Source organism: Pedobacter gandavensis (assembly GCF_032678745.1).
Classification (GTDB): Bacteria; Bacteroidota; Bacteroidia; order Sphingobacteriales; family Sphingobacteriaceae; genus Pedobacter; species Pedobacter gandavensis_C.
Genome location: NZ_JAVTST010000002.1, coordinates 1 through 57,671, shown reverse-complemented (window position 1 = coordinate 57,671; position 57,671 = coordinate 1). Strand labels below are relative to the sequence as shown.

Sequence of the window (57,671 nt, the reverse complement as noted above, 5' to 3'; positions counted from 1 at the left end):
AGATTTGAATATACCAATAATGATGCAGGGTCCTCACTAGAGAACTTTGGGAATTTGCTTCCAAACCGATATTACCGTGAAGTACCCTTAGTTGCAGATCCAACAGTTAAAGCAGGGATTTGGAATACTGCTGTGTATGGGCAGATGCAAACTAAATTAGCCCGCGGACTAGATTTTATTGGTGGTTTGCGCTTAGACTATAGTTCTTATCCTACCTCAGCACTTAACCAAACATTGTTGGAAGAAGTAGGCGTAAGAACCGATCATAAGCTGAAACAATTCTTAATCCAGCCAAGAATCCAATTCAATTGGGATATCAACGAAAATAGAACCGACTTTCTTCGTTTCGGTGCAGGTATATTCGGCTCTGATGTAAACAATTATGTAACCATTAACAACTTAACCTTTGATGGTACACATTTAGCAACGGTAGATGTGATCAATACAAATGTTCCAAAACCAGACTTTATTGGATACAGAAACGGTACTGCTACTGCGCCAACCTTAGCGTCATTACAATTGCCAACAATCAATACTTATGGTGCAGATGCAAAAATACCTGTAGTCTATAAAGCCAATTTATCCTACAGTAAATTGATCAGCGATAGGTTAAAAGTTGGAATCACCGGCTATGCAAGTTTAGGTCGACACAACTATATGTACGTAGACAGAAACATGGTTGCTAAACCATTCTTTACCTTACCTAATGAAGACAATCGTGGTGTGTTTGTACCTGAGATGCCAAGCAATGGTTCTCCGGACTGGAAACAAGGTCGTATCAGTAATAAATTTGGCCGCGTTTTAGAACTAAACAGCGAGGGTAAAGTAAACCAGTTTGCAGTGGTTCTTGATGCTACATGGAGATACTTCAAAGACGGTGAAATCTCTGCAAGTTATACCTGGAACGATGCAAAAGACAATACTTCTTACAATGGCAACGTAGCAAACTCTGCAACTTTATCATTGCCTGTAAAAGATGATCCGAGAGATTTAAGTCACATTACTTATTCGGATGGTCAATTCAGAAGTAAATTAGTGATTTACGGTACACTTCCAACGTTCTATGGAGTAACTGTTGGTGTTCGTTATTCGGGAATTGGTGGTACACGTTACAGCCTTTTGTCTGGTGTGAACAACAATGGCGACTTTGTACCTAGCAACGATTTGGCTTATGTTTTCGATAGAAATAACCAAGCTGTTCCTCAAAATGTTCGCGATGGTTTACAAGCGATACTGGACAATCCTCTTGCCAGCCAAAGCTTAAAAGATTATATTCAGGAATATTCAGGTAAAATTGCGCAGCGTAATGGCGGTATCAATGAATTCTTTGGTGTGGTAGATGTTAGGGTAAGCAAGAAGTTTAAAATTTATAAAACACATGCCATCGATGTTTCCTGCGATATCTTCAACTTCGCCAACTTACTGAAGAAAACATGGGGTGTAAATGAGTCCATGGGTAATCAGTCATTGTATGCTTTAAACGGACGTGCAGAGGTAAAGGCAACGCCTACGACACCTGCTATCCCCGCAGTTCCAAACTACGATTCAGCAACAAAGTCATTCAATTACAAAGTGAATAATTCTGGTATTGTGAATCCTTCAGGTAATCCATACCAATTTCAAATTGGTTTGAGATACGGATTTTAACAAAGTTCAAAAGCTGGACAAAATTAGAAATGAATATTTTATTGAAGCACCCGATACATTCGGGCGCTTCAATAAATGTTCTGCCCACAATGCCATAGAAAATCAACTCATCTGGCTAGGTTTTTAGCCAGCGATATAATGTGCCAGTCTGAAAAACCCATTCTGGTGTAGCCAGCTCCGTACGGAATTTATTACTATACCAAGGACTAATGGATCGTGGATTTTTGAGGATATGAATGTTTTGAGCAGGCATATAGCTTTGAGATAAGAGAAAACGCCGCTCCCCGCCAGTATTTATCGATAAATCCATTACCATGACCGCATGACCAGGCGATCCTCCTTGCAGAAATACATCCCCTGGAAGAATATCATCTACTGAGCTAACCTGCTTCAGTTGCCTGCTTAAGGATAAGGTGCCGGCATAGGTAAACACGGTTTGTAGGTAGTCATCAAAATCAGTTCGTTGATCAGAAATACCCCTGGATTTTACCTTCTTCAATTTTTCACCATGCAGTACAAATCGATACCCTTGTCGCCAGGAAGCATAATCCATAGGCGTACCATCAGTAGCCAGGAACATGATTTTTGAGTATTGTTTTTTTGAATATTGCCATTCTGCGTAAAGGCGGATTACCGCATCGGCACATTGCTGTAAGTCCTTTTTCCCAATACTGATGTCTAATACCGCATACTGGGCTTGTTGATTCTTTTTTTTCTTGCCATTATAAAGATATACCGTATTGTCTTTCTTCAGCTTTAAGTGTTGCAGCCAGTAGGGAAATGATCCAGATTCAGATTTCAATCGCTTGAAATTTGCCGGACCTGGGATGTCTCGAACTTCCTGGGCAAAGACCGGCATCAGCAGAAAAGTTAAGATGGAATAGAGCGCTAGTGTTTTCATTTTTCTAAGTACAAAGCTAGTAGGATTGGTGGTCGAATTCCAATTTAGATGAAGGAAGTTAAGCTTTTAATTCTAACCCTGATGCTTTTAACTTTTACAATTAAGGCATCAGTCCTTTTTATACGCTGAAATAATTACCTTGCTAGAGCGAAACTACATCGCTTATCCCGCTTTCTTTATGACCACTATAATTACTGTACGAAAACTAGTGTTAACTTGCTTTCTCATTTTGTTGGCCTTTGTGCTTTGGCCAGTTTGCTTTCTCTTCTATGTTTATGCCAGGGATACTAAAACCTTGACAACACAGAAATCCAGTACGATTCAGGATGCCAGCCATTTAAATGAAGTAAGGATAGATACTATGGTAAAAGTGTCAAAAAATAGGGATGAGGCGACTTCGCAGATCAAAGCACTGATTACAGCGGCCAAAGCACAACACAAATCTATTTCCATTGCTGGTGCCCAACATACTATGGGCGGACATACCATTTTCAAAGATGGGATAGTTTTGGACATGAGAAATTTCAATTACATGAAACTCGATACCAGTACACATATATTACTTGTTGGCGCCGGAGCACTGTGGTCTGAGGTGATTCCCTACTTAAACCAATACCAGAAATCAGTCAAAGTGATGCAGTCCAACAACTCTTTTTCTGTAGGTGGATCAGTTAGTGTAAACTGTCATGGATGGCAAGCAAACACTTCCCCAATAGCCTCAACCGTAGTTTCTTTTAGATTGATAACTGCAGATGGGCAAATATTGCAATGCAGCAGAAATGAAAATACGGAGTTATTTTCACTGGTTTTAGGAGGATACGGGCTCTTTGGGGTGATATTGGATCTGAAATTGAAAGTAACGGATAACCACATTTACGAAGCCAGACAGTACATCATTAAGAGCAAGGATTACTTCGATGTATTTAAAAAGCAGCTTAAAGAGGGGGAAGATGTTGAAATGGCTTACGGAAGAATCAATGTAAACCCAGACAATTTTATGGAAGAAGCGATTCTTTCTACCTACAGCATTAAAAAAACAATAACCGAGCGAAATAGTAATAAATATAGCTTTACCGCTTTTAGACGAACTCTGTTTAGAGGCTCTGTGAATAGTAGCTATGGGAAAAACCTGCGTTGGAAGGTAGAAAAAATAGCGGCTAAAGCAATCAATGGGACCACTTTTTCGAGAAACAAACTATTGAGCGAAGGCGTAGAAGTATTTCAAAATACGGATTCAAATTACACAGATATTCTACATGAATATTTTGTCCCTGGCGATTCATTAGCCGGTTTTATTGGAGCGCTTCAAAAGACCATCCCTAACTTTAATGTTGATCTGTTAAATATTACTGTTAGAAATGTAAACAGCGATCAGGATAGCTATTTAGCTTATGCTAACGACGATATGTTTGGCCTGGTCATGTTATTCAATCAAAAGAAAGACAAGGAAGCAGAAGCCCAGATGAAGGCCTTGACACAGCAGCTCATTGTGATGGCGATCCGGTTTAGAGGGACTTACTATTTGCCTTATCGCTTACATGCCACAAAGGAGCTGATGTACAGCGCCTATCCTAAAGCTCCTTCTTTTTTTGATTTGAAGATGAAGTATGATCCTTTACTGGTGTTTCAAAACCAGTTCTATGATAAGTATAAACCTCAGCCGCACTTAACCAACATCAGATAATTCTATTAGCATAAAGCTTTCCAGCACTACAGTAGACAATAACGCAAACAGTAAAATATACCAGAGGATATCGATTTTCATCCTCAATTTGATCCAGAAAATGATGACCACAAAAAGCGGAAGCGTATACATATAAATGAGAATGAAGTTAATGATAAAGCCGAGTGGTATGGAATAATGATCAGTAATGAAAACTGATATTACCATCTGTGCCAGCCAAACTGAGATTGGGAGAGTAAAGCATAACACCCATTTCCAAACTAGTCTCATTTGTAGTGTTTCCGGGCAGGTTTTACGGTAATTCTTTACGATGAGTACCACCATTAAAGTGATCAACAGCACCAATATGACCAGCTGAACATACTTCCTGGTAATCACATCTGCCCGGGTATCAGGCTTACTGGAATCGATCAGCTCAGTACCTTTGAATTGCTGGATTAGCGTAGTTTCCCCTTTTATGAAAGTCTTTTTAGTGATGACATTATTCAAGGAATCCCGGGAAGTCCAGGTAGAATCCTCAATACCATTTTTATAAAAGCCTTCAATCAATACCTGATTGCCATCTTTCCTGACAAATTTACCATCTAAACGTCCACCTTTAAACCTTAGCAAATCTTCATAATGTGGTGTTTTAATACTTATGGAGCTGATTTTTCCAGGTGTCATCAGGCTTCTAATGCCTTGTATCTGATTGAGGATGCTCTCATCCAGCTGCTGAACGATGGTGTTTTTATGGTAATCATCGTTTATAACGGGCCTCCTGCTGCTTATCAATTGTTTCACCTCCACTACCAGTAAGGAATCGAAATGGTAAACCGAGAAATCCCCATCATAATAGGTAGAATCTGGCAATACATTAGACTTAAAAAGTACATATTGTGGTTGATCAAAGCCTTGAAAATACCTGGGAGCGCTACTCGCACAAAATGCGAAAAATGCCAGAATGGCGATAAAAGAAGGATTGAGGTTAAGATTTAAAGTACGAATATTTAAACTGTACCAAGCCAGTGGCAGAACCAACAAAGCCAAAAGATCCGTAGGATCTACAACACGTTGAATAGGAAAAAAAGCACTGCTGAAAAAGGTAATGAACGAAGCCGAATACTCGCTTTTCCAAAGCACAAATAACAATCCGGTAAGTAGAAATACAGCGAGCTTCCGTTTGGGGAAAAAGACCGACCAGAAAATTGGGAAGATAAATAACCCACAAAAATCAGATAGCTTACCTGTCAGCATATTATGAAAAGCTCCTTTAAGATAAAAATCATTGAGTAGGAGTAGGAACAAGCAAATGAGAAAAGGTAAAGTGCTTAAAGGTTTAAATCGATCGGAGCTCAGCATAATGATTGTCGTTTCAATTTATACGCAATTAAAGATTAGGTAACCCTGTTTACCATCAAATTGATGATTCTTTGTTTTTTATCGAAATACAGAAATCGATGGTCATTTATGATTATGGAACCCATATTTTATTTTTTATTATATCGCATTAGTTTGTAGATATTTTTGATAATATTTGAATTAAACAAAAACAAGCAATTATAACTAGGATATAAAAATAATTAACGCGACTCTTCAAAATAAAAACCTTCTGGTTTTGATATAAAGCTGGAAAGGAAGGAAACTTTCGAAGTAATTAGTGTTGCAATTTCTGATTTTAAGATTCTAGCGTTTTTTTTAGACACATTAAAAAATAACTTATTATCACACATGGCAATTAATCTACAAAAAGGACAACGTGAAAATTTAAAAGCTCCAAAATTTACTGTTGGGCTAGGATGGGATACCAATAGTTCTGCTAGTGGTCAAGACTTCGATCTGGACGCTTCAGTATTCATGATCGGAGAATGGAAATTTGAAGCTGTTGGAGTTGGAATGAAAGGTGGACTTCAAGATTACGTAAAAACAAATATCAGCAGTTAAATATTCCGAAATGAGACGACTTCCCGTTTACTTCTTATTGGATACTTCCGGATCTATGTATGGTGAACCAATACAGGCATTAAATAATGCCTTAAGTGGTATGATTAGCACTTTACGTACCGATCCCCAAGCTTTAGATTCCCTTTGGATCAGTTTGATTACATTCAATGTTAATGCCATTGAGCTTGTACCGCTAACCGAATTGGTTAGTTTCCAATTGCCTGAGATTTTATGCCCTCAAAGCGGACCCACCCATACCGGAAGAGCACTGGAGCTGCTTTATGAGAAGGTAAGTACAGATGTTATACAAGGTTCTGCAACTGTTAAGGGAGATTGGAAACCGCTGCTTTTTATTTTTACTGACGGAAAACCATCAGACTTAAAATTATACAGAGACATGATTTCCAAAATTAAGACCTTGAATTTTGGTGCCATCGTCGGTTGTGCAGCTGGGCATGCAGCAAATGATAGCCTGCTTAAGGAATTGACCGATTCAGTTGTTCACCTCGATTCCACAGATAGCTCAACACTCAAGACTTTCTTTAAATGGGTCTCCGAAACCATAGAACAGGGAAATAAAAGCCAGGGAACAGGTGAAAAAGTACAATTGCCTCCACCTCCAGATGAAATTATTCTAATCGTTTAAATAAACTAACCAATGAGACGCTTACCTATATATTTTTTAATTGATATTTCAGAATCAATGGTTGGAGAACAGATCCAGTTTGTAGAAGAGGGGATTGGAACAATTATCAAAGGACTGAAGTCAGATCCTTATGCATTAGAAACAGCCTGGATCTCTATCATTGTATTTGCCGGTCAGGCTAAAACCATTATGCCATTACAGGAACTAGTGAGTTTTTATCCTCCTAAATTCCCAATTGGTAGTGGCACATCTTTAGGGAAAGGTCTGGGGCATCTTATGTACGAACTTAGAACTAATATAAAAAAGACAACAACAGAAGTTAAAGGAGATTGGAAGCCTCTCATTTTCTTATTCACTGATGGAGTTGCAACAGATCATCCAAATCAGGCTATCGATGAATGGAAAAGGAATTGGGCCAAATCTGCCAACCTTGTAGCCATCTCTTTTGGGGATGAAGATAGTATTGGCAACCTCAGCAAATTAACGAATGATGTCTTATTATTTAAAAATACGACTAGTGAATCTTACAAAGCGTTTTTTAAATGGGTTACCGATTCTATTAGAACTAGCAGTGAGAGTGTTGATAGAAATGGGACGGGCTTTGAAATGGCAGAAGTGGATGGAGAAACCATTTCAAAAATTGATCTTTCAAAAGCACCCCGGGAAAAGCATTTTGTCGATAGTAAATATGTCATCCTGCTTTCCAAGTGCGAAAATACCAAACGCCCTTATCTTATTAAATATAAAAAAGACCTTTCCGATTCAGAAATTCAAGGATTTAAAACGATTTCGTATCGCCTAAATGGTGCCTTCCCAATAGATAAAACTTATTTCGAGTTCGCAGAGGATAACGCCATGCAACAGAAAATCAATAGCAATGAGTTGCAAGGTACACCATCATGTCCTTGTTGTGGCAATCAAATAGGTTTCGCAATGTGTAGCTGTGGTTCAATTCATTGTCTATCCGGACCCGGAGAAAGTACTTGCCCCTGGTGTAGCTTGGTTAACGACTATCAATTTGGCGATGGCAGCTTTGATGTAGGCAGAAGTCAAGGATAAATGACCAACATTAATCAATATATCAATCAGCTGTTTTCGGTTAACGAGATCAAGTTGGACGAAAATAAAAGGAAACTGTTTGAAAGTTATATCATTCAGTCAGATGTAGCCGATCTAATCAATCAAATTTCAAAGAATCAACAGCTATTAATGGATAAATGGGCCTTATTAAATCGAAGCACTAGTATTTCAGAACAAATTGTTCGTGTACCCAACGGAATTGTAGGTAAACCTTATTTCGCCGTACTGGATTTTGATGCGCTAGGCTGGATCGATTTGCAGCTACTTGAACTTAAAATTCAAGCAGAAACTGGACTATTTTATGCACCGGAGCAAAAGGCTATCATGGGAACACCAACATCAAGTGGCGATTATAAGATAGAACTTAGGTATCAACTGAATGAATCAGCTGATCAAACTTATTTGAAAGAAATCGCTATAGTGATTAACCCTGATCCTAAAAGTCTGTGGAAAAATTTGGAATGCGATGAACATGATATTTACTACAAGCCAGACATAGCCTTAAATTCAGGAACCTTCAGTGATAAGCATTTTGTTGTCGCGTCAAAACGTGGACGATCACACGCTAACATAGGTGGTTTTAGAGAAGATCACTATGTGTTAGAAAGTTTTGAGGAAACAGGATGGAATTTGATTGCCTTAGCAGACGGAGCGGGATCTGCTAAATATTCTAGAAAAGGATCAGCGCTGGCATGTGAATCTATTGGCAATTACTTTAGGGAGGTTTTGACAACAGAAATCACTAAAGAAATAGTCGAACTCAGAAATAGCGCTGTACTTACACCATCGGAATTAATTCTCGATATCATGAAATCTGGAGTAGCTAAGGTTCATAGTGACTTAGCGAAATTTGCTTTGGAAAACCATTCTGAGCTCAAGGATTTTCATACCACTTTGATTTTTGTACTGCTAAAAAAAATAGGTACAGGCTATTTGATACTTTCATTTGGTGTCGGTGATTGCCCAATGGCTGTTGTTAACAAAGCGCAAACACAGGTTACGTTATTGAATAATCTTGATGTAGGTGCATACGGTGGAGGAACACGATTTATAACGATGCCTGAAATTTTTAGTAGCGGAGATTTTGAAGCCCGCTTTACATTTCGGTTTCAAGATGACTTTTCATTCATGTTTTTAATGACTGATGGAATATTTGATCCGAAATTTGAGACTGAAGCTGCTTTGACCCGAATAGAAAATTGGCAGAAATTTATTAATGATTTAAACGGTCAGAATGAAAGTAAAAGTCGTGTTGATTTCTCAATTCCCAATCCTGAATTGAGCGATCAGTTAAGTCAGTGGATGGACTTTTGGAGCCAGGGAAACCACGACGACCGTACTCTTGCTATCTTCTATTAATCTTGATCATATGTCCTCGAAAGTAGTTTCAGTTTATGCAGTAGCATCTGGCAAATCTTACAGTTTTGTAGATAATGGCGAACCCATGAAAGGGGCAGTAAAGGATGTCTATTTCAGTCCGGATAGAAAATATGTTGTGGCAATTTTTCGGGAAGTGCTGGATGACAATCAAAAAGAACGTTTAACTAGAATTACTCAACAATATTTAAAACAAATTGAAAGTAGGGAAGCGGCTAACTTTTACTTGAATGATATTTTTAGGTGGCCAATTGATGTGATAAAATATGGTGATCTTACAGGAGTGATCGTTCCTACCTACGACAAAAAGTTTTTCTTTAACAAAGGGTATGAGAATAGTGACTTAATCAATGGGAAGGAAAAAAATGGAAAGTGGTTTGCCGGTCCTAAATTTAGACATCAATATTTTCCATTGAAAGTAGCCAAAGCTGAATTAGGCGATTGGTTGAGCTATTTCCAGATTTGCTTAAATCTGGTGCGTGGCGTTAAAAAAATGCATGCAATGGGCTTGGCTCATTCAGACTTATCATACAATAATGTTCTTATTGATCCAATTTCCAAATCAGCATGTATTATTGACCTCGACGGTTTGGTGGTGCCCGGCTTATTTCCCGCAGAAGTAATAGGAACAGCTGAATTTATAGCTCCTGAGGTACTCGCGACGAAACACCTGGATAAAAAAGATCCGGACCGAAAATTACCTAATCGGCTAACAGATCTTCATGCATTGTCAGTGCTTATTTATATGTTTTTGCTACACCGACATCCTTTAAAAGGCGGTAAAGTTCATGATTTTGATGTAGAAAAAGATGATTTGTTGTCCATGGGGGAGCGTGCGTTATTCATTGAACATCCTCAGAACATGGAAAATAGACCAAAAGTCGAACACTTATCCAAATGGGAATTACCCTGGGCAGATGTCACGAAATTACCATATACGCTCACAGGACCATATTTAACTGAATTATTTAACCAGTCGTTCATTACAGGGTTACATCATCCAAACAGTCGGCCTACAGCCAGCATATGGGAACAGGCTATTGCGAAAACAGTGGATCTGATGCAGCCTTGTCAGAATAAAGATTGTGATCAGCGATGGTACGTATTTGACAACACTGCAAAGCCTCAATGCCCTTTCTGTGGAAGTAATCATATAGGGCCATTGCCAATGATCGATTTGTATTATCAATCGGAACCCGGGAAATGGAAGATGGAAAACCATCGCATTATGATTTACCATAACCAATCTTTATTCCAGTGGCACGTAAATAAGAACGTAATCAGAAATGAAAACTTAACTGATGAACAGAAAAAGCCGGTGGGCTACTTTTCATTTTTTAATGACAAATGGCTTTTTGTGAATACGTCTTTAAATACTTTAAAAGATTTGACTGAAGGTAAGACTATAAGTCCGGGTGAAATGATTGTGCTTACAGAAGATAAAAAAATTCTCTTATCTGCGGAAAACGGTGGGCGTTTGGCATTGATTAAACTTATAAGCTAACAATGTTACTGGACAAGGTGAACGCATTTCATATAAAACCCAGCTCCTAAAAAACGTTTATTTTGATTTTGAAGGAGCTGCGAAGTTTTATCTCTTTTTTACGTTCTAAAGTATCTTTTCTTTTTTACTTGACCATCACAATATACTTAGGATAAGATTCGGGATCTGGTAAATCAAATTTTTCTTCGTAAGCTGGGGTACCTGAAGCATTGTGATATAATGCCACACGTTTTACACCAGTTGCAGTGCTACCACCAATACCATTGATCACGTTTAGGATATTCCCCGTTCCAGCAAAACGAGTGATACACATCTTTTCGAGTTTTAGACCTGGGCCATTGGGTATTTCAAAGCCATTTCTCTTATTCACATTGCCATCGGTTCCAGTTAAAACTGCGTAAGAACCTAGTCCAATACTATGGTGTTCCTTTACAGTATTGGCTACCTTAAAAGCTGCATACCCCTCAACCTTGCCCCCCTGACTGCTCCAGCTTGCCTGATTTGGAGCATCGTATGGTGGTTCGTTTTGGAAAAAATAAGTTCTGCCACGTTCTCCCAGCCATAGCACTTCATATTCCTGATAGTGTTCAGCAAATAGCGCATAAAGCGTAACATCATCCCCAGTAACGATAAGGCCGTTTTTACACCGATCTCTTAGCCAACGTGCATTTCCACCAGCTTGCGAACCATGATCGGCGCGCCATAGCCAGAAGTGGTCGCCTACTACATTGTTGCTGTTTATTTCCATAGAAGCATGGATCTGAATATTTTTTGACTGAACACCACCAACTCTGCAAGTGAGATCCGTGAGTAATATTGGATTTGCAGAATGGTCTGCATCTGCTCCCTGTTTACCAACTCTAACTTGATAAGTTGTACTATTGAATGAGTCCATCAGTAACCCGGCAATGATGATTCCATCCATGTCGTCAGCATAGATACATCCCCAGGTGTTTTTCTCCGTAGGCTCTAATGTTACTGAAGCGATGCCAGCACCTAAAAGGATGGCATCTTTTCTATTCACCTGAATAGGCGCATTCAATGCGTAATGTCCGGGTGTGAAAAATATATTCTTGCCAGCTTTTAGCGCAGCATTGATTTCTATATCGGTATCGCCTTCTTTGGCAACATACCAGTTGCTAAGCAAATCCTGAACCTGGCCTTTACCCATGTCTGTTGAAGACCAGGAAGTTCCAATTCTATCCTTTTGCCATGCTGGAACAAATACTTTGTATTCGCCATCGCTATCTATAAAAAGGAAAGGTTTCTCTCTGAGAATAGGGCTGGTAGGAATTGAAGCATTGGTTTCATCTGCTTCTGGAGGATTGATGCAACCTTGCCAAACCATATTATAGGAACCACCCATAGCTCCCGAACCCGAAGGGAAAACAGTATTTCTGGTATACCATTGTTGTTGACCCGCCCAGTTTGGTCTGGAGGAGGTATAATGACTGTCGGCAATAAAACCACCGCTACCCCAAAAGTTGTTGCTTCCAACATCCGAAATATATTTCGAACTGCTTTCAATCAGCATTCTTCTTGCACTCGTAGATTGAGAAACGGTCCAGGCAAAATCGCGCATCACTGCCACATTTTCTATAGAACGCCAAAAGGTACAGGTCGCATTTGCTCCGCCCGAAAGGTGAGGTCTGGTGAATATGGAACCCAATTTAACATCAGCGGGTAACTTGCCTAATCCTCCAATGTGCGCATAGAATCCTAACTCTATGGAGTTCGCGGCTGCCGATGATGCGGAACCTGAACCACCCGAATCGTAAGTCTGACCATTAACGTTTGACTTGAAATAATAGGCTTGGCGTTTTGTAGTCCATTCGCCGTTTGATCCCGCCAGACCGATAGAGCTAAACTGTGAATTAATTTCCTTACGGGCAGTTTCAGCTTCTTCATATTTTCTATCATAGAAATACATGTGGGTACCAAAAATCTGCCGCTCCAATGAAACGATTATGCTAATGCCATTACGGGTGATTTTATAATGGTTTTCATACTTATCTGAATTTGGTTTATGATCTGTGAAGGTCAATTTGGAAGTTGAACCCAGAGACACGAAATCTGATGCCAGACGACTGCCCCCTCTGGTAATTACATAATTTCCTGAAGCCCCAAATGCTGGCCATGATAACATGATGCTATGTTTCTTCTTGTTGTAAGCAATCTTGCCTTCTATTTTATTCTCCTGCTTTTTTTCATCAGATGAATAGGAGGTTACAAAACTACATAGCATCAATACAAATGTAAATGCTGTGAATACAGTGGTTATTTTTTTACTCATAAGCACATTCTTTTTAATGATTTCTATTGTTGGTGCAAAATATCAATCCGCAATCTAATAAAAATGCCAATATCCTCCTTCTTTGATACTGGTTTCCTCTGCTATTCCAGGAAAATCGTAGAAAATTATCCCAACAGGGCGATATAAATCGGATGTATTTAGCTTTAGAAGCTTTTTGTTTTATTTCAGCCCAATTCATTCCTATATTTGAACTGTTATTTGTTTTGATTTTATTTCTTGATGCGACCTTTTTCATGAGCAATTTAGTTACTGCCGAACTTAAAATTTTAATAACCGACGATCACCGCATCATTCAACAAGGATTGACCATTGTTATTAAGGAATATTCCAATAAAGCGATTGTCTCTTATGCAAATTCTGTAAATACCACCCTACTTTCGCTAAAACAAGGAAAAGTAGATTTATTAATCCTGGATATTAATATCCCAGGAGGTAATAATTTTAGAATGATTGAGCAGATCAAAGAAATACAGCCTGATCTTAAAATATTGCTTTTCTCAGCTCATGAAGAAAGTACCTATGCCTTAAGATACCTTAAAGCAGGAGTGAACGGGTATCTTGAAAAAAGTGCTTCGGAAGAAGAAATAAAAAAGGCCATCAACAGGGTTTTAATAAAAGGAAAATACTACAGTACCAATATTCAGGATCAATTGTTTGATACCTATTATGAGGGGGCTAATTCCAAAAGAAAACTACATCATTTAACCAACCGGGAGATCGAGGTTGCACGATTTATTATCGATGGGGAAGGTACAAGCAGTATCGGCGAAAAATTAGACTTACAAGCCTCTACAATAAGCACCCATAAAAAGAATATATTCGAAAAATTGCAGATCTCTAATATATCAGAGTTGATTGATATATTCAGAATGGATCATCAAATGTAATTATGGTGCTTTAAGGTAAGCTTAATATTTGTCCCTTCATCTATTCTACTATCCACCTCAATCTGCATATCCATTTTAGCACTAAACTCTTTTACCATTTTTAAACCCAGTCCCTCGGTAATGTCCCGGTCTTTTTCAGTATTTAACCAGGCTGCAATATGTTCAGGCATCCCACAGCCCGTATCTCTAATCCAAAAGCTTATCTTTTCTTTGGTACTTTCAGCACCGAATGTGATCTGGCCATTTGGACAGAATTTAATCGCATTGTCTAAAAGATTGTGTACAATTAGTGCAAGCATCACTCGTTTAGTATGCAAAATCACATCTTCGGGAATGTTGTTGCGGATAGTCGTGCCGTTATATTTTGCAATCTCAGCGAAAATATTTATCTTCTCTGAGACAAGCTGATGTAGATTGATGTAATCGTTTTTTAAGGTGTTTTCAGTAAGAAAAAGTTTACTGTAATTCAGCAGATTCTCCGTTAAATGGTACATGGAGTTAGCAGAGATATAAATGGTCCTCAGGCTATCTTTAACAGCTTCACTGGCAGCTTCATGTTGATACAACTGCTTACCCATGATCGTCATATATTTTAATGGACTTTTCAGGTCATGCGTAATTGCCCCAAGCAGTTTTTTTTGAAATGCAGCTTGTTGCTTTAGTAAATACTGTGACTCCTCTAAATTAACGATGTTTTTCTCCAGATCTTCTGTTCTTTTCTTCAACAGAGTTTCTAACCTTTCATTTCTAACTATAATTCGTTGGGTTCTTTTTTTTAATAGAACAGCAATTAAAATGAGCCCTGCTAATACCATCAGAGTAATAAACCACCAGGTTTGATAAACGTAGGGCTTAACGATAATGGTCAGTTTTTTGTAAGTAAAGTGGTTTCCAAATCCTGCAGCTTTCCTGATTAATAATTCATGCTTTCCGGGAGAAAGGGTACTAAAGCTAATCACTGAAGTGCCAATCAGACTCGCCCAGCTATCATCAACAGCAAGTTTATATTCCAGCGTCATGTTATCATGATTCCCAAAATATGGGCTGGAGACCCAGATATTTAGACGTCCAAAGCCTTGTGCAATATGGATCAGGTCTTCGGTTTTTATACTTTCATGATCACGAAATATTTTATCAATGTAAATGGCTTTGTTGGGTAAGTCGGCAGTTAAAAGCTTTGGGTTAAACATAACCGCGCCAATTAAAGAGGGAAATGTAAAAATACCATTTTTCAATATGACACCGCAGGGTTGACATCCACCATTAAATTCGTTGGTGTTAAAACCGTAATTTATATTGTAGTATTGATAATATACTTGTGTACACTGTTTATTGCCATAAGCCAAGAGATCATTAATGGCCACCTGAAAAAGCCCCTTGTTGGTACTGATCCAGAAAAAACCTTTAGCATCTTCAAGGATACAATGTACGGTATTTAGGTATCCAAACTTGTCCAGGGGCATTTTGCTTAAATGAGCATTGTTATATAGGTAAAATCCATCCCCATGAGTAGAAATCCAAACTTCTTTTCCACGGATAACAATGTCCTTAATATGCATGTTGGCCATTTCAGGTATGCTCCCGAAGTTCTTCTTTTCCAAATCGTATCTATAAAGGCCCTTTGATGTACCAATCCATAAATACTGACCTTGTTCTTTTAAGACACTGACATCCTTAAGTTTTAGCAAAAGGTTCGGCGCAGCATTAGGTTTAGACAGATCTTTAGCATAAACTGCAGCAAATGTTCCAATCCAGAGCACCTTTTTTCCAGTCAAATCGAGACATGTTGTTTTTTCAGGGAAATTGAAACTTTGTAGTATCCGATCTCCTTCAGGAGAGAATTTATAGATCGAAAAATCTTTTGTCGTCCATATGTTTTTCTCCTGATCAATTGCCATCGCAAAACTATTACTATAATCCTTAATCAATGGGAATTTAGTCCTGCTGCCATCAGTTTGTAAGAGATCACCATTGGCAAATAATACAGAATGATCCGTAAAGGGATACATAGCATATTTTACACTGCTACTCAAATCTTTTTTTGGCTTTTCTGCCTGAAAAAGGTGTTGTTGTACTACAAAAAAACCAGATGTAGGACTACCCAGGAAAAGCTTTCTGGCAATTTCATCATAGTAGATTGTCCAGATGTGCTGTGCTTCCAAATCAAAATCCCGGATGAGTAATGTTGTGGTTAAAGTTTCACCTAAATAGCTTACCTGATAAATAGCCTTATTTAAATAAAAAAAGGTCTGATCTGTTGTAGTATTCCAATATATTTTCAAATGATTAGACCCAGCCATTTCTGTTTCGGCCAAATCACCTTTCAAATCAACTGGCTTTAACTTTCCGGCTTCAATTAAAGTAAATTTTCCATTGTTATCATAGTGCATTAGCTGTTTATTGGAAACGAAGAAATCGGGCCCTCCATTGTGTTTAAAAGGAGTAGCGACAACTTGATGAGCATTATGAAAAAATAGTGTGTCCTTGGTAATGTGGTAATAATCAGTAGCATTTGTTTGGATGAGGAGTGTTGACAGGTCCGTCCTCATTGGCGGTCCTTCCTGAACCTGTATCATTACGTTTATATTTGGAAATACCTCTTTGAACCTGAATGGTTTAGCTCCTATGAGTCCTTTTGTGATCTGAATGAGTTCATGATGTTCCGTTTCTGCATATAGATTCCCCGTGCGTAAATCCCGCTTCATCATATACATACGGTTAGACTGCGCGTGGGTGGACCGTTTGTCAAAATGCATAAAATTGTCCCCATCAAATCTGCTTAAGCCATCTTCAGTTGCTAACCATATATAGCCGGCATCGTCTTTTGCTATAGATTTTATGCTGTTTTGTGGTAGGCCATTTACATCTGAGTATTGCTTTACACTGTAAGTTTGAAGATTTTGACTATATCCATGAAAGGAAAATGCGACTAAAAATAGAAAAAGGATACGGCTCATAAGGGCATTAATGCAGCTTGCTACTGAAGCCGCTAATTTATTGTTTTTTTTCCTCTAAAATGTTATTGTCCTATTTATCAAGCTCGTTACAATTATCGCTACTGTTTGCTATCGAATTAATTCTAGTTCCTGTCAAAAGGACTTCTACTCTTCATTTGAAATGGAGATTCTAATTTTGGGAAACCCTAATTGTTAACCTTGAAGGATGATAAATTACCTCTTAAAAGCATGCACTATAGCCCTATAGTCATCAGCGAAAATTCAAATTAATCTTGATTGTTGAAATCCCCTATTATATAAAATTCTTATGAAGAAAAAACTACTTACTTTTTTACTGATACTCGCTACTTTTCAGCTGTATGCTGCAGATTATTATTGGGTTGGTGGAGGAGGAAACTGGAGTGATATTAACCATTGGCGCTTAGGTAGCAGCAATGGCAGTATTGCGAGTATCGTTCCTTCTGCTAATGACAATGTGATTTTTGGGCCAAATGCAGGCTTCGGAACTACATCAGCAGAGAAAACGGTGACTGTAAATGCGAATGCATTTTGCAATAACATCACCTGGACTGCTGACGTCCCAAATAGCCCTGTTATTATTGGAAACACTTCCACTAGAATCAGTGTATCCGGGAGTTTTACACTTGCTCCAACGGTGACTTACAGCAATCTTCAGGTTAATTTCCAGAGCAACAGTAATGCGGTATTAAAGACAAACGGCAGTGTTAAAGGTGTGATGTCCTTAACTGTAGATAAAGTAGGAGGAAGTCTGACACTTGCAGATGACCTCATCTATGATGCAGTAACAAATTCCTTGAATTCCCTGAATATAGTAGCAGGTAATTTGAATGCTCAGGGTAAGCAGCTTACCTTATACGGAGTTACGTCCAATAATGCAAATAACCGTTCGATAAATATCAGTAATGCGGTATTGACCAATGTGATTCTTGTGGATATCAGAGGCGCCAATAAAACCCTGAATGCAGCTGGGAGTACCATTTCTACAGCCAGATTCTTTGCAGATGCAGGTGTCTTTAATGTCCTGAATGTGAGTGCCGCTTCATCGGATTATGTGACGATTAGTGATGCTACTTTTAAAAGAATAACTTTTACCAGTACAAGTCCAGGCTCAACAGTCCGGATAAACAATAACAATACGGTTGATTCACTGTTTTTTATGGGCAGCGGTGCCATACGAAATGGCAACAACAAGATTAAACATGTCACTTTTGGAGGTGATGCAATCATAGGTGGAAGCTCAAATGTGGTTCAATATGCCCAGATCTCAGGTAAACTGGATCTGATTGATCAGGGGAACCATCAGTTTGATACCCTGATTACAGCTCCAAATAAGAATATAAATATAGCAGGATCCAATACCATCAATAAATATTTTAAGGCAGGAGGACTTCCTTGTGATGGATTTACGGAGATCAGCGGACTAAACGGAGGAAAGTTGATTTTTGCTTCAGGTGCTGTGGTCAATATGGATAATGTATTGCTGTCTAATCTGACTGCTCAAGGTCCAAATACACCGATTGCTGTGAATGGTATTGATAATGACGGAAATTCCGGCTTTACGATTACTGAACCAATTGCAACCGGAAGCACCCTTTATTGGGTAAATGGTGCGGGTGATTGGAATGATAAGATGCACTGGAGTACCAGTTCTGGGGGCGCTGGAGGTGCTTGTATCCCTTTCGTTTATGACAATGTAGTTTTCGATGGAAATAGTGGATTGTCTAATGGAAATACGATAGTCACTACTGGAAATACCTATTGTAAAGACATGACCTGGGCAACTGGGCTTCCTAAAGTGACCTTCAATGAAAGCGGTGTTTACTCACTTTTTGTCTATGGTTCCGTTGTCCTCCATCCAAATGTGACGATGAATGCCTTTATGGAACTTAGGGGTGATGCTGCGGTTACCTTGCGTACGAATGGCAGTAACCTTGGTGTCAATCAATATAACATTCGAAAAACTGGTCCGAGTACTGTTGGGCTTACCTTATTAGATGACTGGAGCAATGCCAATTCGGCTTTTGCATTATTGAGTGGTATGCTGGATATCAGCAACCGTACAGTGAATTTATATGCCATCTCTGGCAGTGGAACTGCGAGCAAGTTCCTCAACATGAACAAGGCAAATGTAACGGTAACCAATTGGTCCTACGCAAGTGCAAACAGTGTTTTGGATGCCGCGCCTTCTTATCTGCTGGTTAAAAATTCGATTGTTACCCGTTCCCACACCTATAATATAATAGACTGTTCAGCCAATAATGGCAATAACATGGATTTAGCTGGCACTAAGATCAGGCAGCTGACTTTTACAGACACTGGATTAAAGAGTGGCGCTAGAATCCATGCTGGCAATACCATCCAGAAGTTGGAATTCAAGGGACAGGGAATGATCCGTTATGGAGGCAATGATATAGACTCTCTGATTACTGCCGAGAACCGAAATTTCTATTTTTATGAAACAGCTGCCGGCCATACAAAGATCAATAAATACTTCAAAGCTACACATCCATCCTGCAGCGGATTAGGAGAGATCCGAAGTGGTACTTCGGCAATTAGTACCTTAATATTTGCTCCAAATGCAAAAGTGGAGATCTCTAATGTATACCTGGAAAGAATCGCTGCCACTGGTGGCGGCGGAACACTAACATTGCCTATTCCGTTTAGCGGTGCAGATGCCGGAGGTAACAGTGGTTGGATAATTTCATCAAGCACTGGTAATGCCCGTTACTGGGTAGGAGGTGCAGGTGATTGGAATGATGCCAGTCACTGGAGTCTTAATAGTGGAGGAGTAGGTGGTGCTTGCATTCCAACTGTAGGAGACGATGTTTACTTTGATGCCAAAAGCGGTTTTACCAACGCCTCAAAATCTGTTACTGTAAATAACGGAAACGCTTACTTTCACAACATGAGCTGGGCCGGGGTACTAAACGACCCTGTTCTTTCAAAATCCAGTGCCTGGGTAATGGAATCCTGGGGAAATAGCATCGTCTTAAACCCATTATCCACATTAAATATCGTTCCACTTTTATTAAAAGGATCAGAAGCTACGGTAATGTCCGGCCAAAGTAAAGGTGATTTTGATTTGCAGATCAATAAACCAGGTGGAAGTCTGACACTCGCAAATGATTATGATAATATATTGACCGACTTTCAGCTTGTGGAAGGTGGTTTTGTGGCTTCCGGACGAGTGCTTAATATTAGGGGCATTGACAATGCGGGGGCAGATAATAACATGTCGCTCGACATTAGTGGGAGTACCGTTAATGTAACTACTGCAGGAATACGCTACAGTGGCGGAACCACAAAACGAAGTCTGAATGCCGCTAATTCTATTATCAATGGTAATTTAATAGCAGATGGCTTTAGTTATCACATTGTGAATGCGCCAGGCACGGCCAGCGCAAATGTGACCATCTCTAATACCAATATCAAAGCGCTTACTTTTACAAATCCAAGCACTACATCAGCTATTGGGATCAATGGTGCCAATAATACAATTGGCAGCGTAGAGTATAAAGGTAGCGGTGGAATATATGGTACCGGAAATAAGATCGATACATTGATATTTTTCCCTGGAAATATTTATACCCTTACAAGCGGCACGAATACCACCATCACCGGTGGCTGGTTCGGTAGCGGTAGCCCTTGTAAGCCTACAGAAATAAAAAGTAATGGAGCTACTCCAGCTACCATCACCAAAACTTCGGGAACTGTAGATTTCGATTATGTGCGTTTGCAGCGAATAACAGCAACGGGTGCTGGGGTATTTAAAGCCAGAGAGCATAGTACAGATATGGGAGGGAATACCGGTTGGGCGATCTCGCCTTATAACGGAGCTTCCCCGATATTGGGACTTGGACCTGATCTGAACCTGAAGAATAGTGACTTACCTTATACCCTTAAAACTGATGGCTTTTTTGGCTCACCACTTTCTCAATACGAATGGAAAAAGAATGGCAATGTAATCAGTACAGCAAATGAACTTGTGCTAACAGAGCCAGGAACCTACGCTGTAAAAGTGAACTTTCCCGATGGTTGCTCGATTACAGATGAGATTACTGTATCACTGGTAAGTACAGATCTTGCAGTATTGAAATCCGTAGATCAGCAATCAGCTATAGTTGGTAGTAATGTTGTATTTACAGTTAAAGCCATTAACAATGGTCCGGGTACAGGAACTGGAATTACAGTGACAGATCAGTTGCCAACAGGATATACTTATGTAAGTGATGCCGCTCCGGCTGGTACCACTTATGATGCAGTAACAGGTTTATGGACAATAGGTAATTTGGCTTCAGCCGCTGATGCAACAATTACCATCACAGCCAAAGTGAATGCTACAGGTATTTATGTAAATACAGCAACAATTTCTTCTGCTGGGGATGATCCTGATCCATCAAACAACAGTGCCACCGTTACTTTGGTGCCAAGCCCATTGGTAATTGTTACGCAACCTAGCTGTGCTGTCGAAATAGGAACCATTGAAGTGCCACAAGTTGCAGGTGGAACATATTCTATAGACGGAGGTATTAGTTTTCAGGCCGCCAATATCTTTACAAATCTGGAACCAGGTGATTATGCTATAGTCGTAAAAATCGGAACAAATACAAGTACTCCGGTAACCACAACGATTAATGAAGTACCAATGTCTCCTGATGCGCCGATAAGTGCTGGCAACCAGCAGGTATGTGCAACTAACCCCATTCAGACTTTAACTGCAACAGCAACTGTTCCACTGGGTTCAACGATTACCTGGTACGATGCACAAACTGGAGGAAATGTGGTGGCTAATCCCATCTTAAATACTATAGGAACAATAATTTATTATGCAGAAACAAATAATGGTACCTGTGTCAGTAAATCAAGAACGGCAGTAGTACTCAATATCAATTCAGCTCCTGTTATTGCCCAACTTGCTGATCAGACCGCATGTGCGACCTACACACTTCCAGCAATAACCGGAACAAGTCTAACCGGTAATGAAGCTTATTATACCTTACCAAACGGAGCCGGTACAAAATACCTGGCAGGGGTAGTGTTAAATACTATAGGTACACAGACTTTATATGCATTTGATAAAGGGGCAACAAATGCGAATTGCTCGGACAATATTGAAGTTACGCCTAATACCGCTTTAACTGATAATGTGTTGTTGCACAAAATTCTTAGTGCCAGTCATAATTTTTATACACGTAGCATCAATGCTGATTTTTGGAAGGGTACTGGTAACCAGTCGATCACATATGATCCTTCTGAAGGTGCGATGCGCTATCTAAATATAATTGGTGATTTGAGCATAAACAATGATCCTGCATGTACCGGAAATCGTGTGGAAATTACGGTTGGAGCAACCTTCAGAAATGAGGGGCCTACAGCAGGTGCCGGTTATTCTGGCCACCTGACCATCGCCAATAAACTAACCGGAGAAGTTATCTCTACAAAAACGATCCAACCAGACTTTAAAGTTGGTGCTACTGCTACTTATAATACATCAGCAATAGTGTCTCCAGCAGATCTGTTATCAGGTAATCTGATAGTGGTTTTTGGTGCGGAAACTGCACAGAATGGCTATAAAAATTGGACACTATCCAACTTCAAGGCGACTTACAAATACCTATCAGAGATGCCTTGTCCAGATGAAAAATCATTCCAGCTAACGATAAATACAATACCTAATGCGCCAATCACAGGCGGAGATCAGGAAGTTTGTATTGCCGGCACAAGCTTACCTTTAACAGCGACAGCAATTGTTCCAATGGGTACAACCATCACCTGGTACGATGCAGCTGTTGCGGGAAATGTGGTTGCACCTACCTTAAATACAGTGGGCTCTCGTACTTATTATGCGGAAGCAGTAGAGAATGGCTGTTCAAGCCTAAGCAGAACAGCGGTGAAATTAACCTTAAGTCAAAATCCGGTGATCACGGCTCTTGCAGATGTCATCTCTTGCGGATCAATAACGCTACCTGCAATTACTGGTACAAATTTATCGGGTAATCAGGCTTATTACACCGAAATCAATGCTGGAGGGACCAGATATAATCCAGGTGATGTATTCAACACTGCAGGGGAAACTACTTTATATGCTTATGATGAAATCCTTCCTGGAGCGGATCAAAATACCAAGGGAACCCTAACGCTGGTAAATGACGTCAAGCTGGGCTATACTGATACTAAACTACAGAATTTATGGCCAGACAAGACACGCTCTTTCCCAAGATCTGGGGCATTAAATGGTAACCCAGGTGCAGGCGCAAACTTCCTGGCCTTTAATAGCAATGGGACTACGGCGAAATTCAGTGTGATAGTTGGAAAGCTCAGCTTGCCTGCAGGATATACCGGTGAAGGTAACAAAGTGATGGTTACTTTAGAAAATGGACATTTCAGAAGTGCTTCAAGCTCACCTCCAGCAGTGCCTGGATATGCAGGTCAGCTGGCCATTATCAACACCGCAACTAATCAGCTGCTTTACCAAACACCTTTTTATGATCTACCTAATGACCTAACTGGAAGTAAAGTAAGTGTATCAGGGCTTGTTTCCGCAGAAGACCTGAAAGCTGGAAATATTGGTTTGTATGCCGAATTTGGACTTAATATTTGGAGGTTTACAACTCCTACCGCCAAATACCAGTTTGTGGCTTCAGGACTAGGCTGCCCTGCCCAGCAAAGCCTTAAAATCAATATCAATCCAATCCCTGCAGCACCTGTAGCGAGCAATAAAACTGCTTGTATTGAATCGCCGGTTCAAACTTTAACCGCAGCTGCAACTGTTCCATCTGGATCTACTGTAATCTGGTATGATGCAGCAACTGCCGGAAATGTGATTGCTAATCCAACTTTAAATGCGCTTGGAACCATCACCTATTATGCGGAAACTCGTACTGGTACGTGTATAAGTGCAACAAGAACACCAGTAGTTTTAACGATCAATGCGCTACCAGTATTAAATGTTCAACATCCGGCGGTTACCTGTAATCCCGGTACAGTTAATCTGACAGCCCCTACGGTTACCTCTGGAAATCCATCAGCGCTTCAGCTGACTTACTTCACAGACGCCGAAACTACTAATCCTTTAACCAATCCAACAGCAGTAACTAAATCCGGCACCTATTACATCAGGGGTACCAATACTTCAGGATGTACCATCATTAAACCGGTAATTGTTCAATTTGTGGACCCACCTACGGTTACTGCAGTGCATCCAACCTGTGTAAGCGCTAATGGTACCATTAAAATAACTGCTCCTTTAGGGCCTGAATTTAAGTATACGATTACAGCTACAGACGGAGGAACTGTTACCGCAACAGCGGATGAGACCCTGTTTATGGTTACCGGTGGAACGTATGAGGTAAAAGCAAGTAACACAACAGTACCAGGTTGTGTAAGTGATGCAACCGTTGTGATCATTAATACTACTCCAACAACCGTAATGCCATTGGTGTATCAACCGGATTGTGATCAGACAAAAGGAAAGGTTGAGTTTCCGGTAGATCCCGATTATGAATATTCATTTAATGGGAGAGCCTTTACCGATCAAAATGTATATGCAGATCTCGACCCAGGAACTTATACCTTCAGTACCAGAAAAAGAGATAATTTATGTATAGCAACTCCTGTTTCCGTAACGATTATTGCTAATATAGGAAGACCTGCTGCACCAATCGCTGCAGATCAGCAGGCTTGTGCATTAAGCGTCATTCAAACTTTAACGGCTGCGGCCACTGTTGCCCCTGGATCTCCAGTGGGTACAGTCATCAAATGGTACGATGCCTCTATAGGTGGAAACCTGGTATTATCGCCAACACTAAATACCATAGGCGCTATAACTTATTACGCAGAATCGAGCACAGCTACGTGTTCAAGTACTAACCGTACAGCGGTTAAACTTAGCCTGATCCCGCTTCCTGTAATCACTCCTATTTCCGATAAAACTGCCTGCGGATCGATGGTCTTACCTGTAATTGCAGGAACTAATTTATCTGGCAACCAGGCTTATTACACTGCAATAAATGGGGGCGGTACCAAATATAATGCAGGAGATGTCTTTAGTATTGCTGGCGAAACTACTTTATATGCATATGTAACTTCGGTTACAAACCCTGGATTAAGCTGTCCGGCTGAAACCAGCTTTAAGATAATGATCATCAATACTACAGCAGGATCAATAACGGCCAATCAGACAATTTGTAAAAACACAGTTCCTACTGCCTTGATTTCATTAACCGATGGCACAGGGTCAGGTACGCTGAAATACAGATGGGAGAGTTCTGTAGCAGGGGCTGTTAGCGGCTTTAGTGTAATTCCTGGGGCAACATTAGCAGGCTATACAGCTCCGGCATTAAGCACTACCACCTGGTTCAGAAGGATCACCCTTTCCAACTATAATGGTGTGGAATGCCAATCAGCGTCAACAGCTGCAATTAAAATTACCGTACAGGATGCGGTTACAGCAGGCACAATTTCTGCGAACCAAACCATCTGTAATGGTAGTATCCCTGCTACATTAGCTTCAACAAAGCATGCTACAGGTTCAGGCACCATCAGCTACCGTTGGGAAAGTTCAACAACAGATGCCCTGACCGGCTTTACAGTTATTCTGGACGAAATTTCTGCCGATTATAGTCCGGCAGCTTTAACTGCAAACACCTGGTTCAGGAGAGTGGCCATCTCTACAGATGGGACAAATACCTGCGAATCAGCGCCATCAGCTGCGGTAAAAATTACCGTACAGAATGTAGTTACAGCAGGTGCAATCACTGCAAACCAAACCCTATGTAATGAAAGCCAGGCGACCATAGCTTCTACTACTGCCGGTATAGGCTCAGGTACAATTGGCTACCGTTGGGAAAGTTCAACAACAAATGCCCCAGGTAGTTTCACCAGCATTGCAGGAGCAGTACAAGCAGGTTACACAGCAGCTAATTTAACTGCAACAACCTATTTCAGAAGGATCACCATTTCAGTATTGGATGGGGTAACTTGTGAATCAACACCAACAACAGTAACTGTAATCACAGTTCAGCATAAAGTGATAGCGGGAGTAATAGGGGCCGACCAAACCATTTGTACCAATACTATCCCTGCGGCGCTCAGCTCAAATACAGATGGAAGTGGATCCGGAACCATCAGGTATCGCTGGGAGCAATCTTCAGCATCAGTTCCTGCATTTACCGTAGTTGCCGGGGAAACATTAGCCAGCTATAGCCCTGCTGCATTAACAGAAACTACCTGGTTCCGTAGAATTACCATTTCCTCATTAAATGGAGTGGTGTGCGAATCGGAACCAACAACAATGATAAAAGTTACGGTTCAGGAAACAAGTTCGCCTGGTTCAATTGCTACCAGTCAGACAATTTGTAATGGTAGCAGACCTGAGCCATTAACATCAGTTACTTCAGGAACAGGCTCTGGAACCATCAGCTATCGCTGGGAAAGTTCAACGACCAATCCAACTACTGGTTTTACAGTTGTACCAGCCGCAACATCGGCCAGTTATACTCCGGTAGCTTTAACCAATACTACTTATTTCAGAAGAATTACAGTTTCAAACATGAATGGTAAAGCATGTGAATCTCTGCCAACACCCGTAGTTACCATTACTGTACAAGCTGCGGTTACCGCGGGTACAATTGGTACAGATCAGGTGATCTGCCACAATACTGTTCCGGCAGTATTAAATGCTGTTACAGCAGGTACAGGCTCCGGTACGATTAGCTATAGATGGGAGCGGTCATCCCTGGCTACTACCGGATTTACAGCCGTACCTGCTGCAACTAGCGATAGTTACAGTCCTACAGCCTTAACAACGACAACTTATTTCCGTAGGATCACAATTTCAACTCTAAATGGCCTGGTTTGTGAATCAGCGCCAACAGCTGTGATAAAAATTACTGTGCAGGGAGTTACGAATGCAGGTATTATCGGTGATGATCAAACAATTTGTTCGAACACCGTTCCGGTACCTTTAAATAATGTGGTAACTGGATCAGGTTCAGGTACGATCAGCTACCGTTGGGAACGTTCAACAACAAGTCCGGCTTCAGGCTTTACAAGTATTGCAGCTGCACACGCAGCAACTTATGCGCCGACAGCCTTAACTGAAACTACTTACTTCAGAAGAATTACGATTTCAACACAAGAGGGCCAGATTTGCGAATCTGTACCAACAAACGTGCTGAGCATAACTGTACAGGATGAGGCTACGGCAGGAGTAATCAGTGCCAACCAAACCCTTTGTAATAACACTGTTCCAGTAACGCTGACAAGTGTTGCCGATGGAACAGGATCAGGTACAATCAGCTATCGTTGGGAGCGTTCAACAAGTAGCGCGACTACTGGTTTTACAACCATAGCAGCGGCAGTAGCAGCTGAGTATAGCCCTGAGGCTTTAACCAGAACTACCTATTTCCGCAGAACCACCATTTCAATATTAAATGGTAAAACATGCGAATCTGCAGTAACTACAGCAGTTACCATTACTGTTCAGACGGTGGTTACAGCAGGCACAATTGCAGCGGATCAAATCATCTGTAAAGGCAATGTTCCAGCGCCAATCAGCTCAACAGCAGCTGGTACTGGTTCAGGCACCCTGAAATACAGATGGGAGAGTTCTGTAACAGGTGATGATGCAGGATTTAATGTAATTAATGGAGCAACATCGGCCAGTTATGCCCCTCCAGCGATCACCACGACTACCTGGTTTAGAAGGGCTGCAATTTCAGTTGTAAATGGTATGGAATGCAAATCTGTGCCAACAGCTGCGGTAATGGTATCACTAAACACGGCGCCTACTGCAAGCACCCAGAACAAGAACATTGATCAGGATACGAAGTTATCTGGTCAGGTAACTGGAATAGATGCCGAAGGAGATGCTTTGACCTACAGTAAACAAAGCAATCCAGCCAATGGTACAGCGGTAGTCAATACTGATGGAACTTATACCTATACACCAAATCCGAATTATGGTGGTAACGATAGCTTTAACATAGCCATCAGCGATGGATGTCATACTATTATCGTCAGCATCAACATTACAGTGAGGATTACCTTTATTCCAGCTCCATCGCTATCGCTTGTGAAAACAGGTGTATTTAGCCAAAACTTTATCACCTATTCATTCGCCATTAAAAACACGGGTAATGTGCCGGTTTATACCCTGACATTAACCGATGAGAAATTGGGTATGGTCGATAAAACCATTGATGCCGCAGGCGGATTACTGCCAGGTACCACCATTATCCTGACGGAAAAATATACGCTTACTCAGGCTGATAAAGAATTTGGAAATGTAAACAACACCGCTACCGTAAATGCAAAAGATGCGAAAGGAACTTTGGTTTCAGATGTGTCAGGTACTGCTGAGAACAACAGCACGCCTACGTTGACCAAAGTGACTAAACCTTTTGTTGCTGTGGATGATAGTTATGAAGCAGATGCCAATAAAGTAATCAAAGAAAACCTGCTGCTAAACGATGATATTGCTGGACAACCAGTAAATAACCTCATCGTAGAAGCTGTTACTCAGCCGAAAAATGGCAAGCTGACCTTAAATGCGGATGGTTCCTTTATTTATACACCGAATCCTGGTTACACCGGAGCTGATAGTTATACCTACCGCATTAAAGACGAGTATGGTTACTACAGTAACGTGGCTGCAGTTTCATTCAAAGCCAATTTCTTCGACATCAGGGTGCCTACTTTATTCACCCCAAATGGGGATGGCGTAAACGATGTTTTTGAAATCCGTGGATTGAATCAGTTTGCAGAAAATGAACTGACTATGGTTAACCGTTGGGGTAACGAGGTGTATAGAATGAAAAATTATCAGAACAATTGGAATGGCAATGGCCTGAATGATGGCACCTATTACTACCTGCTGAAAGTTAAAAAGACAAGTAGTAGCGAATGGGTGATTTTCAAAGGATACACCACTATAGTTAGCGCATTTAAAAAATAGGATTGAATTATAAATTGAGTATCGGTGAGAGCGAAATCTCTCGCCGATGCAAAATAAAATCAATGATGAGAAAAGTATTACAATCAATAATAGGTTTGGTCCTGCTAGCCAACCTGGCAAACGCACAGCAGGATGCGCAGTTTAGCCAGTACATGTTTAATGGAATTTACATTAATCCAGCTTATGCAGGGTACAAGGAACAATTAAATTTGCATGCCTTTTACCGCAACCAATGGACCGGTATTCCAGGCGCACCAAAAACAATGTCAGTAACCATAGATGCAATCGCAAACGATGGAAATGTAGGTTTGGCTTTACAGCTAACCAGCGACAGATTAGGTGCTCAACGCAATGAATCAGTATATGCGAATTATGCCTATCGAATCAGGCTGAACTCAGAAGGAACTTCAAGATTAGCATTCGGACTGGGGATCGGCGCCGTTCAGTTAGGGATGGACGGGACGCTTTTAAATCCCAATGATCCTGAAATTTATCAGCCAGTTGGCACTCAAAGTATAATCCGACCAGATGCAAGAGTAGGCGTTTATTATGCGGATGATAGGTTTTTTGCTGGCCTCTCGGCCGATAATCTGATTTTGCAACATATGGATATGGATAAGTACGCTTTTATCCCACAGCCAAAACCTCATTTTTATCTGACTGCCGGTGTTTTACTCCCTTTAAGTCAGGAGGTATTACTGAAACCTTCCTTCCTGTTAAAGGACGATCGCGGCGGACCTACCACTATGGATCTAAGCGCCTTCGTGATTTTTAATGAAAAGTTTTGGTTGGGAGCCTCTTATCGCAGTGGAATAAAATTATATAGTAAAAATTATTTGCAGAAAGATTTAAATAACCTCAATTCAGCCGTGGCTGCGATGCAGATTTTTCCTACCCGAAATCTGAGAGTAGGTTACGCTTATGATTTTTCTATCGGCAAATTACAAGGCTACAGTAGTGGTACTCATGAACTATCCATCGGTTACTTTTTCAATAGAAAAAGTACCAGAATGTTAACACCAAGATATTTTTAAAATGAAGAAGATTCAAACCTCAATTATAGGCGGTTTGGTGCTGCTATTCGCTTTACAAACTACAGTAAAAGCGCAGTATGTATTAACCGAAGCAGATCAGCAGTACACGCTGTATAATTATAACAAAGCTATAGTCTTGTATCAACGCGCCTATCAAAAAAAGGCCAGCCTTCATGCCGCAGAAAGATTGGCTGAATGCTATAAAAATCAGCAGAATTATACAGAGGCTGAACGTTGGTATGCCATCAGCACTGCGATGCCAGGTAGTCCAGCAGTACAGACACTTTATTATGCACAGGCACTGCAAAGCAATGCCAAATATGCCGAAGCCAAACAACAGTATCATAAGTATGCTGAGCAATACAAGGGGCTAAGCGAACAGCAAAAAGATCTATGGCTGCAGTCCTGTGATTCAGCGATGCACTGGATGAAATTCCCGACAGAAATCAGGATACAGAACGAAAAGAGTTTAAATTCTGCGCAATCAGATTGGGGAGCAGTAAAAAACAATAACCAACTGGTGTTTGCATCCGACAGGAATATGGAAGGTAAAGATCAGCAAACAGTAAGTCGTCCATTCTTGAAATTTGATGGCATAAAAACTCCGAATAGGAATGTTTACGGCTGGACAGGTAACAGCTATTTAAGGTTGTACAGTCAGCATGGAAGCGATAGTGTTCAGGTAGTTTCCATAAAGACAGGTACGCCTTACCATGTTGGTCCTGCAAGCTTTACTGCAGATGGCAGAACGATGTATTTTACCTTAACAAAAATCCCTAAAGATGGCGTTTATGAAAAGGTAAAAGGTTCAAAAGATAAACTGACGACGATCAATGTGGAGATCTATTCGAGTACAAGAACCGACGATGGCGTATGGTCTGCACCAAAAGCTTTCAAATATAACAATGCCAAAGAATTCTCTCTTGGTGATCCTTTTATCACTGCAGATGGAAAACGTTTATACTTTGCTTCAGACATGCCGGGTGGCAAAGGTGGGATGGATCTTTATGTTACTGAAAAGACCGCTGGCAACGACTGGGGGATCCCTGTAAATTTAAAAGACATCAATACCGAGGGGAACGAACGAAGTCCTACCCTGGATGAAGCGAATGGTTTCTATTTTAGTACCGACGGTAGAGTTGGCATGGGTGGACTGGATATTTTTAGTGCAAGAATTATAGATGGAAAAATGGGCCAGATCAGCAATTTAAGATACCCTGCAAATTCTCCTCAGGACGACTTCGCATTTCAAAAAATCACAGCAAGCACCGGTTACCTTTCTTCCAACAGAGCAGGCGGTTTGGGTGCTGATGACATTTACAGCTTTATACTGCCAGCGCCAAAGAAAATAGATTACACAGACCCAATTGTGTTGAATAAGGAAATCAGGTTAGAAAACATCTATTATGATTTCGATAGATGGAACATCAGGCCGGATGCAGCTGTTGAACTGGATAAGCTGGTTCAAATACTTAAAGAGAATCCTACAATCTGGATTGTGTTGGGCTCACATACGGATAGCAGAGGTAACGATGCTTACAATCAAAAGCTGTCTCAACATAGAGCAGAAGCAGCTGTTGAATACATCATCAGCAGGGGGGGAGATAAAAGCAGGATAACAGCAAAAGGTTATGGAGAAAGTAGGTTGTTGAATCGATGCAGTAATGGTGTGAACTGCAGTATAGCAGAGCACCAATTAAACAGAAGAACAGAGTTTACAATCGTGAAGCAATAGTTGGTACTTTGCCTTTTCGGAGGACTGGCCGGTTTGGAAAATGATGGGATACGAAACATCTTTCCAAACCGGCTTTTTTTTTGTCGGGAAGGGTCAGGAAATGATTAAATATACAAGGTAATTGCATTTTGATTTCGCTGTAAAACTTGGATTTGTCTGTTAGTCAATCGTTTGCGCAATGTTATTCCAAATACCACGCATCTTTGTCGATAAATTAGGTTAAGAGAATGAACATTCTAATCAATGATTTTAATCAAACCTAAAAAACCAACCAATGAACAAAAAAAATTACGCCTCTAACATTATGACGGCACTGGCGATTGTAGCCTTCGGAATCTCCTTATCATCCTGTACGAAGGCAACCCTGCCTCCGGATGAGAAATTTAAACTATCTGTTAACAAATCAGCAGTTAGTACCGTGACAGCAGATGCCATGACATTCGTTGTCCCTGCAAACAAAGCCTATGCAGAACCATTTGAGCACATCGACAATGCAGTAGGAGTTTCTATTCCGGTAGGCTATCCGGAGGATTTTGGGGTAGTCTCCAACTGGACCAACCAAGCCCGAAGTGTAGTGTATTACCTGTACCAAACCGCGGGTGAATATGATTTCTCTATTGAGAATACTGTTGCTAACGGAGTAAATTTAAATTATGAAGTCAAGATCAGCCCTTGTTATGCTGGTCTGGTGGTAACACCAAGCACCCAATCAATTACCTTAAATGGTACTGGAACTGTTAACCTGAGTACCCCTTTCAAAGTGGTTGCCTCAACAACGGGTTATTACCGTTATGAACTGAAACCATTGTCAGCACCAAATAGTTCCATTACCGTTCATAACTTAATATTTAAGGCTTTACAGGCAAATTCAAAAGTAAACCAAACCAATTATCAAAGCTCTCCATCGGTGCACCTGAGTTTTAGCTCCACTGCAAGTACCGTCAAATCTTACAACTGGCTTTATCAAGACGTTATTGTGCCGGCAGGTAAAGATCCTTTATATACTTTCTATATGTCGATAGGTTTCTATAGAGGTTACCTGGGAATTCAGACCAACTCGCCAACAGAGCGCAGGGTCTTGTTTTCTGTTTGGGACAGTGCAGATGCGCAAAATGATCCGAATCATACTGCTGCCGATAATGTGAGTCTGGTAGCGAAGGGAGCAAATGTAACCAGTAATGGATTTGGAGGAGAAGGCACCGGAGGCCAGTCTTATATCAATGCAAACTGGCAGACCGGTCAGGTGGTTTCTTTCATCATGAATGTGAGGCCGGAAAGCAACAATTCTGTATTGTTGTCGGCCTGGTATAAACTCGAAGGACAAAGTACATGGAATTACATCGCCACATGGCGCGCACCAAAAGACCAAAGGTATTTTGATGGATTCTATTCATTCCTGGAGAACTTCGGACACAGAAATGGACAGATCCGTAGAGAAGCAGAATATTTCAATTCCTGGGCTAAGGAAAGTGCCTCAGGTAATTGGGTGAATCTGAATAAAGTTTCTTTCAGTAATACCGATGGAGCAGTCGGACAAAGGGTCGATTTTGAACAAGGGATTTCTCCTTTAAATTCCGCAAGATTCTATATGTCAAGTGGCGGTTACACACCAACCATCAAGACGGTTTCGAATACACTGCCGCTTTTATCTACACCGCCCACAGTCACATTATCTACTTTGTCTGATCGTGTGGATCAGGCACTTGCTGATTATTTTGAAGTTACAAATGGCGGGATTTATAAAATAGTTGCTGCGGTAAATAATACCAGCGTTATCGACGTGAATAGTTACACTCCAGTGAATGAAACACCAGTAAGCTTATGGTCAAATAACACCCCGACCTCGAATAACCAAAAATTCCTTGCCAGAAAAGTAGGAAGCGCTTATGTATTCAAATCTGTAGCAGACACAACGAAGGTATTGGATGTATATACAGGTTCAAGTGTAGACGGAACTAAGGTGCAGGTTTATACTTTTAACAATGGAAACTCACAGAAATGGACTATAGAAAGTGCAGGTGGAGGTTATCTGAACATAAAATCACTAGTGGGTACCAATAAATCTCTGGATGTAAACGGAGGCTCAACAGCAAATGGTACAAAAATACAGATCAACACTTCAAACACTTCGAACGCTCAGAAATTTAAATTAGTAGCGCAATAATTGTTAAGATTTTTAATAAAAAGCCCCAAGCTTACTGAGTTTATAAACTCAGTAAGCTTGGGGCCTAAATAATAAAGGATCTTTTGTTAAATCTCCTGATTAAAAATTAACGCTATTCAGGTTTTTGTCTACCAATAACCCATCAATAGCCTTAAGGTCAAACTTTACTTTACGTTTAGCTTTAAGCTTAATGATAAACAGCTCCGTACTACCAGTTAAAGCTTCTTTGTCGCCTAAGTTTACAAAAGTAGGGTACAAGGCTTTCTTTCCGTTGGTATGTAACCTGTCGTAAGTCATGTTCTCCATATGCTTCGCATTCAAAGGTTGCACACTTACAAACTCGTAATCAGCAGCATTGTATGGCAATGCAAAACTTAAAGCATTTACAGATTTAAGGTTAGTACCTTTCACTTTAACCTCGATGATTTCATCTTTGTTATAGCTTGGTTTCGCAGTGCTGATGCTCAGCTTACCTGCAACCTTATCAATTTTACTATCATTCACACCACCGTCAATTCTGGTAGCTACTAATGAAATATCATAAGCATCGATCAAGCCATTTTTGTTGATGTCACCATTGCTGATATAACCTTCGAAATCACCATCACCTGATCTTAAACCAGTATAGTTTAGATAAGAAGTCAAGTCATTTCTGTCAATCAGACGGTCATTATTGATGTCTCCAGGTAAGTAACTTTCTGTTCCAGGAACTTTGAATACATACAATTCTCTACCTGAACCAAAACCACCAACACCTTCGGTAACGGCCATCTTGATGTAACGTGCCGATGGATGAGTAGGGAAGTTAAATACCTTCACTTCATCTGTATTAGCCCATGTGAACGGTCCAACCGGAGTCCAGTCTTTATTGTTATTGCTATAGAATACCTGACCTTTTAGAATGATGCCATTTCCTCTTCCTGAACGTGGAACGTAATGGAATTTATCCAATTGATTGATGGTTTTTAAGTCCATCACCATTTCGAAAGGCAAGGCATTTACACCCCATTTCGTATGCCAGTTATTGCCTTCATCAAAATCAAACAATTGAGTGATTTCTGAGCCTTCCTGATCTGCTGCGGTTGATTGAGCAGTGATGCCCTGAATCGCAAACTCCAATGGATTAGACTTAGTCGTTGCCTCGAATTGTGTCCAGGCAGATTGACCATCTTTATTTACTGCACGCAGTTTAAATGAATATGCCGTCTCAGCAGTTAAACCATCAAATAACAACGTCGTGTCTTTGATCGTGGTATAATGCATATCATTGAAATCTATTTCATAGTAATCTGCATGGTTTACTTTAGACCAGGTAGGTTTCAAGGTATAAGCTTCCTTATTTTTCTCAGAAACCATAGCATTAACCGGAGCAGTTAATACGCCTGAAGAAATGCGCAATTGATCTGCTGGCTCAAATTTGAAGCCTTCAATGGTTGCCACAACCGGGTTTACCGTAATGTCAGTAGCACTTACTTTGATCAGTAATTGAGGGTTTTTTACCATCGCCACTTTCTCAAATTCGCTTCCTTTAGTCGCAAACTTATTTAAGTTCGGATTTGCATCGTAGAAATACACATTCTCTTTGCTTAAGAAGTCATTCATCGTACTTACTTCCGATAACTTGATTTTCTCAGTACCAACTTTTACCAATACCTTCTTAGGTTTTTGTGATACATTGATCCTAAGTTCAGTAGCTTTCGCTTTTACAAAACCATCGAAATCACCTTTTGCAGGGTGAATAGTTACAATTGCACGGTTCTTTTTGTCTACTTCCGACTCAATTAAGCTGGAAGCACCTTTACCCAATTTGTATTGTTCGGTAGTACCATCATCATCATACTCTGTAAATGAACTTTTTCCTGCTGGATAAATCTCATAAACACGAACATTTTTGTTGATCTCCGTTACGTTGTTGTTAGGATTGGTTACCGGAATGATAGCACCATTCTTAACGAATACAGGTAACTTCCAGATTGGTGATTCAAAACTGTTCAGGATCACATTTCCAGCATATTTTTCTCCGGAGAAATAATCAATCCATGAACCTTCTGGAAGGTAAATGCCATTGCGAATGTCATTACCTTTCTCATCAGATTTAGTCGCCTGATAAATCGGAGCAACTAAGAAATTAGGACCATATAAAAACTGGTACTGCGTTGCAGGACCTTGGGTATAAGCATTTGGATACTCCAGGAACATCGCTCTGATCATCGGTAAACCTGTTACCGCTTCTCTTGCAATGCTGTAAGCATATGGCATCAACTCCGATTTTAACTTTAAATAGTTACGGTTGATAGAAGTCGCCGACTCGCCTAAAGCATGTGGATACTTCTCATTTGATCCCCAGCCATCCATGTTCAATTGCATAGGAGTGAAGGTCTTCCATTGGAAATCTCTAATGTTTACCGCTACATTTTTACCACCAAAAATACCATCTACATCAGAGGTAATATTCGGTTGTCCGGATAAACCTGAACCTAAATAAGTAGGGATGTGGAAACGGATGTATTCCCAAACACCACCGGTTTGGTCACCAGACCAGATGCCTGCGTAACGTTGCGTACCTGCCCAACCATCTAAAGAGATGATGAAAGGACGAGCATCATTGCCATATTTAGGCATGATTTGAGCCACATCAGCTACACCGTTTAGTCCGAATGAATATCCAGCACCTACCCAGGCCACATCTGTTTTCAATACACGAACACCTGCTTCTTTTACTTCTTTTAAGATATCACGTTGTAATAACGCACTTACCTCTGGTTTTGGATGAAGGTCAGATTGTGTCCATAAACCGATTTCAACACCGTTTTTACGGGCATAATCGCCTAAGCTTTTCAGGTTTTGAATGTTCCCGTCTAAACTCTCTGTTTGTCCATATCCAGCACCATAACCATCATTTGGAAGGATCCAGCCAAATGGCATGTCATTCTTTTTATAACGGTCAATTACTGCACGTGCAGAAAACTGGTAGTTGCCTTTTTCTCCGTTTAGAGATTCTTTGACGCCACCATTATCTTTCTGGCTTTCTTGATAGTGTTTGCCATCTTCAAACAGCATTCCTTTTTCACTTACTTTCCAGAAATCGCGGTTATAAGCGTTCAAGTGTCCCTGGTAGAAACCGAACTTAGGTAATAATACCGGATTTCCAGTCAGCTGATAAAAGTCGTTCAAAAGAGGAACTGCACCATCGCCCGCCATTAGGAAGACATCCAGGTAATCTGTATCATGTGATAATTTTACGGTGCCTTTTTCTTTAGCTCCGAAATCATATTTACCCTTTTTGAAAGTATGCCATAAAAGGCCATAACCTTTAGAAGACCAATAGTAAGGCGTAGGGGAGGCTACTCCACCATCCGTCCAGCTGTTCTGGTTTTCAATAGAGATCGCTTTTCCCTTATGAGAGAAACGTCCGTTCTGAACACCACCACCATAGAAGTACTCTTTTGGTGCTTCTTTAAAAGTCAAAACTACTTCTCCTTTTTCAAAGCGAACAGGTGCCGCTTCTTCCAGAACTACGGTGTTTGTAGCCAGGTTGATGATTTTTAATAAAGTCGTATTTTTATCTATCTGAACCGAAATCTTATCAGTAGCGATCGTAATCAGGTTGTTTTCCTCTGTCAGGTTTAATTTTCCAACAGCTCTTCTTGGATTCTCTACCAGAATTTTCGCTTCCGGTTTAGCTACAGGATCTCTCATCACACCACCAGCATTGTCCTGGAAAAGTCTGAAAATCTGATCACCGTAAAAGTCTAATGTCAAACGCTGATTGTCAGAAAACAATACCTCAATCACAGTCGGACTAACCTTCTTCGCGCTAATGATCTTATGGTCTTGTTGGATAACCTGTTGAAAGGTAAGTGGTCTTGTTACTGCTCCGGCATTTAACTGGGAAATCAGTAATGGAAATGCTAAGGCGAGCAAAGCGGTGTTTTGAGGTTTAGAACTCCAAAATATTTTCTTCATAATTGTGTGTTAAATCTTCGCGGACAGCTGCTATGCAGAGGAACCTAACCATTCATGCAACGTCACGCCAGAAGTTTTTATTGAAGCCGCCAATATAGAAATTATCTGTTGGTTTTTGCTTTTGCAAAATTGTATTATTTTTAGGCATAAATTAGGAATATAGCAATTTCCCGGCTGTTCCTTAGAGAGGAAAGCCAGGATTCATCAGCCTGTTTAACGAAATGATTAAACAGATTTTTGCTTCCTATATCCCAAATACCCAGCAATCAATAAACCTGCAATCAAGATGATGGAAGCAATCAATGAAATGATTTCTCCGGTATAATAAGAAGCAGGATGAAACACAAATTCTATCTGATGTGCTCCTGCCGGAATATGAGCTGCCCTTAATAGATAATTTGCACGGAAATAAGGCTGCTCCACCTGATCAACAAACATTTTCCAACCCTTGTTGTAAAATATTTCTGAAAACACCGCAATATTAGCCTGACTGGAACTGCTCTCGTAAACCATGCGGTCAGGATAGTAACTGCTCAGTTTAATCGTGCCGGAAGCCGGAGAAGCGCTAAGCTGTTGCTCCTTAACCAGGGGTTTATACTGCTGGTCGATTACCACCGTTTCTTTAGGTTTAAAAGTACCAATTGCAGCCATTTCCTGATCAGCATTAGCTACGTACTGGACCTGGTTGACAAACCAGGCATGACCACAAACTTCCGGATTCAATTGAACAAGCAATTTCGGAGAGTTTGGATCTGTACTGATCAGGTATTTGGTGTTCATCATCCCCAGAATATTCAGGTTGATGGTTTTTTTAAAATGGGTCTCTATCACCTCATCAAAACGCTTCAGGCGCACAGCAGAATAACCGCCTATTGACTTATGGAAATAAGGGGTGGTAGCGTCATTCATGATGCTTTGCGTCATATCAATCACTTTAAAATTAGGATCTTTATCCCGATCAATAAAGCGGTCTACTTCCCGGAGTTGTGGCTTTTCAGTATCCTGTTTCGCCATAAAAGTATCCTTGTTTAAATACCTCTTGTCGACACCCCACATGTCAATCAACACCAAAAATAGAAAAGCAATGGAAAGGATATTGAAATTAATCTTACCTTTTAGGAAGGCCGAGATCCCAGCAAAGGCAATTCCGATAAATAAACAGGAACGCATGGCATCTGTCTGCGCTGCCGATTTTCTATCCGAAACAAAAGCATTACCAATCGTATTTGCAGTAGATTGATCCAATTTAAGCGCCTCAGCAAATTGCGCTACAGCCGCTTCATGATCGCTGCTTTTAAAGGAAAGAAAGAGATTCGGAATGACAATCATCACCAGGGAAAGTCCGAAAGTAATATAGAAAGCCAACTTTACCTTCTTAAAAAGCTCCGTCTTATTAGGGTTCAGCTGCAACTCATTTACCGCGAGTACAGCCAATATCGGAAAGCACAATCCTGCCACAGCAAGAATAGATTCTACCGCCCTGAATTTATTATAGAAAGGGACATAGTAAAAGAATAAATCCGATACTAGGGGCATGTTTTTTCCGAATGATAACAGCATGGTCAAGATCACAACAGACAATAACCACCATTTTATACGGTTTTTAACAATAAATAATCCCAATACAAATAGGAAGCAAATCGCAGCACCAAAGTAAAAGGAACCTTCAGTAAAGGGTTTCTCTCCCCAATAAAAAGGCATCAGGGATTTAGAAAGGTAATCTGCCTGACTAGCATCAGCGCCAATTTCCGATAGTGCTTTTACTACATGGGTATGCTCCACCGCATTTCCTCTGGAGCTGCCACCAAAAGCATTTGGGATCAGGAAAGTAATACATTCTTCTACTCCCTGACTCCATTGATAGGCGTACTCCCTGGATAATCCGGTACTGGTTTTCGCCACTTTCTGGGTCAGGTTAGCATGACCTCTGATGGTTTCAGTACTGTATTCGTAAGTACTCCATAACGAAGAAGTGTTAACCGCTATAGCAAGCAAACCTGCTGCAAAGGCAAATCCTGCTGCTTTAAAAAAGTCTTTTGTTTGCTTGGATTTTATTGCATGATAAGCCTCTATTCCCACTAAAACTAAGATTGCCAGAAATAGATAATAAGTCATCTGGATATGATTGGCCCTGATTTCCATGGCTAAAAATAAAGCCGTTATTGCCGCTCCATATAAGTGTTTGCCCCTGAATACAAGCAATACCCCCGCGATAACAGGTGCAAAGAAAGAGATCGCAGCGACCTGATTCGCATGCCCTGCACCAAATAAAATGATGTTGTAAGAAGAAAAGGTAAAGCCAATAGCACCTGCTGCGGCAAGCCAGGGATTCAATTTTAAAACGCAGAATAGAAAATAACTGCCCAGTAGTAATACCAACACGGTTCCTACAGGTTGAGGAAAGGAATAATTGATGGCCTTTACTGCCCAGGTGGTAATGTTATTGGGGTAAGGTGCCCAGATTTGAAAAGCAGGCATCCCCCCATGAATCTGATTCGTCCATAAAATCGTTTCCCCCTTTTCCCGGTAATGATTGATTTCAGTGGTGGTGGATTGCGCCCTCGTGACATCATTTTGTCCAAGCGTCTTTCCAAAGAATAGGGGATTAAAGTATAAAAAAGTGATTCCAAAGAAAAGTATAATGACCATCAAATGTTGGCCATTTCGCTTAAACCAGTTATTCATCGTTGCTAAAATTTCCTTAAATATAGAAAAACAAACGGGGGCTTAACCTACATTAACTTTTTGCCTTAATCTACTCCATTGTTTGCTTTTCAGCAGCAGCCTAAATTTGTGATATGAAAATCGATAGCTACATCAGCTATAAAAGAAAACCCGTTTTTCATAATAAACTGTAAACTAAAATTTAAAGAAGATGTCAGTACTAACAAGAATCAATTCGGATGAAGTAGCAATTCTTTTGATCGACCACCAAAGTGGTTTATTCCAGACCGTAAAAGATATTGAGGTAACAGCGCTACGCAATAATGTAGCTGCACTTGCTAAAGTAGCCGCACTGGAAAATATTCCGGTATTTACAACCGCATCAGAACCAAATGGACCAAACGGACCTTTAATGCCTGAAATTCATGAATTGGCTCCTCATGCAATCTACATTCCCCGCAATGGCGAAATCAATGCCTGGGATACACCCGCTTTTGCAGAAGCCGTAAGAAAATCAGGTAAAAAGAAACTGATCATCGCTGGAGTATTAACCAGTGTTTGTGTAGCTTTTCCATCAATCTCCGCAAAAGCCGAAGGTTTTGACGTATTCGCAGTGGTAGATGCCTCTGGAGATATGAGCCCATTGTCTACGCAAATCACAATGGAACGTCTGGCAATGGCCGATGTGATCCCAATCAGTACAGTAGCAGTATTGAGTGAGATCCAGAAAACCTGGAACCGTAAAGATGCGCTGGAATTTGCTGCTGCATTCTCAAAAGTAATGCCTCCTTATCAATCACTTATTGAAAGTTATCAAAAAGCAGTAAGCGTAGGTAAATGCGCTTAATTAACAAGGCTTTTGCCGCATTCAGGCTTTGCTATCGAATCTCCAATTATTCGGTAGCAAAGCCTTTTTTGTATACGCGATAAGCTTTACCTTAGTCAGTATAATCTTCCCTTATGAATCATGACCTTCTTTTAGCCAACATCGCAAAACACATTCAGCTAAACGAGGAAGAAAAACAACATTTTCTTTCCTTCCTCCAGGTTAAAAAAGTGAAAAAGAAACAACACTTATTACTCGAAGGAGATGTGAACCGATCTGCCATGTTTGTAACCTCAGGTTGTTTGAGGGCCTATCATCTCGATGAAAATGGCTTTCAATACATTCAACAGTTTGCACCGGAAGGTTGGTGGATAGCAGATATGTATAGCTTTATTACCCAGGAGCCTGGTCATTTGTACATTGATGCGCTCTGTGATTCAGAATTGCTCCTGATTTCTAAAGCTAATCTAGAAAAGCTATATAAAGAAATTCCAAAATTCAACCATTACTTCAGAGTTTTGGCGGAGAAATCACTGGTATCTTTTCAGTCCCGCTCTATGGAAAACCTGCGACTAACAGCCAAAGAACGCTATGAAAAATTCTGTCTCCGCTATCCTACCTTAATCGATTTCATATCTCAAAAGCAGATCGCCGCTTATATCGGTGTGACCCCCGAGTTTTTGAGTAAAATGCTGCATGCTTAAATCCGAAAATTTCTTAAGCTGAATTAATCCTTTTTCTTAATCTAGGTTATTTTTTCTGATCCATTTGCCCGATAGATTTGTTGTAGGTAAAAGGATAAAGAATATGTATCAACTTAAAGTGATTGTGGCCAGTACCAGGCCTGGAAGAAAAGGACCAGCCATTGCAAAATGGTTCATGGATATGCTCAATGAGCAGTCGGACTTTGAAGTCGAATTGATCGACCTTAAAGAAGTAAACCTCCCTTTTATGGATGAACCTGAACATCCCAGACTTCAGAAATATCAACACGAACATACGAAAGCCTGGAGTAAGAAGATCGCAGGGGCTGATGCCTTTGTTTTCGTCACTCCCGAATATAATTTCGGATACCCTGCCAGCCTAAAAAATGCACTCGACTTCCTCTATCAGGAATGGAGCTACAAACCTGTAGGCTTTGTGTCCTATGGTGGCCTTGCCGGCGGAACAAGAGCCGTGCAAATGCTCAAACAAGTGGTCACGGCTATGAAAATGGTTCCGCTGGTAGAAGCAGTTCATATCCCTTATTTTACCAAATACATGGATGATGAAGAGCAATTTGTTGGCGATGAAGGGCATGTTCGTATGGCACAGGGCCTATTAAAAGAACTGGCCTGGTGGACCCAAAAACTAGAAAAATAAACGCTTGAATTAATCATAAATTTTTTCACCAATTAAAGCAAAGTATCATGAGTAGCTTACCAATCAGAGATCAAAAAAATGATCACCTTTTGACACCGGAAAATGCGGCCTTCATCATCATCGATTATCAGCCGGTTCAGGTAAATTCAATTGCCTCAATGGACAGGCAATTATTGGTCAATAATATTGTCGGTGTCACCAAAATGGCTAAACTATATAACCTACCAATTATCCTTTCTACGGTAAATGTGAAGACGGGTTTGAATTTTGAAACCATCCCTCAATTACGTAAAGAATTGACTGGCGTACCTTCCTACGATCGTACAACTATTAATGCCTGGGAAGATGTCGAATTTCTAGAAGCCGTAAAAGCGACCGGAAGAAAGAAACTCATCATGACGGCATTGTGGACAGAAGCTTGTCTTTCTTTCCCGGCATTGGACGCGTTAAAAGAAGGTTATGAGGTTTATCCGGTAGTAGATGCCGTTGGTGGTACCTCATTAGCCGCCCATGATGCTGCATTAAGAAGAATGGAACAAGCAGGAGCGCAGCCGGTAAGTGTGGCGCAATTATTCTGCGAATTGCAAAGAGATTGGGGAAGATCAGAAACAGTACCCGGATTTATGAAGTTGTTTATCGAGACAGGTGGTACCGCTGGTATCCAGTTTTCTTATGATAAATCAGAATAGTTTCATTACTTATTTTTAATAAAAAGCCTGACAGGATGTGTAATTCTGCCAGGCTTAATTAAATACAATTTTATGAAAAAGAAAATAGAAGGGGTATACGATAGCACTTACAAACATGCGGTAGGCGATGGATTTAAAGTGATCAATATCTTTCCAAATGGGAATGATCTGGGAGATAAGATGAGTCCGTTTTACATGATCGATTATCAACCGGAAACCTATTATGAACCCAGTGACAAAAAGCGCGGCGTAAATGTACATCCTCATCGTGGGATAGAACCAGTTACGCTCGTGTATCAAGGGGCTGTTGCACATGCAGATAGTGCCGGACATCATGGGGTTGTTGGACCTGGAGATGTACAATGGATGACCGCCGGAAAAGGAATTCTTCATAAGGAATATTTCGAAGAAGAGTTTTCCCGTAAAGGAGGAAACCTGCAAATGATTCAGGTGTGGACAATATTGCCAAAAGCATACAAATATGTGGATCCGAGCTATCAAACCTTACTCAAAGATGAGATCAAAAAGGTAACGCTGGAAGAAGGAGAAGTAAGGGTCATTGCAGGAAGTTATCAAGACATGAAAAGCCCGGTCAGAACCTATAGTCCGATGAATATCCTGGATGTGACCTTGAACGAGGGTGGAGGAATGAAAATCGATTGTCCTGCTGATTATAATATGGGAATCCTCATTATGGAAGGTCAGCTTAAACTGAATGAGGTGGAAGCCGGTAAGGAACAATTTGTCTTGTTTGAAAATGAAGGAGAAGTAGTGGAGATTTTAGCCACGGAGCAATCTAAGTTTTTAATCTTAAATGGAAAGCCGCTGAATGAGCCGGCAGTTCATAAAGGACCGTTTGTGATGAATACACAGGAAGAAATTGATCAGGCCTATGCAGATGTAGCAGCAGGTAAATTTGGTCATTTGGAGAATGAAGTGGTTTAATTGTGAAAATTATTTTCCTATATTAGGTGTACGCAATCACCTATGAAACATCTTTCTTTATTCCTTTTTACGCTCCTGATTTCTTTGGGATATATTTCTTCCGGCTATGCTCAAAAGCTAAACAAACAACAACAGTTAGATTTTGCAGAGGATTTAGTGTTTAAAAAGCATCAGCCAATAGATTTGGTTAAGGATATTAAATTCGTTCGTCAAAAACTGAATGAGAATCATCCTAATCTGTATTGGTACATTAGTAAAGATGCATTAAATCAGAAATTTGATAGTTTAGAAAAGGCCATCACACAACCAATAACTAGTATGCAGTTTAGGGCGAAATTAATGTCTGTTATTAGTGATATAGGCGATGGGCATATCGAGATTTCTTCTAATTTGTCGCAACTGGATTCTGTAAAAAATGGTGATAAAGAGAGGTTTAATAAAGGGCAATTGTCAAAACCACTTCCCTTAAGTATTCGGATTTTTGAAGGTAAAATGTATGTGAGTTCAAATCAATCAAATGATAGTACTGTGCTCATTGGTGGAGAAATTCTAGAAATTGACAATCACTCTTCTGCAGCGATTGTTACTAATCTGGTAAAAACAAGTATAGCTGCTGATGGTTACAATAACTCTTTTAAAATAAATTCATTAAATAGGTTCAATGTGCTATTTAGTGATGTTTACAGTGCTAACTATGAGGTAGGTGAGGTTGTGAAATTTCTCATCCAACAAAAGGGGGAAATCAAAACCTGTTTTTTGAAGACTGAAAGGGTAGACTCCTCTAAAACAGGGGCTACATTTGAATATAAGTATGATACATTTCATTTTAGTCCTGGTATTGGCTCTTTGGCCTATGTTAAAATCCCAACCTTTCATTCTAATGAGAACGATAAGGATTTCAGTAACTTTTTAGCCAAAGTTCAGGAACAAAAGATCGGAAGATTGGTCATTGATTTGAGAGATAACCTTGGCGGTAAAACAACTGTCCTGCGGGATATGCTTGCTTTTTTAGTTCATGAAAAGACACCGTACATGAAACAAAAAGGAAAAGGACACCTCATTAAACCGTTCAAAGATGTCCTGGCTGCAAATAAAATCACCTCGGAGCAATACAAGGAGCATTTTGAATCGGTACAACCGGCTGACAGTATTAATTTTAAAGGGGAACTCTTTTTGTTCATTAACGGAGGAAGTTTTTCTGCTGCAAGTATTTTACCAGCTGCTTTAAAAGGCAATAAAAATGTCACCCTGGTTGGTTCAGAAACTGGTGGAGGGGCTAACGGATGTACAGCGTATGTTTATTATTACCTGGGTTTACCAACGAGTAAACTAAACATGCGTTATGGTTTAGTTGCATTGCAACATCCCAAACAAGTAAAAACTAAGGGTCAGGGTGTAATGCCGGATGTTGAAATTAAATATACGCTACAAGATTATCTGGATAAAAAAGACCTGGAAATGGACTGGATATTTAAGAAAATGGGGGTAAATTTCTAATCTTAATTAAGGAATTAGCAATTAAACATTAAGTAAAGCAATAGTCCGGCGACTGCTGCACAAAGCGTGTTTGAAAAATTGACCATATTGTTGCCAATCAGGTGTTTCCTTTCCAATAATCCACCCAACAAGGAGTCACAAAGATTGCCTGCAATTCCTGCTATAGTAACAATCAAGGCCTGTTGCCCAGGTTCTGCATAAATCAATGCGATAATTCCAGCACCAATTGCCCCAATAATGGTACCCTCAATGCTAACTACCCCATCCAGGCCATTGGCTTCTCTTTTGAAAGTAATGATGTTGTAGAAACGTTTGCCGTAAACCATTCCCAATTCCGATGATAAGGTGTCGGCAAGGGCTGAAGCCATACTTGCAGCCATCATTAAGAGATATAATTCTTTGTTTTCTGGATTTATAACTGCCAGTAGACCAGTAAGTCCGGCCATACCTCCATTTGCAAGTACTTGCCAGGCATCTCTTCCTTTCTTTTCTCCGGAGCCTGGATTGATCAGTAGCTTCTCCGCTTTTTTATGAGAAGTAGCAAGTACGCTTAAAATGAAGAACACCCCTAAGATTGATACTCCTTTCAATCCGAAAGCAGCTGCAACCAGAACACCCATCAAGCCTGCAGTTATAGCGCCAAAAAATGTCAGCTTTCCAAGCTTTACACAAACCGCCATTAGCAGAATCAGAAAGAGCAGGACTATCTGCAGTACAGGATCAGTAAAAATAGGATTCATATGTTGTGATAGCATCTAATTTGCAACCATCATTGAAGATGCTTTATACTAAAGTATTGAATTTAACCTTAATGTGTTCTTTTGCTTGTTTTTGAAACTCTTCGGGCGTCTGACCAGTCTGTTTCTTGAAAAACCGACTAAAATATGGCCTGTCAGAAAAGCCCAATTCATAAGCGATCTCCTTAATAGTAATCTCACTATGGATGATGCTCCTTTTCGCTTCCAGAATAATCCGGTCATGAATCAACTGCATCCCGGTTTTGTCTAGCTTTTCTTTTAGAATCTGATTTAAACGCTTCGAACTAATACCAAGTTTGCCCGCATAAAAATCAGTATTACGCACCTGCTGGTAATTACTTTCCAGCAACATTAAAAATTCATAAACCCGCTTTTGATGGATATCCTGACTGGTAAAATCATGCTCTTTTACCTGAATCAATTTCAGTAAGAAAACTTTAAGTAAAGCCTTCACCATTGTCATACTTTGGTTGGCATACTCCTTTTCCAGTAAACTGAAAATCCCTGAAAGCTCAGCAGCTGCCGCTTCATTTAACCGCAGACAAGAGAACTCCCCCTGCACATTGAAAATTTTAAAGAGATCCAAAAGAAACTCTTTGTCCTCTTCTTCCAGCATATCCCGCTTAAAAGAAATCAACTCCCCGTTCTTTCCTGCTTTATTCAATTGATGCACCCGATAAGGTGGAATCAGGTAAATCCAATCCCCTTTAGCATCCAGGTCAGTGTCTTTTAAAGCGTGTAAAGCATCTTCATTCTTTAACCATACAATCTCAAAAAAGTCTTTCCTCCCCGGATCATTCAGGTAACTAGGCGGACAATTCCCCAGATTACGAATATAAATCAGTGATTTTTCCAATCCCGCCGGTAACGCAACATTCATCATGATATAAAGATAAGGACTCTCCATTTATTGCATGGGACGATTTGGAAATTAAGGTGGACTATTCGGAAATACCTTGTTTTTTGTGGCTTAAGCATGACTTTTAAAGCGCTCCATTTCCTGATTGTCCCATATAAATGGCTGATAGTATAACGGGCAGCCAAAAAAGCGAGCCTACCTTTACACCGGATTAAAAACGTTTATAATGGAGGTCACAATAACAGCAGACAAGCAACTGGCAAAAGAGGTTCGCAACAGCCTTGAAATGATACTAATGGAAAATACCTGGTTGTTAAAACAGATCGATTTTAATGAAGTAGCCACTTTGGCAAACACCATTAAAACCGCCAACCGTATTTTTATCATTGCCGCAGGACGTTCCGGTTTCGCAATGCGATCCGCAGCAATGCGCTTAATGCACCTGGGATTAAATGCCCATTTTGTGGGTGAAACGACCACTCCAGCCATACAGGAAGGTGATCTGTTGATCGCAGCTTCAGGATCTGGTACCACCAGCTCCATTGTGAAAGCAGCCGAAAAGGCCAAATCAGTAGGCGCAAGGGTGGTAGCACTCTCCACACAAACACAATCCCCACTTTCCATCATCGCAGATCAATTGATACTGATCCCCGCTGCGGAAAAAGAAGACCATGAAGGCAGTCGCTCCAGACAATATGCAGGAAGCTTATTCGAACAGTTTCTCCTATTGTTAACAGACGCGGTATTCCAATCGCTATGGAAGATGGATGATACCCCAAATGCCGAACTCTGGAAACGACATGCAAACCTGGAGTAAACCTAATTAACCCTGGAATCAACACAATAGACCAGGATAATCACGAATTAAATCATTTTTTATATAACATCATTATGGCAAAATTACAAGTAGCAATCGATTTATTAACGACAGAAGAAGCATTGGCATTGGCAGCAAAAGTTGCCCCTTATGTAGATATTATTGAACTGGGTACTCCATTGATCAAAAACATGGGTGCAGCAGTAATCACTGCAATGAAAAACGCACACCCTGATAAATTGGTTTTCGCAGATATGAAAACAGCTGATGCTGGTGAATTAGAAGCAGAAATCGCATTTAAAGCAGGTGCCGACTTAGTAACTGTAATGGGAGCTGTTGGTGATGCAACCATCATTGGTGCTGTTAAAGCAGCAAAAGCACATGGTAAAGGTGTGGTAGTAGATACAATTGGTTACCCTGACCGTGTTAGACGCGCACAAGAAGTAACTAAATTAGGTGTGGAATTTGTAGAATTACACGCAGGATTAGACGAGCAATGGACGCCAGGATATTCTATCCAGGTATTGATCGACGAAACCGCAAGAGTGGGAGTACCAGTTTCTGTAGCTGGTGGTGTTAACCTTGATAATGTTGCAGCAGTAGTGAAAGCAGGCGCTACAGTAATTGTTGCAGGTGCAGCAATCTATGGCGCAGAAGATCCTGCAGCAGCAGCAAAAGCCATGCGCGAAGCAATTAACGCAGCTTTATAATACCCTTTATAAGATTTTTTAATTAAAGCAGGCCTTTGGAAAAAGGCCTGCTTTATTATCTTACCACCATACGGTATGATTTTCTATCATAATCCTCTCGCTTGGTATTTAAGTATATCCCAGAGATTTGGAAGAAAAATAAGCAAGTTTAGCTGTAACTTTTAAGGATACAACAGGTCTTAATTTTTCAACCAAATGAACTATGAAGATTTGCTTAACGCTCTTTTTGGCCTGTTGTACTGGCTTTGCTTCCTTTGCCCAACAACCACTCTATAATATCGATGCAGAAAGCCTCGATTTAAAAACTAAAATGCCCAAAGATTGGACGCTTTCAATGGATAAGCGACAGGAACAAGCGTATCAGGTAAAATTAGATGCTTCGGTCAAACAAGCGGGTCAACATTCCTTCTCCATTGAGAAAATCGGTGATCAATCTCAATTTGGCTCCTTTTTTTACTCCATTCCTAAAACTTTCCAGGGCAAGACAATCGAATTGAAGGCTTACCTGAAAACAGAACAAGTAGATTCCGGATACGCAGGCTTATTTCTCCGTATAGATGGTGAAAGTGGAAGTATCGCATTCGACAATATGGGCAAACAACCGGTTACTGGTACTACAGGTTGGAAAGCCTACCAAATCAGCTTACCCTATAATGCGGAAGCTGCAAATGGAATTGTTTTTGGCGGATTACTGGTCGGAAAAGGCAAAGCATGGTTTGATGATTTTCAACTCTTCATCGATGGAAAACCTATCGAACAAGTGCCCATAAAACCAAGGATCATTGCAAAAGCAGAATTGGATACAGCCTTCAGTACTTCCTCCCGAATTCCAGCTTTTAAACCGGATCAAAAAATGATAAAGAACCTGACTATCGCTGGCCAATATTGGGGCTTCTTAAAATACCATCATCCAGCTATTGTTAAAGGTGATTACAATTGGGATGCGGAACTATTCAGATTCCTGCCACAGGTGATTGCAGCAAAAGATAATCAGGAACTCAGTAAAATATTAGAAGCACAGTTAGACCAGCTGCCAGTTCCTGCATCAAATGATAATAAAGCAAATCCAAACGCTCAAGCAATTATATTAAAACCCGACTACGGACAACTGTTCAATGCTTCTGTATTGTCGAAATCATTAACAACTAAGTTAATGGCCGTAAAGAACAGCAAAAGAGATCCAGCAGGTTATTACCTTTCCTTTGAAGCCGGTATAGGGAATCCAAGGTTTAGAAATGAGAAAGCCTACAAAGAAATGACCTATCCCGATGCAGGATATAGAATCCTTAGCCTCTACAGATACTGGGCGATGATCAACTATTTCTTTCCTTATAAAAATATTATTCCAACAGATTGGAACCAGGAACTCGCCATCGCATTGCCAGAGTTTATCTCAGCAAAAGATACACAAGAGTACTTGCTGGCCTCCCTAAAAAATATTGCTAAAATCAAAGATACCCATGCAGGACTTTGGAGCCAACATGAGGCAATGGAAGAATTTAAAGGGAAATATAAATTGCCATTCAAGGCAAGTTTTATAGAGAACAAACTGGTCGTTACTGGTTATTATGGAGATACGTTAGCGGTGAAGCAAAAATTCCTGGTAGGGGATGTCATTTCCAGTATCAATGGTAAATCAATAGCACAGCTGCTGAAAACATATTTACCTTTAACCGCGGCCTCTAATTATGATACGCAACTCAGAGATCTTCCAGGTGCTTACTTACTCCGTGGCCATACAGAAACTTTTAGCATCGGACTAGAAAGAGAAGGGAAAGCCCTAACCGAACAAACTAATGGAGTGGGCTTAAGGTATGTCACAAAAGAAGAATTGGACAAATCCAGGAATAAACCAGGGTATAAGCTGTTAAATAAAGATCTTGGTTATGTTTACCCGGGCGCTTATAGAAATGCAGACCTGCCAGCTATAAAAGCACTTTTCAAAGATACTAAAGGGATCATTGTTGATATGCGTTGCTATCCTTCTGAATTTATGCCTTTCAGCTTTGGAAATTACATCAAACCTGTGCCAGGTCCTTTTGCGAAATTTACGAATGGAACCTTAGTCCAACCTGGATCATTTACTTATTCCGAATTGGAAAGTAATGGCAAGCTAAATGATACAACCTATGCAGGTAAGGTCGTAGTGATTGTTAATGCCGTATCTCAAAGTCAGGCGGAATATACGACGATGGCTTTTCAAAGCTCGCCAAATGTAAAAGTAATCGGAAGTACAACCGCTGGTGCAGATGGAAATGTCTCTGCTATTATTTTACCCGGGGGGATCAGGACAATGATTTCCGGAATCGGGGTATTTTATCCGGATGGTACACCAACACAACAGGTAGGTGTTAAAATCGACTATGTCATCAAGCCTACTATAAAAGGAACGATCGCAGGAAAAGATGAACTGCTGGATAAAGCAAAAGAAATGTTGGCGGAAATGACAAAATAACCTGAGGAAATGAAATAATATCCTTGAATTCCTAATGAACAATGCCCCGATAATTTTTAGGTTATCAGGGCATTGTTATGTTAAAGTAGCCGGTAGCTAAAAGAAAATTCCGGTCAACGCAAAACCAACGATAATGGCTACCGATAAGGCCACAAGGCCCGGTATCATGAAACTATGGTTCAACACATACTTACCAATCTTTGTACTTCCCGTTCGGTCAAAATCTATGGCCGCAACAAGAGTAGGATAGCCAGGAAGTAGGAAATCCCCACTAACGGCAGGGAACATCGCAATCAAATGCGGATTCACAATTCCTAAAGCAACACCCATCGGCATAATCGTTCTGGTAGTGGCCGCCTGACTAAAAGTCAATGCACCCATTAAAAACAAAGCGAAAGCAAAAGTCCATGGGTGCTCAGCAACAATATCTTTAAAAGTATGCGCAATCACCGCCTCATTGGCCGCCATAAAAGTAGCGCTCATCCATACCACACCCAATACAGAAACGACTGCGGTAGCCATGGAAGTGAACAAACTCATCTTTGCCACTTTTGTTGCTGAAGTTTTAGTGATCAGCATGATCATAGCAGAAGCCGTTAAAGTGATCATAATGATCAAACTCGTCAGACTGATGCTGCCATCCGCATTTACGCTAAAGCTTTTTGCACCACCAACATGAGGAACTAACTGAGGAAAAGCCCCAAATAAAATGATCATCAAAATGGCCAATCCAAATATTCCTACTGCAATCTTAGCCCCCGGAGCAGCTTGATAATGACTTTCGCCACCACTTGTATCTGTAGGATCCATAGATCGCGCAAATTCAGGATCTTTCATCTTCTCGATAAATATAGGATCCTTATCCAACTCTAAGCCCTTTTTACGTACCACCAATATGCTAACAAATATCCCCACAATGGAAGCAGGGATACAAACCTTCATAATGTCTATCGAAGCAGAAGTATAAGCAAGAATTGCCACTAATGAAGCTGTAGCAGCACTCATCGGACTTCCGGTAATGGCCAGGTGAGAGGCAATCACAGAAACCGATAAAGGTCTCTCTGGTCTGATTCTTTGCTTGGCCGCCACCTCCGCAATGATCGGTAAAAGAGAGTACACGATATGTGCAGTTCCCGCAAACAGACAAAGGAAATAAGTGGTAAAAGGCGCAATAAACGTAATCTGACTAGGGTTTTTCCTAATGATCTTCTCAGCAATACTGACCAGATAGTCTAAACCACCAGCCGCCTGTAAAGTGGCAGCGGTGGTTACAATCGCAAGAATAATCAACAATACCGCAACAGGAGGCTCGGCAGGTGTCATTTTAAACACCAGCACAAAAATCATTAAGCCTACCATTCCCATCACCCCGAGCCCAATACCTTTCATTTGTGACCCGATTAGGATCATGGCTAGTAATATGCCGAGCTGGACGAAGATCATTGTGAGATGAATTTAGGGTTGATCAGGTTATCAATTGAATAAACTTCATCCCATTTCGCCTGGGTAATCAGCTTTCTCTCGGTAACCACAATCTCGTAAATAGATTTGCCTGTTTTAAGCGCCTCTTTAGCGATAGAAGCACATTCTTCATAACCTAGAATCGGATTCAACTGCGTGACAATACCAATACTCTGCATCACCATATTCTTACAGTGTTCTTCATTAGCAGTAATGCCAAGAACACATTTGTTTTTTAACGTCAGACAAGCTTTTGTCAGGTATTGCAAGGAAGTGAATAGCGCCATTCCAATTACCGGCTCCATAACATTCAGTTGCAACTGACCAGCTTCTGCAGCCATCGTAACTGTTAAATCTGCACCAATTACATAGAAACAAGTTTGGTTCATCAATTCAGGAATCACCGGATTTACTTTTCCTGGCATAATCGACGAACCTGGTTGCATAGGAGGAAGGTTGATCTCATTCAAACCACATCTTGGTCCGCTGCTCAATAACCTTAAATCATTACAAATCTTGCTCAATTTGATGGCATTACGCTTTAACGTACCGCTCAGTTGCACTAAAGCGCCAGTATCATAAGTGGCTTCAATTAAATCAGCCGCAAGAATCACTGGAACCTTACTGATTTCTGCTAGATATTTAACACATAAAGCAGAATATCCTTCTGGTGCATTTACGCCCGTACCAATGGCAGTTGCACCCATATTTACCTCTGTGATGAGTAAGGAAGCTTCTTTAAGTCGCAATACATCCTCTCCTAAAGTAGTCGCAAAAGCATTAAACTCCTGGCCTAAAGTCATCGGAACCGCATCCTGAAGTTGCGTTCTTCCCATTTTCAGCACATCCTTAAACTCTTTTCCTTTGATGTAGAAAGCCTCTTGTAATTCTTCCAGGGCTAATGCGAAAGATTTGATTTTCAAATAAACAGCGATTCTAAATGCCGTTGGATAAGCATCATTCGTGCTTTGAGAAAGGTTAACGTGGTTATTTGGGTGTAAATGAACGTAATCTCCTTTTTTAAAACCTAAATATTCCAGACCAAGGTTGGCAATCACCTCATTGGCATTCATATTGGTTGAAGTACCAGCACCTCCCTGAATCAAGTCGCTGATAAACTGATCGGTAAACTCACCGGCAATTAGTCTGTCGCAAGCATAAACAATCGCTTCCGCTTTTTTAGCATCTAAAATACCAAGATCTCTGTTGGCCAATGCTGCTGCTTTCTTAACGTGACCAAAAGCCTGGATGAAAAGAGGTTCAGAACCAATAGGAATTCCTGTGATGTCAAAATTCTCTTTTGCGCGCATCGTTTGAACGCCATAATAACAATCATTGCTGATTTCTTTCTCACCTAAAAAGTCGTGTTCAATTCGAAAAGTTGCCATAATAGTATAAAGTTAAATAGTATATTTTGAGGTTAAATTCTTGATTAGTATTTTAAAAAGTATTGCTGTAACTCGGCTGCTTTATTGGTTTTTGTTAAGCCCAGCATCAATAAAATTCTTGCTTTTTGAGGATTCAGGTCGTCAGAAACAATAGTGCCTAATTCCTGGTCGTTCACTTCGCCATCTTCTACCACACGCCCGGAAACACACCTGCTTCCTCTACAAACGGCGATACCACTCGCTACTGCTTTTTTAACCGCTGCGGTAAATGCTTTGGAGAAGTTTCCATTTCCTACACCGGCAATCACAATTCCTGCTACTTTATCTTTAACCAACAGGTCCATATAAAGCGGCGAGGCATCAGTATACATATAAGCGATCTCTACCTTAGGGAAAACCGTGTTTTTATCAACTGTAAAAGGGGCAATATGTGGGGTGCGACGCTCTGAAGATTTATAGAATTCTACCTTACCATCGAATACTTGTCCAACAGGACCGCTATTTGGAGAACCAAATGCGTTTACCTTAGTAGTACTTAATTTAGTTACATCTCTGGAGCTAAAAATCGACTCATTGAAAGAAACCAATACGCCACGATTTCTGCTTTTTGGATTTGCGGCCACAGTAATCGCATCAAAAAGGTTTTTAGGGCCATCCGCACTGATTGCAGTAGAAGCACGCATTGCACCAGTCAATACCACCGGATTGTCTGAGGAAATCACTAAATCAAGGAAATAAGCCGTTTCTTCCTGCGTATCTGTACCGTGTGTAATTACGATCCCATCTGCTTCATTTTTACTGAAGATCTCGTTAATTCTTATCGCTAGTTTCTTCCAGATGTCCAGGCTCATATCCTGACTTCCTACTGAAGAAATCTGTTCGCCACTTACTTCTGCAATCTGACTCACTGTAGGAATGGAGCCGATTAAAGCGGAAACAGGTATTTTACCAGCCGTATATCCCGCACGATCTGCGGAAGCGCCCTCTCCGGCAATAGTTCCACCGGTAGCCAGTATGATGATTCTTGGTTTTTGGCCATAGGCTACCTGTAGCAAAAGGACCATTACTAAAAGGGACAGTAGTTTTTTCATAATTGTAGATTTATACTTTATTGTAGATTTATGCTTTTAAAAATTGTATAACATGCCAAAGTTGATGCGAACCGCATCCTTTCCTTTTTTAATACCCTGATCCAGATGAAGTTCCTTATAGCCGATCTGAGGCTCAAAACCCGCCATTAGATTGTCGAGGATGTTGTAAGAAAAGTTGAGTGTGAAGTGGTAATTGGTCATTTCATTCCATGGGCTTGCCGTAGCTTCTGCACCAGAAAAATGGTTGTAAGAAGCAATGACCATGGTATGAAATTTAGGCGTCCAGAAACGTTGGTAAGAGATGAAACCGGAGTGTACATTCAATAGATCAAGTTCTCCCAATTTGTTCTCATTGGCAAAACCATCTAGTCCGGAACCGCCAACTGCCAGAAAATAATCGGAAATACCTTTACCAACATTAAATTGTGCCTGCAGGTTGTTCACCAGACCTGATTTCTTATTGAAAAAGATGCTGGCCATCCCCGTTACGCCCCAGCCATTTGCTGATTTGAATTTATAATCTGTTGCGTTGTCCAATACGTTTTTTGAATCGTAACCGATGTTTCTATAGATCCCTGCAACTTTCATAAAGCCACCATTGTCATAATCGTACCTTAAGGCTCCAATCATATCAGGCATCCTTCTTGGCGCATAATCGACCCCCAAATCTACACTACTGGTATAATCAAATAGCCTGCGTGGCTCCATTTGTTCCACTGCAACCTCATATCCGGCCTTGCCTTTAGGATTAAATTTGTTTCTATAATTCAGCTGGATCCTACGGCTCAATACCATCCCGGTAGGACCATCCCAATCCAATAAACTTGCTGGCCATAAGTCTGGATCGCCAAAAGTCGACCAGTTCTGTCCTAAAGTAAAATTGTTGTATTTAATCCAGGCATGACGCAACCTGAACAAGGAAGTCCGGTTCGGTCCACCTTCAAAATCACCTTCCAGCATCGATCTGATCTCTTTGCCATTTTTCAATTGAGTAGTAGTGGTAAAGCGCAGCTGACTTTGGCGCATATCCACCCAAAAAGCAGGTTTATTCCTACCAAAGACATCATTTTCATGGATGAGGAAGGAACTGTTGCCATGGAGATTACCACTGATGTCGTAAATGCCATTCAGCTTTAACCGGCCAATTAGCGCAGAGCTGATCTTAGGCTTGCCATTTAGGGAGTCCTTGCTTTCATATTTGATGAGCTGTGCATTTGCCTGTGTCGTGATGAGCGAACAGCCAGCCAATAGCAACCCAACAGAAACTTTAGTAAAGGTTGTATTCATAGTATCGATTTAAAGAAGAAATGAAGAGTATAGGTTATCCTTCAAGAAAAAAAATCCTTTAAAATCGCTAGGAATAGCAATTGCAAGCGTACGGAGTAGTTTTTTCATAAAGAGGTAGCAGAATGAAGGAAATACTTTTGTTTCTTGAACAACCCCTTAAGGCTATAAATGTTTGAAATTTATTGCAATAATTTGAAATGGTTTTTTAGGAGCTGACTTTCATGTAGATGCGTTTAAAAATTAACTTCATTGTATTTGTGTTCGCTTTGTCTGAAAATGATTAGCTATTCATGGGGTCTTTTTTTACAGAAAACCATGAAATTCAGTGTTTAGCTATATAACATCTTCTGATAACCTAAAGAAAAGTCGTTGTTGGATAGTGTAATTGTCATTAGTAAGCACATGAAAATTTTTCCTACTGGATGAAAAAAAGAAATAAAAATCGCGATTTATACGGGATTAAATACCTATATGTTATTGTTTGTTAGTAGTTTGCTGTTGTATTTTTATAATTCGTATAGAAAATTGTTACTTTTACTTTAGTTATCCTTGAAAAAAATTGAAGCGTATTTATTCATTTTTATGTTTAAGAATTAGGCCATGAGATTGTATCATACATTTTCTGATGCCGAGCTGGGTTACCTGCTCAAGGAAGGGAACCAATTGGCTTATATAGAAATCTTTAACCGTTATCAACCGCTGTTGTTTTTACATGCCTCAAAAAAGATGCGCAATGATAAAAGCTATAAAGAGATTTCTGATGAGCTGGGGATTTGTGAAGAAACCGTAAGAAAGCAGATCAAGAACGCTTTGAAAATTCTCAGAACCCGTTTAGGACTATTCCATTACCTGATCCCTACTGCACAAATGGCCATTAATAGCTGTCATAGTGAGAAAATAGTTGCTCCAGTCCAAATACGATAAATTAAACAACCAAAATGCAATAGCACCTTTAGCTGTTATTTAGCTATAGTTCATCATAAAATATCAAAAATAAACTTGATTTTAGACTCAACCAGGCTTCCCAGGTAGGTGTTTTAGTCGCTCTTTGAGAACCTCATATTCC

33 protein-coding genes and 1 pseudogene (1 of these 34 running past the window's edge) are annotated in these 57,671 nt (G+C 40.4%); 22 read left to right on the top strand and 12 right to left on the bottom strand.

Annotation, left to right across the window (positions count from 1 at the left end):
* Window positions 1-1,647 carry the 3' portion of a TonB-dependent receptor gene (locus R2S10_RS07875; protein ID WP_316839909.1) on the top strand. It extends 1,557 nt beyond the left edge of the window, so the window shows 1,647 of its 3,204 coding nt (coding positions 1,558-3,204); the start codon falls outside the window, past its left edge; its stop codon occupies window positions 1,645-1,647.
* Window positions 1,648-1,762: 115 nt separating this feature from the next.
* Here R2S10_RS07875 and R2S10_RS07870 read toward each other — a convergent pair whose 3' ends face one another.
* Window positions 1,763-2,548: a DUF4846 domain-containing protein gene (locus tag R2S10_RS07870; RefSeq protein ID WP_316839908.1), complete on the bottom strand. Its 786-nt coding sequence runs from the start codon at window positions 2,546-2,548 to the stop codon at window positions 1,763-1,765.
* Window positions 2,549-2,843: 295 nt separating this feature from the next.
* Here R2S10_RS07870 and R2S10_RS07865 point away from each other — a divergent pair, with 295 nt between their 5' ends.
* Window positions 2,844-4,232, top strand: coding sequence for an FAD-binding oxidoreductase (locus R2S10_RS07865; protein WP_316839907.1), 1,389 nt, complete (start codon window positions 2,844-2,846; stop codon window positions 4,230-4,232).
* Here R2S10_RS07865 and R2S10_RS07860 read toward each other — a convergent pair.
* Window positions 4,215-5,573, bottom strand: a complete 1,359-nt coding sequence (locus tag R2S10_RS07860; protein ID WP_316839906.1) for a hypothetical protein — start codon at window positions 5,571-5,573, stop codon at window positions 4,215-4,217. The two genes, R2S10_RS07865 and R2S10_RS07860, sit on opposite strands and share 18 nt — an antisense overlap.
* Before the next feature lie 369 nt (window positions 5,574-5,942).
* Here R2S10_RS07860 and R2S10_RS24715 point away from each other — a divergent pair.
* The 5 genes and pseudogenes from R2S10_RS24715 to R2S10_RS07835 form a co-directional block, all read left to right on the top strand.
* Window positions 5,943-6,074, top strand: a pseudogene (locus R2S10_RS24715) (TerD family protein); the annotation flags it as partial.
* Window positions 6,075-6,165: 91 nt separating this feature from the next.
* On the top strand, window positions 6,166-6,801 hold the full coding sequence (locus tag R2S10_RS07850) for a vWA domain-containing protein (RefSeq protein ID WP_316839904.1): 636 nt from the start codon (window positions 6,166-6,168) through the stop codon (window positions 6,799-6,801).
* Between the two features lie 12 nt (window positions 6,802-6,813).
* Window positions 6,814-7,860 carry a TerY-C metal binding domain-containing protein gene (locus R2S10_RS07845; RefSeq protein ID WP_316839903.1) on the top strand — a complete coding sequence of 349 codons (1,047 nt, stop codon included), beginning with the start codon at window positions 6,814-6,816 and terminating at the stop codon, window positions 7,858-7,860.
* Window positions 7,861-9,240 (top strand): PP2C family serine/threonine-protein phosphatase, encoded by a 1,380-nt coding sequence (locus R2S10_RS07840; protein WP_316839902.1) that lies wholly within the window; start codon window positions 7,861-7,863, stop codon window positions 9,238-9,240.
* 10 nt (window positions 9,241-9,250) lie between these two features.
* Entirely contained in the window at window positions 9,251-10,762 is a 1,512-nt protein-coding gene (locus R2S10_RS07835) for a protein kinase domain-containing protein (RefSeq protein WP_316839901.1), read from the top strand.
* Between the two features lie 124 nt (window positions 10,763-10,886).
* On the opposite strand, the gene R2S10_RS07830 is transcribed toward R2S10_RS07835, so the two are convergent.
* Window positions 10,887-13,055, bottom strand: coding sequence for a hypothetical protein (locus tag R2S10_RS07830; protein ID WP_316839900.1), 2,169 nt, complete (start codon window positions 13,053-13,055; stop codon window positions 10,887-10,889).
* Window positions 13,056-13,309: 254 nt separating this feature from the next.
* Here R2S10_RS07830 and R2S10_RS07825 point away from each other — a divergent pair, with 254 nt between their 5' ends.
* Window positions 13,310-13,963, top strand: a complete 654-nt coding sequence (locus tag R2S10_RS07825) for a response regulator transcription factor (protein ID WP_316839899.1) — start codon at window positions 13,310-13,312, stop codon at window positions 13,961-13,963.
* Here the strand turns inward: R2S10_RS07825 and R2S10_RS07820 are convergent.
* Window positions 13,954-16,920: an ATP-binding protein gene (locus tag R2S10_RS07820; protein ID WP_316839898.1), complete on the bottom strand. Its 2,967-nt coding sequence runs from the start codon at window positions 16,918-16,920 to the stop codon at window positions 13,954-13,956. The genes R2S10_RS07825 and R2S10_RS07820 overlap by 10 nt on opposite strands.
* A gap of 307 nt (window positions 16,921-17,227) precedes the next feature.
* Between R2S10_RS07820 and R2S10_RS07815 the strand changes: the two genes are divergently transcribed.
* The 4 genes from R2S10_RS07815 to R2S10_RS07800 all read left to right on the top strand — a co-directional run bounded on the left by R2S10_RS07815 (window position 17,228) and on the right by R2S10_RS07800 (window position 33,830).
* On the top strand, window positions 17,228-28,897 hold the full coding sequence (locus R2S10_RS07815) for an Ig-like domain-containing protein (RefSeq protein ID WP_316839897.1): 11,670 nt from the start codon (window positions 17,228-17,230) through the stop codon (window positions 28,895-28,897).
* A gap of 62 nt (window positions 28,898-28,959) precedes the next feature.
* Window positions 28,960-29,931, top strand: coding sequence for a type IX secretion system membrane protein PorP/SprF (locus R2S10_RS07810; RefSeq protein ID WP_316839896.1), 972 nt, complete (start codon window positions 28,960-28,962; stop codon window positions 29,929-29,931).
* Between the two features lies 1 nt (window position 29,932).
* Window positions 29,933-31,666, top strand: coding sequence for an OmpA family protein (locus R2S10_RS07805; RefSeq protein ID WP_316839895.1), 1,734 nt, complete (start codon window positions 29,933-29,935; stop codon window positions 31,664-31,666).
* A 274-nt stretch (window positions 31,667-31,940) separates the two neighbouring features.
* The gene (locus R2S10_RS07800; RefSeq protein ID WP_316839894.1) at window positions 31,941-33,830 is read left to right on the top strand and encodes a DUF3472 domain-containing protein; all 1,890 of its coding nucleotides are present in this window, start codon (window positions 31,941-31,943) and stop codon (window positions 33,828-33,830) included.
* A gap of 99 nt (window positions 33,831-33,929) precedes the next feature.
* On the opposite strand, the gene R2S10_RS07795 is transcribed toward R2S10_RS07800, so the two are convergent.
* Window positions 33,930-37,796: a TIM-barrel domain-containing protein gene (locus tag R2S10_RS07795; protein WP_316839893.1), complete on the bottom strand. Its 3,867-nt coding sequence runs from the start codon at window positions 37,794-37,796 to the stop codon at window positions 33,930-33,932.
* A 225-nt stretch (window positions 37,797-38,021) separates the two neighbouring features.
* Entirely contained in the window at window positions 38,022-40,481 is a 2,460-nt protein-coding gene (locus R2S10_RS07790; RefSeq protein ID WP_316839892.1) for a YfhO family protein, read from the bottom strand.
* A 190-nt stretch (window positions 40,482-40,671) separates the two neighbouring features.
* On the opposite strand from R2S10_RS07790, the gene R2S10_RS07785 reads away from it, so the two are divergent.
* From R2S10_RS07785 to R2S10_RS07760, 6 genes are all read left to right on the top strand, one after another.
* Window positions 40,672-41,307, top strand: a complete 636-nt coding sequence (locus R2S10_RS07785; protein ID WP_316839891.1) for an isochorismatase family protein — start codon at window positions 40,672-40,674, stop codon at window positions 41,305-41,307.
* Between the two features lie 113 nt (window positions 41,308-41,420).
* Window positions 41,421-41,990: a Crp/Fnr family transcriptional regulator gene (locus R2S10_RS07780; protein ID WP_316839890.1), complete on the top strand. Its 570-nt coding sequence runs from the start codon at window positions 41,421-41,423 to the stop codon at window positions 41,988-41,990.
* A 103-nt stretch (window positions 41,991-42,093) separates the two neighbouring features.
* Window positions 42,094-42,648 (top strand): NAD(P)H-dependent oxidoreductase, encoded by a 555-nt coding sequence (locus R2S10_RS07775; RefSeq protein ID WP_316839889.1) that lies wholly within the window; start codon window positions 42,094-42,096, stop codon window positions 42,646-42,648.
* Between the two features lie 47 nt (window positions 42,649-42,695).
* Window positions 42,696-43,337 (top strand): hydrolase, encoded by a 642-nt coding sequence (locus R2S10_RS07770; RefSeq protein WP_316839888.1) that lies wholly within the window; start codon window positions 42,696-42,698, stop codon window positions 43,335-43,337.
* A gap of 72 nt (window positions 43,338-43,409) precedes the next feature.
* Window positions 43,410-44,282, top strand: a complete 873-nt coding sequence (locus tag R2S10_RS07765; protein ID WP_316839887.1) for a pirin family protein — start codon at window positions 43,410-43,412, stop codon at window positions 44,280-44,282.
* Window positions 44,283-44,324: 42 nt separating this feature from the next.
* A complete protein-coding gene (locus R2S10_RS07760; protein ID WP_316839886.1) occupies window positions 44,325-45,779 on the top strand; it encodes a S41 family peptidase in 1,455 nt (484 codons plus the stop codon).
* 14 nt (window positions 45,780-45,793) lie between these two features.
* Here R2S10_RS07760 and R2S10_RS07755 read toward each other — a convergent pair whose 3' ends face one another.
* Window positions 45,794-46,519, bottom strand: coding sequence for a DUF92 domain-containing protein (locus R2S10_RS07755; protein ID WP_316839885.1), 726 nt, complete (start codon window positions 46,517-46,519; stop codon window positions 45,794-45,796).
* Between the two features lie 43 nt (window positions 46,520-46,562).
* On the bottom strand, window positions 46,563-47,444 hold the full coding sequence (locus R2S10_RS07750) for a helix-turn-helix domain-containing protein (protein ID WP_316839884.1): 882 nt from the start codon (window positions 47,442-47,444) through the stop codon (window positions 46,563-46,565).
* A 178-nt stretch (window positions 47,445-47,622) separates the two neighbouring features.
* Here R2S10_RS07750 and hxlB point away from each other — a divergent pair, with 178 nt between their 5' ends.
* The 3 genes from hxlB (at window position 47,623) to R2S10_RS07735 (ending at window position 51,378) form a co-directional block, all read left to right on the top strand.
* On the top strand, window positions 47,623-48,213 hold the full coding sequence (hxlB, locus tag R2S10_RS07745; protein WP_316839883.1) for a 6-phospho-3-hexuloisomerase: 591 nt from the start codon (window positions 47,623-47,625) through the stop codon (window positions 48,211-48,213).
* Window positions 48,214-48,287: 74 nt separating this feature from the next.
* Window positions 48,288-48,923: a 3-hexulose-6-phosphate synthase gene (gene hxlA, locus R2S10_RS07740; protein ID WP_316839882.1), complete on the top strand. Its 636-nt coding sequence runs from the start codon at window positions 48,288-48,290 to the stop codon at window positions 48,921-48,923.
* A 202-nt stretch (window positions 48,924-49,125) separates the two neighbouring features.
* The gene (locus tag R2S10_RS07735) at window positions 49,126-51,378 is read left to right on the top strand and encodes a S41 family peptidase (RefSeq protein ID WP_316839881.1); all 2,253 of its coding nucleotides are present in this window, start codon (window positions 49,126-49,128) and stop codon (window positions 51,376-51,378) included.
* A gap of 96 nt (window positions 51,379-51,474) precedes the next feature.
* Here the strand turns inward: R2S10_RS07735 and R2S10_RS07730 are convergent, their stop codons facing one another.
* The 4 genes from R2S10_RS07730 to R2S10_RS07715 are packed head-to-tail and all read right to left on the bottom strand — an operon-like array spanning window position 51,475 to window position 56,605.
* Complete coding sequence (locus R2S10_RS07730) at window positions 51,475-52,821, bottom strand: anaerobic C4-dicarboxylate transporter (protein ID WP_316839880.1); 1,347 nt, start codon at window positions 52,819-52,821, stop codon at window positions 51,475-51,477.
* Complete coding sequence (gene aspA, locus R2S10_RS07725) at window positions 52,818-54,230, bottom strand: aspartate ammonia-lyase (RefSeq protein WP_410478969.1); 1,413 nt, start codon at window positions 54,228-54,230, stop codon at window positions 52,818-52,820. Before aspA ends, R2S10_RS07730 begins: the two co-directional genes overlap by 4 nt.
* Window positions 54,231-54,271: 41 nt before the next feature.
* Window positions 54,272-55,318 (bottom strand): type II asparaginase, encoded by a 1,047-nt coding sequence (locus tag R2S10_RS07720; protein WP_316839878.1) that lies wholly within the window; start codon window positions 55,316-55,318, stop codon window positions 54,272-54,274.
* Window positions 55,319-55,354: 36 nt separating this feature from the next.
* Window positions 55,355-56,605 (bottom strand): hypothetical protein, encoded by a 1,251-nt coding sequence (locus R2S10_RS07715; protein WP_316839877.1) that lies wholly within the window; start codon window positions 56,603-56,605, stop codon window positions 55,355-55,357.
* A 600-nt stretch (window positions 56,606-57,205) separates the two neighbouring features.
* On the opposite strand from R2S10_RS07715, the gene R2S10_RS07710 reads away from it, so the two are divergent.
* On the top strand, window positions 57,206-57,529 hold the full coding sequence (locus R2S10_RS07710; RefSeq protein WP_316839876.1) for a sigma factor-like helix-turn-helix DNA-binding protein: 324 nt from the start codon (window positions 57,206-57,208) through the stop codon (window positions 57,527-57,529).
* Window positions 57,530-57,671: the final 142 nt, after the last annotated feature.

Bases quoted from the DNA above. Each gene is read 5' to 3' on its own strand.
- R2S10_RS07765 (WP_316839887.1), top strand. From the start codon at position 43,410: ATGAAAAAGAAAATAGAAGGGGTATACGATAGCACTTACAAACATGCG.
- hxlB (WP_316839883.1), top strand. From the start codon at position 47,623: ATGGAGGTCACAATAACAGCAGACAAGCAACTGGCAAAAGAGGTTCGC.
- R2S10_RS07830 (WP_316839900.1), bottom strand. From the start codon at position 13,055: ATGAGTAAAAAAATAACCACTGTATTCACAGCATTTACATTTGTATTG.
- R2S10_RS07775 (WP_316839889.1), top strand. From the start codon at position 42,094: ATGTATCAACTTAAAGTGATTGTGGCCAGTACCAGGCCTGGAAGAAAA.
- R2S10_RS07870 (WP_316839908.1), bottom strand. From the start codon at position 2,548: ATGAAAACACTAGCGCTCTATTCCATCTTAACTTTTCTGCTGATGCCG.
- R2S10_RS07840 (WP_316839902.1), top strand. From the start codon at position 7,861: ATGACCAACATTAATCAATATATCAATCAGCTGTTTTCGGTTAACGAG.
- R2S10_RS07710 (WP_316839876.1), top strand. From the start codon at position 57,206: ATGAGATTGTATCATACATTTTCTGATGCCGAGCTGGGTTACCTGCTC.
- R2S10_RS07735 (WP_316839881.1), top strand. From the start codon at position 49,126: ATGAAGATTTGCTTAACGCTCTTTTTGGCCTGTTGTACTGGCTTTGCT.
- R2S10_RS07755 (WP_316839885.1), bottom strand. From the start codon at position 46,519: ATGAATCCTATTTTTACTGATCCTGTACTGCAGATAGTCCTGCTCTTT.
- R2S10_RS07750 (WP_316839884.1), bottom strand. From the start codon at position 47,444: ATGGAGAGTCCTTATCTTTATATCATGATGAATGTTGCGTTACCGGCG.
- R2S10_RS07835 (WP_316839901.1), top strand. From the start codon at position 9,251: ATGTCCTCGAAAGTAGTTTCAGTTTATGCAGTAGCATCTGGCAAATCT.
- R2S10_RS07800 (WP_316839894.1), top strand. From the start codon at position 31,941: ATGAACAAAAAAAATTACGCCTCTAACATTATGACGGCACTGGCGATT.
- R2S10_RS07720 (WP_316839878.1), bottom strand. From the start codon at position 55,318: ATGAAAAAACTACTGTCCCTTTTAGTAATGGTCCTTTTGCTACAGGTA.
- R2S10_RS07760 (WP_316839886.1), top strand. From the start codon at position 44,325: ATGAAACATCTTTCTTTATTCCTTTTTACGCTCCTGATTTCTTTGGGA.
- R2S10_RS07790 (WP_316839892.1), bottom strand. From the start codon at position 40,481: ATGAATAACTGGTTTAAGCGAAATGGCCAACATTTGATGGTCATTATA.
- R2S10_RS07820 (WP_316839898.1), bottom strand. From the start codon at position 16,920: ATGAGCCGTATCCTTTTTCTATTTTTAGTCGCATTTTCCTTTCATGGA.
- R2S10_RS07850 (WP_316839904.1), top strand. From the start codon at position 6,166: ATGAGACGACTTCCCGTTTACTTCTTATTGGATACTTCCGGATCTATG.
- R2S10_RS07815 (WP_316839897.1), top strand. From the start codon at position 17,228: ATGAAGAAAAAACTACTTACTTTTTTACTGATACTCGCTACTTTTCAG.
- R2S10_RS07715 (WP_316839877.1), bottom strand. From the start codon at position 56,605: ATGAATACAACCTTTACTAAAGTTTCTGTTGGGTTGCTATTGGCTGGC.
- hxlA (WP_316839882.1), top strand. From the start codon at position 48,288: ATGGCAAAATTACAAGTAGCAATCGATTTATTAACGACAGAAGAAGCA.
- R2S10_RS07770 (WP_316839888.1), top strand. From the start codon at position 42,696: ATGAGTAGCTTACCAATCAGAGATCAAAAAAATGATCACCTTTTGACA.
- R2S10_RS07780 (WP_316839890.1), top strand. From the start codon at position 41,421: ATGAATCATGACCTTCTTTTAGCCAACATCGCAAAACACATTCAGCTA.
- R2S10_RS07805 (WP_316839895.1), top strand. From the start codon at position 29,933: ATGAAGAAGATTCAAACCTCAATTATAGGCGGTTTGGTGCTGCTATTC.
- R2S10_RS07795 (WP_316839893.1), bottom strand. From the start codon at position 37,796: ATGAAGAAAATATTTTGGAGTTCTAAACCTCAAAACACCGCTTTGCTC.
- R2S10_RS07730 (WP_316839880.1), bottom strand. From the start codon at position 52,821: ATGATCTTCGTCCAGCTCGGCATATTACTAGCCATGATCCTAATCGGG.
- R2S10_RS07845 (WP_316839903.1), top strand. From the start codon at position 6,814: ATGAGACGCTTACCTATATATTTTTTAATTGATATTTCAGAATCAATG.
- R2S10_RS07860 (WP_316839906.1), bottom strand. From the start codon at position 5,573: ATGCTGAGCTCCGATCGATTTAAACCTTTAAGCACTTTACCTTTTCTC.
- R2S10_RS07810 (WP_316839896.1), top strand. From the start codon at position 28,960: ATGATGAGAAAAGTATTACAATCAATAATAGGTTTGGTCCTGCTAGCC.
- R2S10_RS07825 (WP_316839899.1), top strand. From the start codon at position 13,310: ATGAGCAATTTAGTTACTGCCGAACTTAAAATTTTAATAACCGACGAT.
- R2S10_RS07785 (WP_316839891.1), top strand. From the start codon at position 40,672: ATGTCAGTACTAACAAGAATCAATTCGGATGAAGTAGCAATTCTTTTG.